At 64.1% G+C, this 54176-nt stretch carries 61 protein-coding genes and 1 other RNA gene (1 of these 62 running past the window's edge); 37 read left to right on the forward strand and 25 right to left on the reverse strand.

Annotated features, from left to right (window positions below; all coding sequences use genetic code 11):
* Positions 1-141, forward strand: a 141-nt coding sequence (locus tag GC148_RS14275) for an integrase core domain-containing protein (RefSeq protein ID WP_291069145.1), incomplete at its 5' end; no start/stop codon positions are given.
* On the opposite strand, the gene GC148_RS14280 is transcribed toward GC148_RS14275, so the two are convergent.
* Positions 138-809, reverse strand: a complete 672-nt coding sequence (locus tag GC148_RS14280; protein WP_291071753.1) for a hypothetical protein — start codon at positions 807-809, stop codon at positions 138-140. The genes GC148_RS14275 and GC148_RS14280 overlap by 4 nt on opposite strands.
* Before the next feature lie 161 nt (positions 810-970).
* Here GC148_RS14280 and GC148_RS14285 point away from each other — a divergent pair, with 161 nt between their 5' ends.
* Together GC148_RS14285 and GC148_RS14290 are read left to right on the forward strand one after the other, a co-directional pair.
* Positions 971-1501 (forward strand): dihydrofolate reductase, encoded by a 531-nt coding sequence (locus GC148_RS14285; protein ID WP_291071754.1) that lies wholly within the window; start codon positions 971-973, stop codon positions 1499-1501.
* A gap of 80 nt (positions 1502-1581) precedes the next feature.
* On the forward strand, positions 1582-2487 hold the full coding sequence (locus GC148_RS14290) for an SMP-30/gluconolactonase/LRE family protein (protein WP_291071756.1): 906 nt from the start codon (positions 1582-1584) through the stop codon (positions 2485-2487).
* 111 nt (positions 2488-2598) lie between these two features.
* On the opposite strand, the gene GC148_RS14295 is transcribed toward GC148_RS14290, so the two are convergent.
* The 3 genes from GC148_RS14295 to GC148_RS14305 form a co-directional block, all read right to left on the reverse strand.
* Positions 2599-3279 carry a hypothetical protein gene (locus GC148_RS14295; RefSeq protein ID WP_291071758.1) on the reverse strand — a complete coding sequence of 227 codons (681 nt, stop codon included), beginning with the start codon at positions 3277-3279 and terminating at the stop codon, positions 2599-2601.
* Positions 3280-3351: 72 nt separating this feature from the next.
* Positions 3352-3543 carry a hypothetical protein gene (locus GC148_RS14300; RefSeq protein ID WP_291071760.1) on the reverse strand — a complete coding sequence of 64 codons (192 nt, stop codon included), beginning with the start codon at positions 3541-3543 and terminating at the stop codon, positions 3352-3354.
* 129 nt (positions 3544-3672) lie between these two features.
* Positions 3673-4869, reverse strand: a complete 1197-nt coding sequence (locus GC148_RS14305) for an Mrp/NBP35 family ATP-binding protein (RefSeq protein ID WP_291071762.1) — start codon at positions 4867-4869, stop codon at positions 3673-3675.
* A 178-nt stretch (positions 4870-5047) separates the two neighbouring features.
* Between GC148_RS14305 and hflK the strand changes: the two genes are divergently transcribed.
* The 10 genes from hflK (at position 5048) to GC148_RS14355 (ending at position 14033) form a co-directional block, all read left to right on the forward strand.
* Positions 5048-6220 carry an FtsH protease activity modulator HflK gene (gene hflK / locus GC148_RS14310; protein ID WP_291071763.1) on the forward strand — a complete coding sequence of 391 codons (1173 nt, stop codon included), beginning with the start codon at positions 5048-5050 and terminating at the stop codon, positions 6218-6220.
* Positions 6220-7119, forward strand: coding sequence for a protease modulator HflC (locus tag GC148_RS14315; protein ID WP_291071765.1), 900 nt, complete (start codon positions 6220-6222; stop codon positions 7117-7119). Before hflK ends, GC148_RS14315 begins: the two co-directional genes overlap by 1 nt.
* Positions 7120-7287: 168 nt before the next feature.
* Positions 7288-8727 (forward strand): Do family serine endopeptidase, encoded by a 1440-nt coding sequence (locus tag GC148_RS14320; RefSeq protein ID WP_291071767.1) that lies wholly within the window; start codon positions 7288-7290, stop codon positions 8725-8727.
* Positions 8728-8779: 52 nt separating this feature from the next.
* The gene (locus GC148_RS14325) at positions 8780-9157 is read left to right on the forward strand and encodes a metalloregulator ArsR/SmtB family transcription factor (protein ID WP_291071769.1); all 378 of its coding nucleotides are present in this window, start codon (positions 8780-8782) and stop codon (positions 9155-9157) included.
* Positions 9154-10191, forward strand: a complete 1038-nt coding sequence (arsB, locus tag GC148_RS14330) for an ACR3 family arsenite efflux transporter (RefSeq protein ID WP_291071771.1) — start codon at positions 9154-9156, stop codon at positions 10189-10191. The genes GC148_RS14325 and arsB overlap by 4 nt, the downstream gene beginning before the upstream one ends.
* On the forward strand, positions 10188-10613 hold the full coding sequence (locus GC148_RS14335; protein ID WP_291071773.1) for an arsenate reductase ArsC: 426 nt from the start codon (positions 10188-10190) through the stop codon (positions 10611-10613). The genes arsB and GC148_RS14335 overlap by 4 nt, the downstream gene beginning before the upstream one ends.
* A gap of 1 nt (position 10614) precedes the next feature.
* Positions 10615-11016 (forward strand): OsmC family protein, encoded by a 402-nt coding sequence (locus GC148_RS14340; RefSeq protein WP_291071775.1) that lies wholly within the window; start codon positions 10615-10617, stop codon positions 11014-11016.
* A gap of 252 nt (positions 11017-11268) precedes the next feature.
* Entirely contained in the window at positions 11269-12258 is a 990-nt protein-coding gene (locus GC148_RS14345) for a calcium/sodium antiporter (protein WP_291071777.1), read from the forward strand.
* Positions 12255-13007, forward strand: coding sequence for an SDR family oxidoreductase (locus GC148_RS14350; RefSeq protein ID WP_291071779.1), 753 nt, complete (start codon positions 12255-12257; stop codon positions 13005-13007). The genes GC148_RS14345 and GC148_RS14350 overlap by 4 nt, the downstream gene beginning before the upstream one ends.
* A gap of 9 nt (positions 13008-13016) precedes the next feature.
* Positions 13017-14033 carry a beta-eliminating lyase-related protein gene (locus GC148_RS14355; RefSeq protein WP_291071781.1) on the forward strand — a complete coding sequence of 339 codons (1017 nt, stop codon included), beginning with the start codon at positions 13017-13019 and terminating at the stop codon, positions 14031-14033.
* Here GC148_RS14355 and GC148_RS14360 read toward each other — a convergent pair.
* From GC148_RS14360 to GC148_RS14370, 3 genes are all read right to left on the reverse strand, one after another.
* Positions 14028-14534 carry a hypothetical protein gene (locus GC148_RS14360; protein ID WP_291071783.1) on the reverse strand — a complete coding sequence of 169 codons (507 nt, stop codon included), beginning with the start codon at positions 14532-14534 and terminating at the stop codon, positions 14028-14030. The genes GC148_RS14355 and GC148_RS14360 overlap by 6 nt on opposite strands.
* A 260-nt stretch (positions 14535-14794) precedes the next feature.
* An RNA gene (gene rnpB, locus GC148_RS14365) (RNase P RNA component class A) lies at positions 14795-15169 on the reverse strand.
* A 56-nt stretch (positions 15170-15225) separates the two neighbouring features.
* Positions 15226-15516, reverse strand: a complete 291-nt coding sequence (locus tag GC148_RS14370) for a hypothetical protein (RefSeq protein WP_291071785.1) — start codon at positions 15514-15516, stop codon at positions 15226-15228.
* Positions 15517-15907: 391 nt separating this feature from the next.
* Between GC148_RS14370 and GC148_RS14375 the strand changes: the two genes are divergently transcribed.
* Positions 15908-16798: a YhjD/YihY/BrkB family envelope integrity protein gene (locus GC148_RS14375; protein WP_291071787.1), complete on the forward strand. Its 891-nt coding sequence runs from the start codon at positions 15908-15910 to the stop codon at positions 16796-16798.
* On the opposite strand, the gene GC148_RS14380 is transcribed toward GC148_RS14375, so the two are convergent.
* From GC148_RS14380 to GC148_RS14390, 3 genes are all read right to left on the reverse strand, one after another.
* Entirely contained in the window at positions 16759-17490 is a 732-nt protein-coding gene (locus tag GC148_RS14380) for an N-acetylmuramoyl-L-alanine amidase (protein ID WP_291071789.1), read from the reverse strand. The genes GC148_RS14375 and GC148_RS14380 overlap by 40 nt on opposite strands.
* Positions 17490-18392, reverse strand: coding sequence for a DMT family transporter (locus GC148_RS14385; RefSeq protein ID WP_291071791.1), 903 nt, complete (start codon positions 18390-18392; stop codon positions 17490-17492). The genes GC148_RS14380 and GC148_RS14385 overlap by 1 nt, the downstream gene beginning before the upstream one ends.
* 67 nt (positions 18393-18459) lie before the next feature.
* Entirely contained in the window at positions 18460-19326 is an 867-nt protein-coding gene (locus tag GC148_RS14390) for an MBL fold metallo-hydrolase (RefSeq protein WP_291071793.1), read from the reverse strand.
* Positions 19327-19402: 76 nt separating this feature from the next.
* Between GC148_RS14390 and GC148_RS14395 the strand changes: the two genes are divergently transcribed.
* The 8 genes from GC148_RS14395 (at position 19403) to GC148_RS14430 (ending at position 24362) form a co-directional block, all read left to right on the forward strand.
* Positions 19403-19717: a metalloregulator ArsR/SmtB family transcription factor gene (locus tag GC148_RS14395; protein ID WP_291071795.1), complete on the forward strand. Its 315-nt coding sequence runs from the start codon at positions 19403-19405 to the stop codon at positions 19715-19717.
* A gap of 4 nt (positions 19718-19721) precedes the next feature.
* On the forward strand, positions 19722-20045 hold the full coding sequence (locus GC148_RS14400) for a rhodanese-like domain-containing protein (protein ID WP_291071797.1): 324 nt from the start codon (positions 19722-19724) through the stop codon (positions 20043-20045).
* A gap of 7 nt (positions 20046-20052) precedes the next feature.
* Entirely contained in the window at positions 20053-20850 is a 798-nt protein-coding gene (locus GC148_RS14405; RefSeq protein ID WP_291071799.1) for a sulfite exporter TauE/SafE family protein, read from the forward strand.
* Positions 20851-20967: 117 nt separating this feature from the next.
* Complete coding sequence (locus GC148_RS14410) at positions 20968-21714, forward strand: hypothetical protein (protein ID WP_291071800.1); 747 nt, start codon at positions 20968-20970, stop codon at positions 21712-21714.
* A 62-nt stretch (positions 21715-21776) separates the two neighbouring features.
* The gene (locus GC148_RS14415) at positions 21777-22337 is read left to right on the forward strand and encodes a class I SAM-dependent methyltransferase (RefSeq protein WP_291071802.1); all 561 of its coding nucleotides are present in this window, start codon (positions 21777-21779) and stop codon (positions 22335-22337) included.
* A gap of 4 nt (positions 22338-22341) precedes the next feature.
* Complete coding sequence (locus GC148_RS14420) at positions 22342-23160, forward strand: DUF3445 domain-containing protein (RefSeq protein ID WP_291071804.1); 819 nt, start codon at positions 22342-22344, stop codon at positions 23158-23160.
* Between the two features lie 66 nt (positions 23161-23226).
* Positions 23227-23925: a DUF533 domain-containing protein gene (locus GC148_RS14425; protein WP_291071805.1), complete on the forward strand. Its 699-nt coding sequence runs from the start codon at positions 23227-23229 to the stop codon at positions 23923-23925.
* Entirely contained in the window at positions 23925-24362 is a 438-nt protein-coding gene (locus GC148_RS14430; protein WP_291071807.1) for an EVE domain-containing protein, read from the forward strand. The genes GC148_RS14425 and GC148_RS14430 overlap by 1 nt, the downstream gene beginning before the upstream one ends.
* Positions 24363-24365: 3 nt before the next feature.
* Here GC148_RS14430 and GC148_RS14435 read toward each other — a convergent pair whose 3' ends face one another.
* From GC148_RS14435 to GC148_RS14455, 5 genes are all read right to left on the reverse strand, one after another.
* A complete protein-coding gene (locus tag GC148_RS14435; protein WP_291071808.1) occupies positions 24366-24926 on the reverse strand; it encodes a RidA family protein in 561 nt (186 codons plus the stop codon).
* A gap of 27 nt (positions 24927-24953) precedes the next feature.
* Entirely contained in the window at positions 24954-26528 is a 1575-nt protein-coding gene (locus tag GC148_RS14440; protein ID WP_291071810.1) for an FAD-dependent oxidoreductase, read from the reverse strand.
* A 129-nt stretch (positions 26529-26657) separates the two neighbouring features.
* Complete coding sequence (locus GC148_RS14445; RefSeq protein ID WP_291071812.1) at positions 26658-27188, reverse strand: HAD family hydrolase; 531 nt, start codon at positions 27186-27188, stop codon at positions 26658-26660.
* Between the two features lie 73 nt (positions 27189-27261).
* Positions 27262-28710 (reverse strand): lipopolysaccharide biosynthesis protein, encoded by a 1449-nt coding sequence (locus GC148_RS14450; protein ID WP_291071813.1) that lies wholly within the window; start codon positions 28708-28710, stop codon positions 27262-27264.
* Positions 28707-28943 (reverse strand): hypothetical protein, encoded by a 237-nt coding sequence (locus GC148_RS14455; protein ID WP_291071815.1) that lies wholly within the window; start codon positions 28941-28943, stop codon positions 28707-28709. Before GC148_RS14455 ends, GC148_RS14450 begins: the two co-directional genes overlap by 4 nt.
* 299 nt (positions 28944-29242) lie before the next feature.
* Between GC148_RS14455 and GC148_RS14460 the strand changes: the two genes are divergently transcribed.
* Entirely contained in the window at positions 29243-29518 is a 276-nt protein-coding gene (locus tag GC148_RS14460; protein WP_291071817.1) for a hypothetical protein, read from the forward strand.
* Positions 29519-29524: 6 nt separating this feature from the next.
* Here GC148_RS14460 and GC148_RS14465 read toward each other — a convergent pair whose 3' ends face one another.
* Positions 29525-30781, reverse strand: a complete 1257-nt coding sequence (locus GC148_RS14465) for a TCR/Tet family MFS transporter (RefSeq protein ID WP_291071819.1) — start codon at positions 30779-30781, stop codon at positions 29525-29527.
* Between the two features lie 97 nt (positions 30782-30878).
* On the opposite strand from GC148_RS14465, the gene GC148_RS14470 reads away from it, so the two are divergent.
* From GC148_RS14470 to GC148_RS14480, 3 genes are all read left to right on the forward strand, one after another.
* Positions 30879-31490, forward strand: coding sequence for a GNAT family N-acetyltransferase (locus GC148_RS14470; RefSeq protein WP_291071820.1), 612 nt, complete (start codon positions 30879-30881; stop codon positions 31488-31490).
* A gap of 94 nt (positions 31491-31584) precedes the next feature.
* Entirely contained in the window at positions 31585-32148 is a 564-nt protein-coding gene (locus GC148_RS14475; RefSeq protein WP_291071821.1) for a LemA family protein, read from the forward strand.
* Positions 32148-33857, forward strand: coding sequence for a DUF2207 domain-containing protein (locus GC148_RS14480; RefSeq protein WP_291071822.1), 1710 nt, complete (start codon positions 32148-32150; stop codon positions 33855-33857). The genes GC148_RS14475 and GC148_RS14480 overlap by 1 nt, the downstream gene beginning before the upstream one ends.
* A gap of 37 nt (positions 33858-33894) precedes the next feature.
* Here GC148_RS14480 and GC148_RS14485 read toward each other — a convergent pair whose 3' ends face one another.
* A complete protein-coding gene (locus GC148_RS14485) occupies positions 33895-34665 on the reverse strand; it encodes a crotonase/enoyl-CoA hydratase family protein (protein ID WP_291071824.1) in 771 nt (256 codons plus the stop codon).
* Between the two features lie 151 nt (positions 34666-34816).
* Entirely contained in the window at positions 34817-35998 is a 1182-nt protein-coding gene (locus tag GC148_RS14490) for a VWA domain-containing protein (RefSeq protein WP_291071825.1), read from the reverse strand.
* 130 nt (positions 35999-36128) lie between these two features.
* On the opposite strand from GC148_RS14490, the gene GC148_RS14495 reads away from it, so the two are divergent.
* Genes GC148_RS14495 through GC148_RS14505 form a run of 3 tightly spaced genes read left to right on the forward strand, consistent with a single transcriptional unit; the run spans position 36129 to position 38203 of the window.
* Complete coding sequence (locus tag GC148_RS14495; protein ID WP_291071827.1) at positions 36129-36893, forward strand: hypothetical protein; 765 nt, start codon at positions 36129-36131, stop codon at positions 36891-36893.
* A gap of 44 nt (positions 36894-36937) precedes the next feature.
* Entirely contained in the window at positions 36938-37690 is a 753-nt protein-coding gene (locus tag GC148_RS14500) for a DUF2270 domain-containing protein (protein ID WP_291071829.1), read from the forward strand.
* Positions 37691-37699: 9 nt separating this feature from the next.
* Positions 37700-38203, forward strand: a complete 504-nt coding sequence (locus GC148_RS14505; protein ID WP_291071830.1) for an RES family NAD+ phosphorylase — start codon at positions 37700-37702, stop codon at positions 38201-38203.
* Between the two features lies 1 nt (position 38204).
* On the opposite strand, the gene GC148_RS14510 is transcribed toward GC148_RS14505, so the two are convergent.
* Positions 38205-39083 (reverse strand): MoxR family ATPase, encoded by an 879-nt coding sequence (locus GC148_RS14510; RefSeq protein WP_291071832.1) that lies wholly within the window; start codon positions 39081-39083, stop codon positions 38205-38207.
* Positions 39084-39494: 411 nt separating this feature from the next.
* On the opposite strand from GC148_RS14510, the gene GC148_RS14515 reads away from it, so the two are divergent.
* Genes GC148_RS14515 through GC148_RS14525 form a run of 3 tightly spaced genes read left to right on the forward strand, consistent with a single transcriptional unit; the run spans position 39495 to position 40851 of the window.
* Entirely contained in the window at positions 39495-39875 is a 381-nt protein-coding gene (locus GC148_RS14515; RefSeq protein ID WP_291071833.1) for a flagellar biosynthesis repressor FlbT, read from the forward strand.
* Positions 39875-40189: a hypothetical protein gene (locus tag GC148_RS14520; RefSeq protein WP_291071835.1), complete on the forward strand. Its 315-nt coding sequence runs from the start codon at positions 39875-39877 to the stop codon at positions 40187-40189. The genes GC148_RS14515 and GC148_RS14520 overlap by 1 nt, the downstream gene beginning before the upstream one ends.
* Positions 40190-40200: 11 nt before the next feature.
* Positions 40201-40851, forward strand: a complete 651-nt coding sequence (locus GC148_RS14525; protein WP_291071836.1) for a MarC family protein — start codon at positions 40201-40203, stop codon at positions 40849-40851.
* A 5-nt stretch (positions 40852-40856) separates the two neighbouring features.
* Here the strand turns inward: GC148_RS14525 and GC148_RS14530 are convergent, their stop codons facing one another.
* Positions 40857-42152, reverse strand: coding sequence for a hypothetical protein (locus tag GC148_RS14530; protein ID WP_291071838.1), 1296 nt, complete (start codon positions 42150-42152; stop codon positions 40857-40859).
* Positions 42153-42382: 230 nt separating this feature from the next.
* On the opposite strand from GC148_RS14530, the gene dksA reads away from it, so the two are divergent.
* Together dksA and GC148_RS14540 are read left to right on the forward strand one after the other, a co-directional pair.
* Positions 42383-42829, forward strand: a complete 447-nt coding sequence (dksA, locus tag GC148_RS14535) for an RNA polymerase-binding protein DksA (protein ID WP_291071840.1) — start codon at positions 42383-42385, stop codon at positions 42827-42829.
* 283 nt (positions 42830-43112) lie between these two features.
* Positions 43113-44222 carry a FliM/FliN family flagellar motor C-terminal domain-containing protein gene (locus tag GC148_RS14540; protein WP_291071842.1) on the forward strand — a complete coding sequence of 370 codons (1110 nt, stop codon included), beginning with the start codon at positions 43113-43115 and terminating at the stop codon, positions 44220-44222.
* Here GC148_RS14540 and GC148_RS14545 read toward each other — a convergent pair.
* Together GC148_RS14545 and GC148_RS14550 are read right to left on the reverse strand one after the other, a co-directional pair.
* Positions 44200-44877, reverse strand: a complete 678-nt coding sequence (locus GC148_RS14545; RefSeq protein WP_291071844.1) for a YceI family protein — start codon at positions 44875-44877, stop codon at positions 44200-44202. The two genes, GC148_RS14540 and GC148_RS14545, sit on opposite strands and share 23 nt — an antisense overlap.
* Positions 44853-46709, reverse strand: coding sequence for a DUF885 domain-containing protein (locus tag GC148_RS14550; RefSeq protein WP_291071845.1), 1857 nt, complete (start codon positions 46707-46709; stop codon positions 44853-44855). The genes GC148_RS14545 and GC148_RS14550 overlap by 25 nt, the downstream gene beginning before the upstream one ends.
* Positions 46710-46887: 178 nt before the next feature.
* Here GC148_RS14550 and GC148_RS14555 point away from each other — a divergent pair, with 178 nt between their 5' ends.
* Entirely contained in the window at positions 46888-49485 is a 2598-nt protein-coding gene (locus GC148_RS14555) for a PAS domain-containing hybrid sensor histidine kinase/response regulator (RefSeq protein WP_291071847.1), read from the forward strand.
* On the opposite strand, the gene GC148_RS14560 is transcribed toward GC148_RS14555, so the two are convergent.
* The 3 genes from GC148_RS14560 to GC148_RS14570 all read right to left on the reverse strand — a co-directional run bounded on the left by GC148_RS14560 (position 49482) and on the right by GC148_RS14570 (position 52316).
* Positions 49482-50213, reverse strand: a complete 732-nt coding sequence (locus GC148_RS14560; RefSeq protein ID WP_291071849.1) for an alpha/beta hydrolase — start codon at positions 50211-50213, stop codon at positions 49482-49484. The two genes, GC148_RS14555 and GC148_RS14560, sit on opposite strands and share 4 nt — an antisense overlap.
* A 60-nt stretch (positions 50214-50273) precedes the next feature.
* Entirely contained in the window at positions 50274-51155 is an 882-nt protein-coding gene (locus tag GC148_RS14565; RefSeq protein ID WP_291071850.1) for a LysR family transcriptional regulator, read from the reverse strand.
* A 279-nt stretch (positions 51156-51434) separates the two neighbouring features.
* Positions 51435-52316 carry an HAD family acid phosphatase gene (locus GC148_RS14570; protein WP_291071852.1) on the reverse strand — a complete coding sequence of 294 codons (882 nt, stop codon included), beginning with the start codon at positions 52314-52316 and terminating at the stop codon, positions 51435-51437.
* A gap of 117 nt (positions 52317-52433) precedes the next feature.
* Here GC148_RS14570 and GC148_RS14575 point away from each other — a divergent pair, with 117 nt between their 5' ends.
* Positions 52434-53408, forward strand: a complete 975-nt coding sequence (locus tag GC148_RS14575; protein WP_291071854.1) for a nitronate monooxygenase family protein — start codon at positions 52434-52436, stop codon at positions 53406-53408.
* A 160-nt stretch (positions 53409-53568) separates the two neighbouring features.
* Positions 53569-54176 carry the start of a DNA recombination protein RmuC gene (rmuC, locus tag GC148_RS14580; RefSeq protein ID WP_291071856.1) on the forward strand. It continues 736 nt past the right edge of the window, so the window shows 608 of its 1344 coding nt (coding positions 1-608); its start codon is at positions 53569-53571; the stop codon falls past the right edge of the window.

The raw sequence follows: 54176 nt of genomic DNA on the forward strand, positions 1-54176 counted from the left end.
ACATCAGACCAGAGAGCCGCATGCCTCGATGACTGGACACATCGATACAACTTCCATCGACCCCATGGCGGCATTAAATATCAAACACCCATCAGTCGCCTCGCCCTCGCCGGGGACAACCTGTTGAGAGTCCACACCTAGGCGTCGGTCGGCGATGTCAGTCCCAGATTCTCGCGCCGCCGGATGATCGCGGACACGACCACCGCGCCCACCATCTTGCCGATCACGAACACGACCCAGTTCCACACATGCAGCGAATTGCCGGGCTCCAGCCCCAGCTGCATCTGCTTGGCTAGGTCGGCGCCATACAGGAACACCGTCGTATCCACCGGCGCCGCCAGCGCGCTCGACAACAGGATCCGTGTCGACAGGCGGTATTTGGAGAAGGTGAACAACAGCCAGTCCACGCCCTCCGAAATTGCGAACGCAATCCCGCTCGCCAGCGCAATCACCGGCCAGGCGTAGAAGAACGACCAGGACACCGCGATCGCCATCAGGATCAGCACCCGGTGGCCCATCTCGCGCTGTACGAAATCGCGCACGACAAACACCATGCCGGTCACGATCGTCATCGGGTGCAGCGAAACACCTTGCGAAAACAGGCTGTTCTGGCCGGGCGCCAGCACCTGGAACTCCGGAATCACCCCGAACGACCAGTTCAGGAACGGAATCACCATCACATAGATCATCGCCCAGACGCGGCCCTGCAGCAGCCAGATGGCCGAAAAGGTCAATCCGAGCGCGGCCAGCGCGGGAATCAGCAGACCGGGATGGCCGTTCGTCAGCACCGCGCCGATGTCAAAACCCATCCTCAGCCCCTTTAGTGTTCGCAAATGCAGCAATCGCTGCGCAATCTCCTTGCCCCGGAGTGGTTAACGGGAGCAAGACGCCCCACTTCACAACTTCAGAGTTAACCGCGCCGGGGACAGCGCCTAATTTGTCTGTCGTGAGGCAGCAGGGAGCCACGCCCATGATCGAACCCATCCGCCTCAGCCTCATCGTAGCCCAAGGTCGAAATAGAGTGATCGGTGCTGGCGGGCAATTGCCCTGGCGCCTGAAAGACGACATGGCCCATTTCAAGCGCACCACGATGGGCGCGCCGGTCATCATGGGCCGCAAGACCTGGGAAAGCCTGCCGAAGCGTCCACTGCCCGGCCGGCCGAATATCGTGATCAGCCGTGATTGGAACTATGACGCTGCCGAAGCGCGCGTCTATTCCAGCGTTTCGCCGGCCGTGAACGCCGCCAAGGCGATGGCCTTGCGCGAGGGCCGGAGCGAAGTCTTCGTCATCGGCGGCGCCGCCATCTATGAACTCGTCCTGCCCATCGCCGACCGCATCTACCTCACCGAAGTCGATGCCGCGCCGGAGGGGGACGTCTTCTTCCCCACGCTTGCGGCGGGCAGCTGGTCGGAAACCGCCAGCACCCGCTATGAAGCAGGCGACGGCAACGACCACGCCTTCACACTGCGCGTGCTCGACCACGTTACCGCGCCGGCCTGACTCCCCCTGCCGCTGCGGGAGCGATGGACGCTGCCCTGCACGCGGCGTAGCCTTCCGGAAAACCATCCCGGAGGAACATCATGGACTTTGAACTCGTCGCATCAGGTCTCGGCTTTCCCGAAGGCCCTGTTGTCATGGCCGATGGCAGCGTGCTCGTCGTGGAAATTCAGAAGGGCATCATCTCGCGCCACTGGAACGGCAAGTCCGAAACGGTCGCCGCGCCCGCCGGTGGCCCCAATGGTCTCGCCATCGGTCCGGACGGCGCGCTCTGGTGCTGCAACAATGGCGGCTTCAACTGGTCCAGCGTCGATGGCCTCCTGATCCCCGGCAACGCCGCCGACGATTATTCCGGCGGCCGGATCGAGCGCATCAACCTCTCCACCGGCAAGGTCGAGCGCGTGCTCGACACGGTCGGTGGCCACAAGCTCAAGGGGCCGAACGACCTCGTCTTCGACAAGGCTGGCAACCTCTATTTCACCGACCACGGAAAATCCTATTCCCGCCACCGCGACTATGGCGGCCTCTACTATCTGGCGAAGGGCGCCTCCGAAGCGAAGGAACTGGATTTCCACTACACTTCGCCCAACGGCGTCGGTCTCTCACCGGACGAGCAGACGGTCTACATGGCAGACACGATGACCGGCCGCATGTGGGCGTTTGACCTCGCCGCGCCCGGCGAGATCAAGCCCGCCACGCCGTTCAATGGCGGCCGCGTCGTCGCCACGATGCCCGGCCTGCAATATTTCGACAGTCTCGCCATGACGGCGGCCGGCAATGTTTGCGTCGCGACCATCCTCAATGGCGGCATCACGACCATCACCCCGCAAGGCGCGTTCAGCCACACGGCCTTCCCGGACTTGCTGGTCACCAACATCGCCTTCGGCGGCGCTGACATGAAAGACGCCTGGCTGACCCTCTCCAGCACCGGCCAGCTGGTCAAATGCCGCTGGCCCGAAGCCGGCCTCAAGCTGAACTTCAACGCCTGAGAAAAATCCGCGCCTCGCGGTGAAAGCCGGGAAGCAGAAACGAACAAACCCCGGCGCGCTGCCGGGGTTTGATTTTTGTGGCGGACTGCAGGCCCTGCGGACCCGAACCCTTCAAGGCGCGACGCAGGCGCCGGCGATCTGGCGATAGGGGCGGTTGCACTGCCATCCGTCGCCAGAGGAGTTGAGATGCGCGAACTTGGGCAGCACGATCTTGGCGCATGCATTGCCCTTGGGTGCATGCCCGCGTTCACACGCCCAGCCGGGGCCGGAGGCGCTGTCGGTCAGGTAGGCATTCTTCGGCAGCACGATGCGCAGGCACAGTCCGCGGTCGGCGCGGAAGCCGCGCTCGCAGGCCCAGCCCGGGCCGTAATTGGAATTGGTCAGGTAGCCGTTCGCCGGCACCTTGATCGGTGTACAGCTGCTGCCCGTGCGCGTGAAGCCCCGGTCACAGTCCCAGCGCGTTCCCGATCCGTCGAGATGCGCGTTTGCCGGCGTCGGCACGGCAACACAGGCCGGGCCGGCTCGGTCGAACCCGTAATTGCAGTCCCAGCCGGTGCCATAGGCGCCGCCGGTCAGGTGGGCATTGTCCGGCAACTCGATCAGGGCGCAGGCTCCTTGCGCTTCGCGGTAGCCTGCATCGCAGGTCCAGCCCGACCCATAGGCCTTGGCAACCGAGTTGGCAGGTGATCCGCTGGCGGAGGTTTTGGTTTGCGCCATCGCCGGGGTTGCCATCAGGCAGGCCGCGGCAAGCAGCAGGGCAGGCAGGCGGCAGAGCCGCGTCAGGTTGATCATCAGGTCTCCGGTGGCCCGTGTTCACATGGGCCGGGGGGGGGCGTGCGCAGTCGATCCGCACACGGAAATGGGTCAGGCCTTGTCGGCCGGGGCGCGCATGAATTGCATCACACGCGGCGCAGAGGGCGCCGCATAGCGCTTGCGCGGCGGCTCACCTGGCGGCGTCGCGACGACGGCCCTCACGGGCTCGGCGGCGACTTCGGCAGTCACTTGCGCCGTATCGTCTGAACGCAGCTCGATGTTCGTGGTGTTTTCGAGGGTCATGTCACGGCCTTTCCGGCGGACGGACACACGTGCCCTGGGCCCTGAAGATGCGCTTTCGGGAAACAACTTGCAAGGCTTTGATAATATTTATTTTTTTGTCAGGTATATTCCCTGTCGAATCAGGGCGGCCTAGTCCTCGAACACGATTTCCGGTGCCGGCCGTGTCACCATCTGGTCCAGCGCGATGGCCACCGAACGGGCGAGTTTCATGAAAATGTCCGCTGCTGGACTATCGCCCAGCGCCGCCGGCTTGCCCGCATCGCCCGCTTCGCGGATCGCCTGCAGCATCGGAATCTCCGCCAGCACCGGCAGGCCGAGCGCGGCGCCCATCTTGCGCGCGCCGCCTTCACCCATCAGGTAATGCCGCCCGCCAGCCGGATCCTCGAACCAGCTCATCGTCTCGACGATGCCGATCACCGGCACATGCGTCTTGGCAAACATCGCCGCGCCCCGGCGCACATCCGCCAGCGCCACTTCCTGCGGCGTCGTCACGATAAGCGCCGCCGTCACCGGCACTTTCTGCGCAATCGCGAGCTGTGCGTCGCCCGTGCCCGGCGGCGTGTCGATGATCAGGATGTCCAGCGGCTCGTCCTTCGTGCCCCATTCGGCATCGTTCAGCAGTTGCGTGATAGCCGACATCACGATCGGCCCGCGCCAGATCATCGGCGCGTCCGGGTCCGAAAGGTAACCGATCGACAGCGTCTTCATCCCGTGCGCGACCACAGGCAGCAGTTTCTTGCTGACCGAGGTGGCTGGCGACTGCTCCACCGTGTCCAGCATCGTGGGGATCGACGGTCCGTAAACGTCGCCGTCCAGCAGGCCGACCCGCATGCCGGCCTTGGCCATGGCTGCCGCCAGGTTCACCGCCACAGTCGACTTGCCCACGCCGCCCTTGGCGCTCGCCACCACAAGGATCCGGTCGATGCCCGGCACGGGCCGCATGGCCTGCGCCGGGGCAGGGGCGCCCTGCGTCATCGCCTCGTCCGACAGCCGCGCCCCCTTTGTGACCCGGCGCGGCGCCGGGGTCAGGTTCACCCCGCCTGCGGGCGGCGAAGGGGCGTGCGAATGTGAATGGCCACGCCCCGGCGCCCGTTCGGCGGTCAGCACGCTGCGCACGTCCGTAATGCCCGGAATTCGCTCGGCATAGTTTTCGGCCTCGATCCGGCGGTGTTCGGCCACATCGGCCCCGCTTTCGTCGGCCCGGATCACCAGCAGCGCCTTGCCGGCATCGTCCACCGTGACGGATTCCAGCCACGATGCCCCGCCCAGCGCCTCGGTAATAGCGGCGGCGAGCTTTTCGCGTGTCTTCTGCTTTGACCCAAACATTGCCGTGTAAGCCCGGTCCTTGAACAAGATAATGTGCCGACTACTCGCGCCGAGGGCGAAACAGCAAGCTTCTGGTGACGAAGATGCGTCATTTTCACCGCCGGAACAGGCCGATTCGACGTGCACACGTCGTCAGAGCCCCTATATAGGCACCACTCGAAGAATTCAGGAGGCGTCATTGCCCTGGGACGACAAGACAAAAGGCTCCGGCCCATGGGGCGGCGGCGGATCAGGTTCAGGCGGCGGCGGTGAGGGCGGTTCGCCCTGGAACCGGCCGACCGGAGGCGGCGGCTCCGGTAACGGAGGCGGCGGCGGCAAGGAACCGCCCGACCTCGAAGAACAGATGCGCCGGATGCAGGACCGTTTCCGCCAGCGCCGCGGCGGCGGTGGTGGCCGCAAGCGCGGTGGCGGCGGGGGCGGGGGCGCCCAGCTGCCCAACCTCGGCCCGCTCGGTTTCCTCGTCATCATCGGCGTCGTCATCCTGTCCTGGCTGTCGACCGGCGTGGTCGTCGTCGACCCGACCCAGCAGGCGGCCGTCTTCCGCTTCGGCAAATGGCAGACGAATTTCGGCCCTGGCCTTCACTTCCACCTGCCCACGCCCATCGAAAGCCATACGCTGATGCCGGTCGAGCGCCGGATCGAGACGCGCCTCGGCGGCACCAAGGAAGAAAGCCTGATGCTGACCCAGGACGAGAATATCGTCGACATCCAGTTCTCGGTGTTCTGGAAAGTCGATACCGCGAACCCGGAAAACTACCTGCTCAACGTGCGCGAGCCTTCGCTCGCGGTCGAAATGGTCGCCGAGTCCGTGATGCGCGAAGTCGTCGGCAAGACGAAACTGCAAAGCATCATCACGACCGAGCGCGACAAGGTCCAGCAGGAAGTCGCCGAGCAGACCCAGACGCTGCTCAACGAATACAATGCCGGCGTCGAGATCCTTTCGGTACAGATCGACAAGTCGGATCCCCCGCAGCAGGTCATCGAGGCGTTCAACGATGTGAACGTCGCCGAACAGGACGCCCAGACCCTGACCAACCAGGCCACCCAATTCGCCAACCAGATCGTGCCCCAGGCGCGTGGTACGGCGCAGCGCCTGTTGCAGGAAGCAGAAGCCTACCGCGACCGCGTCATCGCCGATGCCGGTGGTGAAGCGGCCCGCTTTGATCAGATTTTCGAAGAATACCGCAAGGCGCCGCGCGTGACGCGCGAGCGTATGTATCTCGAAACCATGGAACGTGTGCTCGGCAAGACCGACAAGATGATCCTTGACCAGAAATCCGGCGCCGTTCCGTACCTGCCGCTGGAGCGGACACGCCGGCCGGCCCCCGCCACGAATGGAGGAGACCAGTAATGCGCGCTTTCGGATGGCTCATCCTCATCCTGTCCGTGCTCGGACTGGTTGTGGCCTCGAACGTCTTCTTTGTTGTGCGTCAGTCGCAGCAGGCCATCGTGCTTGAAGTCGGCCGCCCTGTGCGGCTGATCAACGAGCCCGGCGGTCCGGACGAAGCCGGCCTTCACATGAAGATCCCGGTCTACCAGCAGGTCGAAATCATCGACAAGCGCAACCTCGGCCTCGATATCGAAGGTATCGAAGTGCTGGCATCCGACCAGCGCCGCCTGCGCGTTGATGCGTTCGTCCGCTGGCGGATCAACGACCCCTTGCGCTACTATCAGCGTTTCCGCACCGAGACGGCGGCCAGCGACCAGCTGAACCGCATCACCACCTCGGCGATCCGCGAAGTGCTCGGCGATGTGCCAGTTCCGGAAATCGTGTCCGGCCAGCGCGCCCAGCTGATGGGTCGCATCCGCAAGAGCGTCAATGACGGCCTCGCGGCGGACGGAGTCGACATCATCGACGTGCGCATCCGTCAGGCCGACCTGCCGACCGAAGTGGCCGAAGGCGTCTACAACCGTATGCGGACGGCCCGTCTGCAGGAAGCCCAGCGCATCCGTTCGGAAGGGGAGGAGCGGGCCCGCCTGATCCGCGCCCAGGCCGAACGCGAGAAGACCGTCATCGAGGCCCAGGCCCGCGAACAATCTTCGAAGATCCGCGGTGAAGGCGATGCCAAGGCTTCGGAAACCTATGCGGCCGCTTACAACAAGGACCCGGAATTCTTCCGCTTCCAGCGCGCGCTCATCGCCTGTGAAACGGCGATCCAGGAAGGCACGCAGGTCATCGTCGGTCCCGATGCGCTCGGCATCTGCGACCAGTTCTTCGACAGCGCCCGCTCGGCCGGAGCGCCGCGCTAGACTGGCTGGACGGCGGGCTCGCCCGCCGTCCCCGCCGCCGGCCTTCGGCGATCCGTCCGGATAGCACCCCGCACCGTCCGAACCGGTTGCGCTCAGCCCCCAAAGCGCCATAGTCAGACGGCATTCCACTGTTTCGGAATGCCGTAACTGACCGGAGCCTGCCTGCCCATGTCCCGCTTCGCCGCCCTGGCGCTCATCGTGTTTGCCCTGCCTGTCACGGGCCTTTCCACGCTTGTTGAAAGCTCTGCCCAGGCTGTACCGGTCAAGGAAACCCCAGCCAGTTTCCGCCAGCTGGCCAAACGCCTCATGCCGGCGGTCGTCAACATCTCCACCGAGACGGTCATCGCCTCGGCGATGCCGACCTTCCCGGAGGGCTCCCCGGCCGAGCGCTTCAATGAATATTTTGGCCGCGACAATGACGGGTTCCAGCGGCAGGGCTCGCTCGGCTCCGGTTTCGTGATCAGCGCTGATGGCTACATCGTCACCAACAATCACGTCATCGACAAGGCCGACACGATCCTGGTCACCTTTTCCGATGGCCGCGAAATGCAGGCGAAGCTTGTCGGGCGCGACCGCGATTCCGATCTCGCCGTGCTGAAAGTCACGTCGAAAACACCGCTCGCCTTCGTTCCGCTTGCGGACAGTGACAAGGCCGAAGTCGGCGAATGGGTCATCGCCATCGGCAACCCGCTCGGCTTTGGCGGTTCCGTTTCCGCCGGTATCATCTCCGCCACCGGCCGCGACCTCAATTCCGGGCGCGCCGACAACTATATCCAGACCGACGCAGCTATCAACCAGGGCAACTCGGGCGGGCCACTGTTCAATCTCGCCGGCGAGGTGGTGGGCGTGAACACCGCCATCATTTCCCAGTCCGGCGGCTCGATCGGTCTCGGATTCTCGGTGCCGTCGAACACGGTCAAGCGCATCTCGCAGCAATTGATCAAGGAAGGTCGCGTCCGCCGGCCCTGGCTCGGCGTCAACGTGCAGGATGCAGATGCCGCTCTGATCAAGGCCTATCGGGCCAAAGGTGTCAGCGGGGTCATTATTACACGGATCAGCGATGGCAGCCCGGCCGCCAAGGCCAAGCTCGAAGTCGGCGACCTGATCCTCACCATCGACGGCAAGTCGGTCGGCAGCGTCCGCGAGCTGACGCGCACGGTCTCCGAAAAAGCCGTCGGCAAGGCCATCTCGCTGTCCATCGTCCGCGACGGGCGCACGCGCGATGTCAGCGTCACGCTCGCCGAACTCAAGGATGATGATGCCGACGCCGCCAAGGTCGCCCCCGATAACGCCGCGAGCTCCAACGATCTTGGTGCGGAGCTTTCGCCCATCGACGACGACATGCGCCGGCGTTATTCGATCACCAAGGATATCTCCGGGGTCGTGGTCACATCGGTCAGCCCGCGCGGCCGCGCTTACAACAAGCTGCGCCGCGCCGATGTCATCGTCGAGGTGAACTTCCAGTCCGTCTCCTCGGTCACCGACACGCTCGCCAAGGTCAAGGCCGCCCTCGCCAATCCGAGCCAGCCGATCCTTATCCGCGTCAAGCGCCGCGGCGAAACCGGCGCCTGGTTCGACCAGTTCGTCTCGATCGAAATCCAGAAATAGACTGCAGGCCCGCCTCTTGACGGGCGCTCCATAATTCGACATTCTTTGAAATATGGAATCAATGCTCGCCATTGACCGTCTTTCGGCCCTGGCTCAGCCGGGCCGTCTGGCCGTGTTCCGCCTTCTCGTGGGCGCTGGTCCTGAAGGCATGGCCGCGGGCGAGATCGCGGCCGCTCTCGGCCTCGCGCCGAACACGCTCTCCGCACAACTCGCGATCCTGTCGCAGGCGGGCCTCATCGCCGGAACCCGCGAGGGCAGGATGATCCGGTACGCGGCTTCGACCGAGTCGATCCGTGATCTGATTTTATACCTGATGGAGGATTGCTGCGGCGGACACCCTGAAGTCTGTTTCCCTGTGCAACAGGCTGCGGCGCGCGCCGCCTGTTGCGCGCCTGCTGGGGCCAAGGTCCGGAAAGCCGCTCGCAATTGAGCCTGTTTGAAAAATACCTCTCTGTCTGGGTCGGCCTTGCCCTCATCCTCGGTCTCGCGCTCGGGCAGGTCTTTCCGTCCACGTTCGGCGCGCTGGCGGATATCGAGTATGCGAACGTCAATTTTGCCGTCGCCATCCTGATCTGGGCGATGGTCTGGCCGATGATGATCGGCGTCGAATTTGCCGGCATCCGCGGCGCGTTCGCGAAGCCCAAAGGTCTGCTGATCACGCTCGTAGTCAACTGGCTGGTCAAGCCCTTCTCGATGGCCTTGCTGGGTGTGCTTTTCTTCGAACATGTCTTCGCGGGATTCATCCCGGCGGGCGATGCCAAATCCTATATTGCAGGTCTTATCCTCCTCGGCGCTGCGCCCTGCACGGCCATGGTCTTTGTCTGGTCGCAGCTGACGAAAGGCGATCCGGCTTACACGCTTGCGCAAGTCGGTCTCAACGACGCCATCATGGTGTTTGCCTTTGCCCCGATCGTCGCATTGCTGCTCGGCGTCGCGGAAATTTCTGTGCCGTGGGAGACGCTCCTTCTTTCGGTCGTCCTGTATGTCGCCGTTCCTCTGGTAGCCGGCATCATTGCCCGCCGGGCGCTCCTGTCGAAAGGCGGGCAAGGCGCCGTTGAGGCCTTCATTGTCAGAATCAAGCCGGCATCCGTGATCGGCCTGCTCGCCACGGTTGTCCTGCTTTTCGGCTTTCAGGGCGGCGTGATCCTCGCCAATCCGCTGATCATCGCGTTGGTTGCCGTGCCGATCCTGATCCAGTCCTACGGAATCTTCGGGCTCGCCTATGCCGCCGCCTTCGCCTGGAAAGTCCCTCACCGGATTGCCGCGCCCTGCGCCCTCATCGGCACGTCGAACTTTTTCGAGCTCGCCGTCGCCGTCGCCATCAGCCTGTTTGGCTTGAATTCCGGCGCCGCCCTTGCCACCGTCGTCGGTGTGCTGGTCGAAGTGCCGGTGATGCTGTCGCTCGTTGCCTTCGCCAACCGCACACGCGCCAGATTTGCCGCGTTCGAGACGGAGCCTGCATGAAGATCCTCTTCCTCTGCGTCGCCAATTCCGCCCGCAGCCAGATGGCCGAGGGGCTTGCCCGGCAGCTGTCCGGTTCCGGGGCCGACGTCATGTCCGCCGGTTCCGCGCCGACGAAGCCCAACCCCTATGCCATCGAGGCGATGGGGGACCGGGGCATCGACATCACCGGCCATGCGTCGAAATCCTTCGACACGCTCGACGCGGCCGCTTTCGACTATGTCATCACCCTATGCGCCGAAGAAATCTGCCCCTGGCTGCCCGGCAAGACGCAGCGCCTACATTGGCCGATCGACGATCCGGCAAGTTCCGATCCCGACCTGACGCCAGAGAATTTCCGCCAGCGCTTTGTGCGGGCGCGCGACGAAATCGAAGCCCGTATCCGCGCCTTTCAAAGCGCTTTGGTCCAATCCGGAAACCCTTGAAATGCTTGAATACTCGGTCAGTGCCAGACGTGTGGACGCCCATGTCAGCGAGGCGCACGCCAAGGACGCCGTGCTGGTTCTCGATACCCATCTTGCGGGCCGGCGGGATGCGTTCAATCCGGCAGAGCTGTTTCTCGCCTCGATCGCAGCCTGCATCCTGAAAGGCATCGAGCGCGTTACACCGCTGTTGAAATTCAACCTTAGCGGTGTCGAAGTCCGCCTCCACGGAGAACGCCAGGATGCGCCGCCGAGGATGACCTCGGTGACGTACGAAATCATTGTCGATACGGACGAAACGGACCATCGGCTCGAGCTGTTGCACAAGAATGTCCGCAAGTTCGGAACCATCTCGAACACCGTCGCGGACTCGGTAGACCTCAAGGGAATAATTCGCCGGAAATGAGCCGGTTGGCCCTTCCGTAGCGGAAAATTGAGCCTGGTTTTGTGTGCGAACTGTCGGCTTAATTGCCGATTGGGCTCGCCAACGCCTTCGACGCAGGCTATGAGCGCCCCAATCGAGTTCTTTTTGCGGGCTGAGAGTCTAAAGTCATGATCCATCCTTCGCTGCTGGCCATTGCCGCCCTCGTTGTCGTGTTCGGCGTGCTCAACCTGATCGAGTTCAAGCGCCTCGACTGATTTTCCGGGGGCAGCCGCCATGCCCGATCCGATCCTGATCGCATCGCTTTTCGGCGGGTTAATCCTACTTGCACTCGGCGGCGATCTGCTCGTCCGCGGCGCTGTGCGTGTCGGCGACGCGATGGGCGCTTCGCCCCTCATCGCCGGCATGTTCATCGTCGGCCTCGGCACCTCGCTTCCGGAAATCCTCGTGTCGACCAATGCCGCCTTCTCCGGCAGTCCCGGTCTCGGCATCGGCAATATCGTCGGCTCAAGCATCGCGAACGTCTTCCTCGTCCTGGCGATCCCGGCGCTGATCCTTCCCATGACGGCCGGCGGACCGGGGCAGGGCCGCAACCTGTTCGCGATGTTGCTGGCCACGGCGCTGTGGATCGGCATGACGGCGATCCTGCCGCTGTCGCCGCTGATGGGCTTCTTCTTCCTCTGCATCCTGGTCGGCTATGCCGGTCTCAGTCTGTTTGCCGCGAGCCGCGACCATGCCGAAGGCAAACCGACCGGCTTGCGCGCGCATGAAGCCGAAGGCCCGCCGATGTGGCGTGCACTCATCTACGTTCCGGTCGGCGTTTTCGCTCTCGTCTACGCCTCTGGCCTGATTGTCTCCGGCGCGGAAGGACTCGCGCGCTCTGCCAATGTGCCTGAGGAGTATATCGGCCTCACGCTGCTTGCGGTCGGCACGTCGCTGCCGGAAATCGGCGCCTCGCTCGCGGCCGCGTTCCGCAAGCAGGGCGATGTACTCGTCGGCAATATTCTCGGTGCCAACATCATCAACATCCTCGGCGCCGGCGGCATCATCGCCCTCAGCGGCACCATCACCGTCGCACCGCTGTTCAAGACCTATGACCATTGGGTCATGGGACTTTCGGCGGCCGTGCTGGCGATCCTCATCGTCACGCGCGCGCGCATCGGCCGGTTGCTCGCGCTGCTGCTACTTCTTCTGTATGCGGTCTATATCTACGGGCTCGTGAATGGTGTGAACCTCCTTGCGCTGTATGAGGCGATCCGCGGATGAATCCAGGCGCGGCCCTTGTTACCGGTGGCGGCGCGCGCGTGGGCCGCGTCCTGGCCGAAGCGCTCGGCGCGGATGGCTGGGCCGTCTGCGTGCATTATCTTGGCTCGAAGGCCGGCGCCGAAGACACCGCCGGCGCCATCCGGAAGGCGGGTGGCCGCGCCGAAATCGTGCAGTGCGACCTGTCGGATGAAACCGCGCGCGGCGTGCTGGTTTCGGAGGCGGCCGAACGGCTCGGCCGTCCGCTGACGTTGCTCGTCAATTCGGCTTCGACCTTCGGCGAGGATTCTGCTGGCGATCATTCCCGTGCGGATTGGGACCATCATTTCGAGCCAAACCTGCGTGCGCCGGTTCACCTCGCGCAGCAGTTCGCCAAGGCACTTCCGGCGGGCGAGAAGGGCCTGATCGTCAATCTTATCGATCAGCGCGTCTGGAAACTGACCCCGCAATTCTTCACGTACACGCTGTCGAAAGCCGCGCTCTGGCAGGCGACGCAGACGCTTGCCCAGGCCCTTGCGCCGGATATCCGCGTCAACGGAATCGGGCCCGGACCAACCCTGAAGAGCGTGCATCAGACCGATGCGGACTTTGCTGCCGAGAAGGCCGCGACGCTGACCGGCGAAGGCTCCGCGCCCGAGGAAATCGTCCGTGCCCTGCGTTACCTGATTTCCGCCTGGAGCGTGACCGGCCAGATGATAGCCGCCGATGGCGGGCAACATCTGATGTGGCAAACGCCCGACACCCAGTTCTGAGGACACGCGTTGAACTTTGCATCCGACACGACTGCGCCGGCACATCCGCTTGTGATCGAAGCGATGAACCGCGTGAATACCGGCATCGCGCCGAGCTATGGCAGCGATGCGGTTACTGCGCGCCTTCGCGCACTTCTCGCCAATGTGCTCGAGACCGAGGATTTCGACTTCTGGATCACGGCGTCCGGAACGGCATCGAACGCGCTCGCGCTTTCCTGTTTCTGTCCGCCGACCGGAGCGGTGCTTTGCCATGAGGAAGCGCATATCGAACGCGACGAACGAGGCGCCGTGGAGTTCTTTTCCGGCGGCGGAAAGCTGCGCCTGTTGCCGGGGTTCGGCGCGAAGATCGATCCGCAGGCTTTAACGGCGGCGCTTGAATCCAACAAGCCGGACTTCGTGCATGAAACACCTATGCATGTTCTGTCCCTGACCAATCTGACCGAATGCGGAATGGTCTACCGGCCGGAAGAAATTTCGGCTTATGCCGAGCGTGCCAAAGCGGCCGGACTCTGGGTCCATGTCGACGGCGCGCGCTTTGCCAATGCGATTCTTGGAACCGGAAGCATGCCGGCGGCGATGAGCTGGCAGGCGGGCGTTGATGTCCTGAATCTCGGCCTCACCAAGACCGGCGCAGCGGGCTGCGAGATCATTCTCCTGTTCGGCGCCGCCCGGGAGAAGTTTCCGGAGTTGAAAGCGCGGGCCAAACGGTCCGGCCACATGCCGCCAAAAATGCGCTTTCTCGCGGCGCAGGCCGAAGCGATGTTGACCGGCAGTCTGTGGACGAAGCTGGCCGGCGACGCGAACCGGATGGCGCGCCGTCTGGCGGATGGATTCGAGGCAAAGGGATTCAAGCAGGCTTATCCGTGCGAGGGAAACGAGGTTTTCGTGATGCTGCCGTCGGAGATCAGCGCAAAGCTGAGGGCAGCGGGCGCGGTCTTCTACGATTGGCCGGGCGGTTCCTGCCGACTCATCTGCTCCTGGGAGACCGCGGAGACTGACGTCGACGCGCTGCTGGCGGTTCTATAAGTCCGTAGCCGGAGCAAGATTCGCGCCGATGCAGTGATCCAGGAAACCGAAGATCTTGCTGGTGTCCATCGGCAAGGTTTCGCGTCCATTCAGCAGGTTCTGGTGAAGGGCAAGCACAAACAAAGGTCCCGTGGCAGCGAGCGTTGCAGCGCGCAATTGTGCTGGATCTGAAGGCCCGCCCGGCGTGGCGGCGAGTTTGTCGCTGAAAGCGGTCAGGGATGGTTCCAGCATGAATTCGAGATAGACCTTGCCGACAATCCGGTCTGCCAGGCCTTCGACAAGCGCGAAGGCGTGCGAACGCGCAAACATGCCTTCCCGGAAGCTGAACTCAGTCAACTTGATGTATTCGGAAACGGCCGAGGTGACATCTTTTGCCGGCCGCCTGACCAGAGCCCAGACCTGTTCCGAGTTCGCGGCGATCTTCTTGATGATTTCGATCACGAGACCCTGCCGGTCGCCGAAATAGTGGCGAAGGGTGGGTTCGGATTGTTTGGCGGCCATCGCGAATTGCCGGAGCGAGGGGCGTTGCACGCCGCTGTTCAATGCAAAGTCAGTCAATGTGTCCAAGAGGGCGGCGCGTTTTACTTCGAAATCGTGGTTCCGGGCTCCGGACGGTCTAGGCATGCATTCACTCCGATCGAGTGGACAGGCAAGCATCTGGTGGGAGAATTGCCCAGATGAAGGCCTGCGGTCTTCAATTGAAACGACGCAGCAACCGGTGTGGTTAGCCGAAGCTTCGCACGTTCTTTGCTCGGTTGAAAGGGACCAGAAGGCCTGTAAGCCGGGTTCTGTTCGCCCCTTGCGGGGTCTGGCAGCCATTCCTCTGGGACACCCATTGCTGGATGCCTCGCGCGACACACCCGGGGTGCGGGCGTAAGACGGCCCAAATGCACCCCCTACTTGGTCTTGCTCCGGGCGGGGTTTGCCTTGCCAGCCCTGTTGCCAGACCTGCGGTGGGCTCTTACCCCACCCTTTCACCCTTACCTTTTGGCCGAAGCCGCGAGGCGGTTTGCTTTCTGTGGCACTTTCCCTCGGCTTGCGCCGGGCGGCCATTAGCCGTCGCCCTGTCTTTCTGGAGCCCGGACTTTCCTCCAGCACGCAGTTACCCGCGTACCAGCGGCTGCCCGGCCTTCTGGTCCTGCAAGTCATATAGGCGTTTGAGGTCTCGGGGGGAAGCATCGGATTTGAGGCGTCAGGACATGTCGGGCGCAGAGGCGAGCCGGCGGTTGAGTTGGTCGAGGGTGCGGGTGAAGCCGCACGGCGCGCGTGCATAGAGCCGCGGCGGAAGGGTCAGGGCGCGCAACGTGGCGCGGCCGGCCCGCACGCGGCGCGGCGCCGAAATGGGCGGCCGCAGTGCGCCGGATTCAGTGGGTGCAAGCGGCGCGAGCGGGAGGTCGCGGGCCATCATATGGATCAGCCGGCGGAGCAACGAGGCGAGCACGGCAAGACCGATCCAGACAGTGCGGCGCACATCCTTGGTCAAGCCGGCAGCATGCTAAAGGGCGAAGCCTTTCAGCGCGCGGTGGTGCAGCACGACATAGGTCCAGAGTTCGGGCAGGGACGGTCCGGCGGTCATTGGCCAAGCTCAACATCGCCCGTTCTCCCGCCGGATTGGCGGCGCGCGGAAAACTGGCCGGAGGCATCACCCTGGCGTCAAGAGGAAGAGGAGGAAGGGCTTGTGGGGGTGGCGACCGGGCAGGGATTGGCGCAGCAATCTGTTGCGGGCGCTGCAGATGGCGCAGGACCTGCAGGAAAGATGAGCGACCGGGCCGCGTACGGCCCACGTTAACAAAATTGTAAGTGCCCGGAAACTTCCTGTCGCTAAATGAAGGCACAAGCTGATTTCAACGCGACCTTTCCGGGCGCGCTGGAGCATGCGGAAGGGATGTCACCTGATGGAGAGCTGGCGCACAAACCTGCTCGTCCCGGTCCGGCGGGCCGTGATCCGCCTGTTCCGGCCCGATGTGCGCATCGTGACCGGCGGCATCGCCTTCTATGCGCTGTTTTCGATCTTTCCGCTGATCTACCTGACGCTGACCTTGCTGACGGTGTTCCTGCCCAGGGAGCTAGCCGCTCAGCTTGCGACACCGATCAGCAATTTCTTCACGCAGAATGTGGAGCCGCTGACGCGCGCCGAATTCGAGACCATCCAGAAGATGACCCCTGCCGGGCTCAGCCTTCGTGCGATCGTGGCCTTAATCCTTGTGCTGATCACCGCGAGCTCCGGCGCCAAGGCGGCGATCACGGGCATCCGGATGATCGCCGGCACGCAGTGGCGCTCGCGCTTTGCGCGGTTCCAGGGCGTGTCGCTGCTACTGACCGGCTCGCTGGTGATGATGGTCTGGTTGCTGGGCGCCCTGCAATTGACCGTTGCAGTGATGTCGCAGGGCGGCGCGGCGCCGATGGGCAAGTTTGCCGGCGAGATTGCCGCTTTGGCCGATACGTTGTGGATCTCCAAGGCTATCGGCGGTTTCGCGGTGTTCTACGTGATCCTCGTGCTGTCGCTGCGCGGGCATATCCAGAAAGGTACGCGGGCGATCGCGGCCGGAGCGGCGGCGGCGACGGTGGCCTTCATCTTCGTGACCTTCCTGTTCCAGCTCTACCTGAACTATTCCGTACTCGGAACGCTCTATGGCGCACTGGCGTCGGCCATCCTCGCCTTCATCTGGCTGTCGGCTTCGGTGAATTCGCTGTTGCTGGGCGCCGCGCTCGCAGCGGAATTCTCTCAGGCCTGGGGCGAAGAGGACGTCGAGGCGCCGGAATAGGCTTCCGCCACATGGGCGAGGCGGCGAAGGGTGCGCGCGTCGGCGAGGCCAGTGACGGCATCCGGCAGGAAGCGGCGCTGGAAGGCGCGCAGCGTGGCCGGAATGTCGGAGAGGTCATAGCCGATAGTGCCGAGCTGGCGGTTGAGGCCGCCGGGATCGCCGCCCATCCAGATACAGCCCGATCCGCCCGCTTCCTCCGGCCAGAGGCCGATGCCGGCGGCGGCAAGGCGCGGCCAGGGGAAATGTTCGCCCGGATCGATCTTGCGTTTCGGCGCGATGTCCGAATGCGCGACGACGCGGGTCTGCGGGATCGGATGGCGCGCGAGGACGGCTTTCGACAGTTCGATCACCGCCTCGATCTGGGCGTCCGGATAGGGGGGCAGCTTTCCGCCGGGCAGGGGAAAGTCGTGGCCACCATTGACGATCTCGATGCCGATGGAACGGGAGTTGAGATCATCATCCCCGTGCCAGGTGGACAGGCCCGAATGCCAGGCGCGGCGGGCTTCATCGACCAGCTGGCAGATGCGGCCATCTTCCCAGACCATGTAATGGGCGGAAACCTTCGCTTCGGGATCGCGCATCCGGTCAAGCGCGGCCTGGCCGGTTTCCATGCCGGTATAGTGCAGCACGAGGAGATCGACGGGATAGCGGCGCGCGTCGTGGTTGGGGCTGGGCGTCTGTTCGAGGCGCATCAGGAGTCTCCGGACGCCATCTTCTTCCCGAGGGCGGCTTCAGGCATCACGGTATTCCGGCGCGCGGCGATGAGGAAGACCCCGGCGAGCGAAACCGCGCCGCCGATGACGAGTTTCCAGGTGAACGGCTCGCCCAGCAGGGTGACGCCGAACAGGACGCCCCAGAGCGGCGTCATCAGGGTGAGCGGGGAAAGCATCGAGACTTCGTGGCGTTTGACCAGTGTGTAGAACGCTGAGTGAGCGAAGACAGAGACGCCAAGGATGGCGAACAGGCTGGCGAGCCAGACGGGCCAGCCGCCGCCCGCATAGGCGCTGAACTGGCCGGTTTCCAGAATCAAGGAGATGGCGAAGAGGGGCGCGAAGCTGAACAGGCCGACCCAGGCTTGCAGGTTCAGCGCGCCCATCGGGGCCATGCGCTTCATCACGATGCCGCCGGCCGAACCGAGGACGGCGGCGAGGAAAACGAGGAAGAGGCCATAGGAGAGGCTGAACGAGTTCGGGTCGAAGGCGATGACGACCACGCCGGCGAAGGCGAGGGCGATGCCGAGGCCGCGGCGCCAGCGGATCTTCTCGCCGAGGAAGACCATGCTCATGATCGTCGACATCGGCACGCCGAGCTGGCCGGTGACAGCCGCGGCAGAGACATCCGCATTGGCGAGGCCGACGAACAGCAGGCCGAAGTTCAGGCAGCCGATCAGCATCGAGATGATGAAGAGGGTGAAGAGATTCTTCGGAACCGGCCGCAGGAAGGGGATCAGGAAGGCGGCCACGCCGAGGAAACGCACGGCGGCGAAGAAAAGCGGCGGCACATGGAAGTCCGAGACCACCCAGCGGGTCATCACAAGGTTCACGCCCCAGACGAAGCAGACGAGAAAGAGCAGGCCGAAGTCGCGTAAGGGCATCGGCCCGCCCTATCAGTCTTTTTCCGGCCCGTGCAGGGGGGACGCGGGGTGAACTTTTGTGACCAAATCAGACAGAGCCGAGGCGGTTCACCGGCAGCTTGAGGTAAACCTGTCCGTCCGCTTCGGCCGGCGGCAGGGCGCCGGCGCGGATATTCACCTGCAACGAGGGCAGGATGAGGCGCGGGGCGGCGAGCGTGCGGTCGCGGGCATCGCGCAGCGCGACGAAGTCGTCTTCGCTGACGCCGTCATGGATGTGGACGTTGCGGGCGCGCTCCTCGGCGACGGTGGTCTCCCACAGGAAATGATCGCGTCCGGCGGGCAAGTAGTCGTGACCGACGAAGATGCGGGTTTCCGGCGGAAGGGCGAGGATTTTCCGGATCGAGCGGTACAGCGTGGCCGAATCGCCGCCGGGGAAGTCCGCGCGGGCGGTGCCATAGTCCGGCATGAACAGCGTGTCGCCGACGAAGGCCATGTCGTCGATCAGGTAGGTGACGCAGGCCGGCGTGTGGCCGGGCGTGTGGAGCACACGGATCATGAGCTGGCCGAGCGGGAGCGTATCGCCGTCTTTGAGTAGCAGGTCGAAAACGTGGCCGTCCGGATGGTCGGGCGCAGCGCCGAAGAGCGGCAGGAAAGCTTTCTGGACATGGGTGATGTGAGCGCCGATGCCGATCTTCGCGCCGGTCTGGCGGCGCAGGTAGTCCGCGCCGGACAGGTGGTCTGCATGGGCGTGGGTGTCGAGGATCCAGTCGATACGCAGATCGAGCTCAGCGGCCGCCGCGATGACGGCATCGGCGGAGGCTGTGCCGAGGCGCGCGCCGTTGGGATCGAAATCGAGGATCGGGTCGATCACCGCAGCGGCGCGGGTCGAGGGGTCCCAGACCAGGTAGGTCACCGTATTGGTGGCCGCATCGAAAAAGGCTTTGAGGTTCGCCATGGGGCGTCTCCTTCATGTTGTCTGCTTTCTATATATTAGGTATTGTTAAATTAGCAAGAACTAATATATTGAGCCTATGACGACACAGACCCTTGATCCTGAGTTGTTCCGCGAACGCGCCGGTGATGCCGCAAGGCTGCTGCGCGTGATGTCGAACGAACACCGCCTGCTGATCCTTTGCCGGCTCGGCGAGGGGGAATTGTCGGCGGGCGAATTGCTGGCGCAGACCCCGCTGTCGCAATCGGCCTTGTCACAGCACCTGGCCGTACTGCGCGAAGACGGGCTCGTCGCCACGCGGCGGGCCGGGCTGAACATCTTCTACCGGATCGCGGACCCCGCCGCGCTCCGTATCATCAACACGCTGGCAGACATCTTCTGCCCGGAGACCTGAAACCATGAGTACACTGACGAAAATCAAGGCGGCCGATGTGGCCGCAGGCCTGAAGGCCGGACGCCTCCACCTGATCGACATCCGCGAGCCGGATGAACATACGCGCGAGCATATTCCCGGCGCCGTGCTGCTGCCGCTGTCGCGGCTGGAAGAGGCCGATGTCAAACTTGAAGCCGGCCGCACGGCGGTGTTCCACTGCAAGTCCGGCATGCGCACCGAGATGAATTGCGAGCGGCTGGCCGCGCGCGTGGCCGGCGATGCGCTGATCCTCGAAGGCGGACTGGAAGCCTGGAAACAGGCCGGACTGCCTGTGGCGAAAGGCGCCTGAGGCTTCGATGATCGAGCTGACCCTTCCGGTGATCGTGGCCGCGCTGCTGAGCGGCGCACTGGTCGGCGTGTTCCTCGGCACCTTCGGGGGCGGGGGATCGGTGCTGGCCGCGCCGCTGTTGATTTATGCCGTGGGCGTGACCGAGCCGCACCTTGCGATCGGCACGTCGGCGGCGGCGGTGGCGGCGATTGCCCTGGTCAGCCTGACGGGACACTGGCGCGAGGGCCGTGTGAAATGGCCCTGCGCGACCGTGTTTGCAGTGTCCGGATTTGTGGGTTCGCTGGCCGGCTCGACGCTGGCGCTGCGCGTGCCGGGTGACTGGCTGTTGCTGGCCTTTGCCTTTGCGATGGCGGCGATCGGCCTGTCGATGTTACGGCGGCCGCGCAGCGAAGGTAACCCCGATGTACACATTACGCCGGTGCTGATGGGCAAGATTGCGCCCACGGGACTGGCGGTGGGCGCGGCGGCGGGCTTTTTCGGCATCGGGGGCGGATTCCTGATCGTGCCCGGCCTGATGATGGCGACCGGCATGACGCTGGCGAATGCAACCGCGTCGTCTCTCGTTTCTGTAACCGTGTTCGGGGCCGCGACGGCGGCGAACTATGCCCTGCACGGACAGGTGGACCTGCGCCTGACCGGCCTGATGCTGGCGGGCGGTGCCGCGGGCGGCGGGCTCGGTATCGTGATTGCCCGGGCGCTGGCCAGCCGGGTGCGGCTCGCCCGCAGCGCGTTTGCAGCGTTGATCGTGATTGTGGCCGTCTATGTCGGATGGAAAGCCGCCCTGACGCTGGGCTGGGCCGGTTGAACGAATTGCAGCGGCACCTGCGAAAGGTTGCTAATTTCGCCGCAAAGCGCTGATATATGCCCCAAGGTGGGTTGATAGGCCGCAGCCGGACCGGCGCGGAGCCAAGGGAGAATTCTGATGAGCCTGATCTGGTGGATTCTGCCGTCGATTTCCGGCGTGCTCGGCCTGATCCTGCTCTTCGCGGGTTTTGCGAAGATGGCGGGGATGAAACCGTTCGCGGGTGTCGCCCGATTGGCCTTCGGGTCCGGCTTTCTGGGCCTCGCCGGCGTTATCGCCTTTGCCGGCCTCAACCTACAAACGTACCACCGACTTACTTTCGAACGCCCGGTCGCGACCGTTAAGTTTTCAGCTGTGCCTAACCAAACAGATACCTACCAAGCAATCGTGGAATTCCGCCAAATGGGGACCGATCCTGTAGTGTGGACAGAAGAAGACGGCAGGATGCCCGTATTTATTGGAAAGCAATGGATTATGGGTGCCCGAGTGTTGAAGATAAAACCGATGGCTAATATTTTGGGCTACGATTCTTTGTACCGGCTGGAATTCATGGCTTCGATGGACATTAGCAAATTTTCATCAGGCAAGGTGAGTAAAGCAGATTTCTTTGCGAAGAAGTTTATCGAAGAGGAACCGGGTTGGGATATCGGCAAGTGGGCGAAGGAAAATGGCGGAAAGCTCGGCGTTGTTTTGGCTGAAGACGCCAATTACGGATCGGCGACTTATAATATGATGGGTGATGGATTTGAGTACGAGGTAATGATGACTCAAACAGGACTAATTGCTCGAGCGACCCCTGAAACCACAAAAAAGATCGAACAGCTCGCATATCCGGGTTATGTGAACTCGCTTCGGGAAATTCAATGAACCCCTGGGAGCGATATGTCGTTCCGAACCTGATTTCATGTGCGTGTTCTTCACGCCCGATCATGAAACAGCGGGCGAAGGTAGTTCCGAAGGCGGAAGGTGTCGTGCTTGAACTCGGTTGCGGGTCGGGCACGAATTTCGCAATGTACGATGCCGGCAAGGTCGAGCGGCTCTACGCGCTGGAGCCCGCGCCTGGGATGGTGGTCAAGGCGCGGCGCACGGCGGGATCGCTTGGTATCGGCCGCAGCATCGACTTCCTCGAAACAGGCGCAGAGAACATTCCGCTCCCGGACAATTCAGTCGATACAGCCGTCATTACCTTTGTACTGTGCACGATTCCCGATTGGCAGGGCGCGCTGGCGGAAACCCGGCGCGTACTGAAACCCGGCGGGCGTATCCTGTTCTCCGAGCACGGCCTGGCGCCGGACGAAGGCGTCGCCAAATGGCAGCGCCGGGTGGAGCCCGTCTGGAAAGCGTTGGCGGGCGGATGCCATCTGACGCGCGACACGGTGAGCCTGCTTCACCAGGGCGGGTTCACGACCGAAGACACCGAGACGATGTACCTGCCGAACACGCCGAAGATTGCCGGCTATGTGAGCTGGGGCTCGGCGCGGCCAGCCTGAGCCTATGCGGCGGCCGCCCTACCTGCCATTCCTGAATGGACCGCTCAGCCTCGCGCCGGGCCTGAAGCCGATTCCGCCGGAGACCTGGTTGGTGCCGGATACCGAAGCGCACGTGCTGGACGAAAAGCGCGCGCTGATGCGGACGAAGCGCGATCGTGTGCATGTCGAGCGGGAAGGGAGCTCGCGCGCGGCGCAGGCGCTGGCGGCGGCCGTTCACGATGTCGCCGGGCCGGCGGCGGGCGACTGGCCCACGGCGCTGGAAGCCGCGGCGAGCACGGTGTCTGATGACTTCTGCATACTGATCAAGGACGAGGCCGGCCAGTGGCGGCTGCAGGCGGCGAATGTGTGCGCGCCGACCTTCTGGCGACTGTCCGAGACAATCGGCCAGCCGCTGGGCGGATTGCATTCGCCTGTTCCGGGCGCGAATCCGGGGCTCGTGGGTCGCATCCACCGGATGTTTGACGGAATCCAGCCGGGCACGGTGCTGGAGCGGTTCAATTGGAATGTGCAGCCTGGACCGGACAGGTTCACGCCGAACCAGGCGGAGTTCAAGGCGAAAGCCGATACGATGCCGGTCGAGGGCGCGCTGGACGCCTTGTGGCTGCGCGTGGAACGCCAGACGATTACAAAACTGCCAGAAACGGGCGCGATGGTGTTCACAATCCGCGTGGCGATTGATCCCATGCGAGCGGTGCTGGCGGACGCTGCGCACCGGGCGGCGTTCAGCGCGGCGTGGGAAGCGATCGATCCCGTGCTGGCCGAGTACAAGGGCTGGCCGCATTATGACCGGCTCGTGCGTGCGGCACTCCAGCAGGCGCGCTGACCTTTCCTGCGCGGGCCTGATCGCCTACATCCGAGGAACCCTTCCTCTTCACCCCGGAGACACGTCATGGACTTCGAGCAGATACTGGCTGACCTTCAGAAACAGGCGAAGCGCGCCGCCAAGGAATATGACCTTGAAGGCAAGATGCAGAAGGGCAAGGACCTCGGCGAGGCTGCGCTCGAGAAGCTGAAGTCGGACCGCGACACACAGATTGCAGCTGCGGGCGCCGGCGCGCTGATCGCGGCAATGCTGCTCGGCACGAAAGGCGGGCGGCGCTTCATCGGCGGTACGGTGAAGACCGGCGCGGTGGCGGGCCTCGGCGCGCTGGCCTATCACGCCTGGATGAAATCGCAGGGCAAGCGGCCGAAGGCGGACGCGGAGCCGGCGAAGCTTGGCTATGTCACCGACAAGAAAGCCGAGCCGGAATTTGCCGAAGCATTGGTGCGCACGCTGGTGGCCGCAGCCTGGGCCGACGGCGTGCTGGACGAGGCGGAGAAAGTGGTGATCGACGCGGCGCTGAAGGATGCGGGCCTCGGCGCGAAGGACCGGGCAATCCTCTCCAATGACCGGCCCGAAGCCGAGACGCTGGACAAGATCGCCGCCGGCGCGCTGAGCCCGAACCATGCGGCGCAGCTGTATACGGCGGCCTGTATCGTGACCGGCTCGGCCACCGGCAGCGAAGCGGCCTTCTTGGCGCGTCTGGCGGACCGGCTGGGCATCGCGGAAGGCCATGCCGCGGCGATCCGGAAGGAAGCGCAAGGCTGATGCAGTACTGGTTGTTCAAATCCGAACCGGACGCGTGGAGCTGGGACCACCAGGTGGCGAAAGGCGATGCAGGCGAAGTCTGGTCCGGCGTGCGCAACTACACGGCTCGCAACCATATGCGGGCGATGAAGCTGGGCGACCGGGCGTTCTTCTATCACTCGAACCAGGGCCTTGCCGTGGTCGGCGTGGTGGAAGTGTGTGCGCTGTCGGCGCCTGATCCGACGACGGACGATCCACGCTGGGACTGCGTGACGGTCAAAGCGCTTGCGCCGATGCCGAAGCCGGTGACGCTGAAAGACGTGAAGGCCAATCCCAAGCTCAAGGACATGAGCCTGGTGGCCTCTTTCCGGCTCTCGGTGCAGCCTGTGCTGCCAGCAGAGTGGAAAGAGGTCTGCCGGATGGGCGGGATGGACCCGAAGACGCTGAAGCCGGTTTAGCCGCTACTCCGCAGGCACGCGGGCGGCCTGGACTTCGATCTCCACGCGCCAGCCGGGATTGATCAGGCCGGCCACTTCCACAACGGCCCGGGCCGGCTTGTTCGGCTGTTCGGGCGTGGCGAAGAATTGCGAATAGCCCGCCATGAAGCCGGCAAAGTCGAGCCGGCCGCCAGTGTCTTCATCGGCCACGAGGTAGACGCGCATCATCGTGACATCGCTGAGCGACCAGCCGGCGGCTTCCATGCGCGTCTTGATGCTGTTGAGAACGGTGATGGTCTGAGCCTTGGTGTCGCCGAAGGCGGCGCGGCTGTTGGGATCGGCGTCGGGATCGACGACCGAAGGCACCACGCCGCTGACATAGAAGATCTCCGCTTCGGGCGGAATAACGACGCCAATGGAAATCGGGAAGTCCGAGCCCGGGATCGGGATGCGGTTGATTTCGGCAGGCGGCGCAGGCGGCGCAGGTGCCGGGGCGGGGGCGGTGTCCTCGATGCTGATGCAGGCCGTAGTCAGGGCGGCAAGGCCGAGGGCCAGGAAGGCGGTCAGTCGGGTGGCACGGGTCATGGGGTTTCCTCCTTTTGTGTTCTTGGGTCAGGCAGTCGATGCGCGGGCATAGATGCCGGCGATCGCGTGGTGGGCTGAGCGGATGGCGGCTTCCATCCAGGCGCCGAGCGGGCTGAGATGCTGGCCCGCAAAGGCGATGGGTCCGTCGCCCTCCAGAACGGCCCGGATCTCGGGCGTGTTATGGTCCGTATCCGGACTTTCGGTTGCCCAGGCACCCATGGAGTGCGGGACATGCGCCCAGTTGACGGCGACCGGACGGGCGAGCAGGCGGCCCTTGCCGGGATGGATCCGGTCCACAGAGGCGCGCGATTCTTCGAACTGCGCCTTCAGGCTCTGGGCCGCGAAGGGCTCTGCCTGGCCGGTGAAGTTGTAGCAGCCGACGAGGACGCCCTCCTTCATGTCGAACCCGTAGCTCGGATACCAGGCCATGTTGCAGCGGCTGTCGACGTTCGAGATGCCGCCATAGATGCGGTCTTCGGTTTCCCAGAAGCGGGGTGCCTGCCAGGCCACCTTGCAGGAGGCGTCGAAAACCATGTTGTTGACGGCTGCTTGTACGGGCGCCGAGAAATCGCATTTGACGGACTTCAGTACACTGAAGGGCAGCGCGCAGACCGCGTAGTCGGCGTCGACCGTGCCGGCGAGTCCATCCTTCTGGCTGTAGAGCACGCGGACACCGGTTTCGGTGCGCTTCATGTGGGTGACCTGCACGCCGTATTTGATCTCCGACTTGAGCCGACCGGCGAAGGCATAGGGGATGGCATCCATCCCGCCGACCGGGTGGAGCATGGCGGTCTGCTGATAGAGCTGGTCTCCGAAAGTGAGCTGGAAGGCCCAGTTTGGATCCTGGATCAATTCGGTCAGGGGAATGGGCTTGCGGATGGAGAAGGGTGCGCCGTGCACGGTCGGTTCGACCTCGTAGCCGAGCCGGTCCGAGCCGGTATAGGCATAGCCTTCACCCAGCGCGCCATACTGGGTGAGAAAGTCCAGCAGGCGTTCGCGGTCGAGCGCGGTCAGCTCTTCATCCAGCGCGCCCTTGTTGATCGCTTTGGCAAGGAGTTCGGAGACGCCGCCGCGCACATCGTGGCGCACCTGACGGTCTTCGAGCGGCAGGCCATTGCGCACATTCGCGCTGACATAACGCGCGTCGGCGTTGACATTGACCTGCACTTCGAGCGGCACGCCGAATTCGCGGCAATAGTCGTGCACGCCGTGATGGCAGGCTGGGATGCGGGCCGCGCCGGCATTGAAGAAATGGCCGGCATCGAACCCGACGCGCTGGGCAGGCAGGTGATCGTGGGTCATCACATCGCCGCCGCGCACGGTCCACACCCGGCCGCCCGGGCGGTGGCGGGCTTCGAGAACGGTGACGTCGAACCCAGCCTTGCGCAGTTCCCAGGCCGAGACGAGGCCCGCGATCCCGGCGCCGAGGACGACGACTTTCTTGCCCCGTCCGGCGCTGCCGGGCGGCTTGGGCGGGCCGGTATAGACACCTGCCTCAGCCACAAGGCCAAGGCCCTGCATCGCCGCCATTGCGCCGCTGATGCCGGCAATCCGGGCAAATCCGAGCACCATATCCCGGCGCGTTGATCCTGCTATGCCCATATTTTCGTCCCCCCGAAAAGGAGACGCTAACACGCCAGCGCGATGTGGCAATCACAACCGGCCGGGCAGACGGCGCCGCGGAGCGCTGCGATGCCCACGCAGGCAGGGCGCCCAGAATGGAGGCAAGGCCTAGCCCCGGTGGCCATCCTCGAAGCCGGCGAGGGTCCATTCGGCGAAATCGGCGAGGTTCCCGCCGGTGAACAGGAAGCCGGCAATGCCGGCGGCGCGCGCCGCTTCGATGTCGGCTTCCTTGTCCCCGATGAGGAAGCTCGATTCGCGTTTCACCGGGAATTCGGCCATCGCCTGCAGCAGCATGCCGGGCTTGGGTTTGCGGTCGAAACTGTCTTTCCGGTAGCGCGGGTTTTCGCCCTCTTCGTGGAAGGGGCAGTAATAGATCCGGTCAATCTTCGCGCCCGCCTCGGCAAGGCGCGCCTCCATCCAGGCATGCAGCGCGTGCATGTCGTCCTCGGTGTAGTAATTGCGGGCGATGCCCGACTGGTTGGTCACGACGAAGACAAGCCAGCCGCGCGCGTTGAACCGGGCAATCGTTTCCGGCGCGCCTTCGATGAATTCGAAATCCTCGACGCGGCTGACATAGCCCTTGTCGAGATTGATCACGCCATCGCGGTCGAGGAAGAGAGCGGGTCTATGCGGCGCCATGTGCCCCTCTTGGCTGACTCGGGCGCCGGCTGCAATGCTGGTCGCGTCGAGGAGACGCCGGGGAAAGCCGGATTCAAGCCCTCTTGCGCCGGAGAACCATCCCGATGGCCTGTTTCAGGGTGGCGGGCGAGATCATGCTGATCACCAGGCCATAGGTGGCGACACCGGCGGCGATCAGCAACGCGGCGCGGATGGCGGGATCGACGTCCAGCATCACCCTGTCACGCAGCACTAGCACGACGAAGCCCATCGCAAGAGCGCCGGCGGCGGGAAGAAGGATCGGGCGCACCTGCTGCGTCGGCGTGAAGCCGGCATATTTCTGCACGAGGTAGCCCATCATCAGCAGCGTCAGCAGTTTTTGCGCGATCAGCACGCCCATCACTGCTTCGATCTCGAAGTGCACGACGCTGAGTACACCGACCACCGTGAACAGGCAGCTGACGACGGTGATGCCGGCGGCAAGATCCGGGCGGCCGAGCGCCTTCATGAGACTGCGGTTGATGAATTCGATCATCGTGAGCGGTCCGAGGATGAGGGACAGCTGGGTCGCAGCGACGGCGGGTATCCATTGTTCACCGATGATGATCGGCAACAGCAGCGGCATCAGCACGATGGCGCCCATGAAGGCGGGCAGGGTGATGGTATTGGCCAGCTTCAGGGTCTGGTTCAGCGTCTTGTGGAGTTCGGGGCGGTTGAACTGGTCCTTCGCGAACATCGGGAAGGAGACCGAAGCGAACGGCATGATGATCGCCTGGTTGGCCTGTTCGAAGAAGCGCAAGGCCATGTTGAAAAGGCCCAGCGGGACCGCGCCCATCACGGCGCCGACGAGCGCGCTCGGCAAGGCACGCTGGACCGACATGACGAAGCCGAGAAGGTAGGCATGTCCGGAATAGTGCGCGAGCTCGCGCATCTTTTCGGGCACGTAGAGCAGGCGCGGGCGATAGCCCGACAGCCACATGAACATCACCATACGGATCACGCGCTTCGACAGTTCCATCCAGACGAGGGCCCAGACGGATTTCAGCAGGACGGCGCAGGCCAGGCCGATCAGGGCGGGTACGAGGTTGCCGACCACGTCCACATAGGTGATCTGCTTGAACGACAGGTTCCGGATGAGGAAGGAGGCTGCGGTTGCGGTGAAGGGGCCGGTCAGCAGGAGCGTCGCCGTGACCTGAAGGACCGGCACAAGTTCTTTCGTCCTGAAGAGATCGGCGATCAGCGGCGCAAAACCGATGATCAGCAGGAACGCGACAATCGCCAGTCCGCAGGAGACCGTATTGATGGTATTGATGTGTTCGTCATCGACCGTCTTGCGCTGGATGAGCGATTCCTGAAGCGGCCCATGGACCAGTGTTTCGGGGATCATGAGCACAGTGATGGCCATGCCGTAGAGGCCGAAATCGAACGGCGTAAGGATCCGCGACAGCACGACCAGCGCCGCCAGCGAAAACAGGATCGCGGCGGAATTACCCAGTGTGTTCCACGCCAGAGAGTTCACAATGGTCGGGGTTTGTTTCTTCACCAGTCGATTGCCGCTTCCTGCGCCCGGTGCATCGAGACGGGTATTGCTGTCTTGCAGAAGAACAGGCTGTCGCGCTGTTGCCGGGCGGACAGGCCCATACATACAGCCGGTTCAGGCGTCCGCCACGGATTGATGCAGGTGGAGGCGGAATCTGCGAAAATTAGGTGTAATCTGTTCATCTTGCTCGGTTTTTGACCGTTGGAACCTTGGGCAGACGGTGTGGCGAAGGTCATGCTGGAAGTCCTGATCGCTGTCGTCCGGCCCATATCAGCCGCGGAGTTCGCAAGATTCATACCTTTAGCATGTGGGGTGGAAGCGGGTGAGGCCACGTTGTTTATCGGGATTCGTGCGGGCGATCTGTGCTCGCCTACACGGGCTGTGCCATTCGGAGACAGGGCCTGCGCCTGGCGAAAGAGCCGGGTGCATATTTCGCCGCGGGGGCGAAGGGGGTGGACCTGTCCGGGAGCCTGGGTCAGGCTGTTTCTGCAAGGGGTTGCAAACGTCCCGAACGGAACAATCTGGGGGAGTAAAGATGGATCAATTCATTCCGCTGGTCGTCAGCGCGCTGGGCGGCACCATGATCGGACCTATCCTCGCACGGCTGTTGGGCGGCGGCGGAACCGGGGGCGTGCTTGGCGGCCTGCTGGGCGGTGTGGCAGCGCATTTCGGCGCGGCGCAGCTCGGGCTCGGTGATACGCTGCTCGGCGCGACACCGTTGATGGCGCACCTGCAGAATTTCCTCGAAGGCGGTATCGGCGGCGGTGTGCTGGGCCTGGCGCTCAGCCTGGTGATGAAGCCAAAAGCCTGACCTGCGTCAGGCAGCGTCAGCGGCGGCAAGCGCCGCGCTGTTGGCTTTCACGCCCCGGAAGAACGGGATCAGCACAAGCGCCGTGATGGCCGAGGCGAGCAGGAAGGCTGCGCCGGGAAACTGGATCGACGACCCTGCGTGGGTGGCGAAATAGAGCACCGCGTTCATTGTCAGCGGACCAAAAATCATCGCCAGCGCATTCAGGCTGGCCGTAGCGCCTTGCAGTTCGCCTTGGGCGTTGCGGGGCGTAACGGTCGACATCAGCGAGTTGATCGCCGGCGTTGCAACACCGCCGAGCGCGTTGAACGGAATGATCAGGAGCGCCATCCAAGGTGTGAACGCGAACGCATAGGCGGCCATGGTGACGACATGGGTGCACAGGCCGAACGTAGCCGTCCGCACGGGCCCGAAGCGTTTGATCATCGGGCCCATCATCAAGGCCTGAACGAGCGAGGCGCCGAGGCCCACAAGACCGAGCGACAGGCCGATCTCGCGGGGTGTCCAATCGTAGCGGATCTCGCCATGGATCGCCCATGTGGCCGGGAATACGGTGTGCGCAAAGAAATAGGCGCCGCCGGCGATCAGCAACCAGCTGACCTGCGGCAGTTTCGAGAAGTGGCGTGCGGCGCCGAACGGGTTGGCGCGGGCGAGCTGGATGGGCCGGCGGTTTTCCGGGGCGAGCGATTCCGGCAGCACCAGCAGGCCGTAAAGGAAGTTCACCCCGGCGAGCGCCGCCGCAACGAAGAAGGGCATGCGCGGGTCGACTTCGCCCAGTAGCCCGCCGAGTACGGGGCCGAACACGAACCCGAAGCCGAACGCGGCGCCGATCTTGCCGAACGCCTTGGCGCGGTCCTTCGGCTCGGTTGTATCGGCGATGTAGGCGTTCGCTGTCGCGACGGTCGCGCCCCCGATGCCGGACAGGGCCCGCCCGAGGAAGAGGATGGCGAGCGTGGTCGACAGGCCCATGATCAGGAAATCGAGGCTCAGCATGGCGATCGAGCCGAGCAGCACGGGGCGGCGGCCGAACCGGTCCGACAGGGCCCCGAGCACCGGGCCGGCGAAGAAGTTGAACAGGGCGTAGGTGCCTGCCAGCGCTCCGATCCACAGCGTCGCGTTCTCGGGCGGTACGCCGGCGAGGTCCTGGATCAGAGTCGGGATCACCGGAATGATCAGGCCGAAGGCCATCATGTCGAGGGCCACCGTGACGATGACGAAGAAGAAAGCGTTCTTGCCGTGCGGCCGGGCGGAGTCTGAAGTCATCATCGTGTGCACCCTTTGATGCACCGGGCGCCGGGTCAATCTTGGAAATTCATTTCGGCAGGGATTGCCTGACATCGCGTCAGGCGTGGAGGGTGGATGGATGGCCGACACACTGCCCCTCACGCGCACACCCGCGTCGCCCGAAGCCGCTGAGGCGATCCGCGCGGCGGTGCGCGCTGCCACGCAGATGGGCGACTCGCGGCTTGCGCGGCCGGAGGATGCGCGCGCGCTGCTGGCCCTTCTTTCCGATCCGGCCGTGCACGCGCCGATCTACACACTGCCCCGCCCGCTGACGCAGGAAACGGTGGCGATGTTCATCGACACGCACCTGGCCGAACGCGAGGCGGGCATTGGTCTGCTGTTTGTCCGCGAGGGCGAGGATGGGCGGGTGATGGGCTATTCCGACGTGCAGGTCTGGCCACAATGGGCGGCCGGCGAACTCGGCGGCGCGTTGCATCCCTCATTGCACGGCAAGGGCACCGGCGGGCGCGGGGCGGCGGCAAGCTTTGCCTGGATGTTCACGGCGCTGAAGCTGGACCTTCTCTGCGAGACGGCGGCGCTCACCAATGTGCCCACCCAGCGCCTGCTGGACGGCCTGGGCTTCCGGCGGATGGGGGAGGTGACCAGCGTGCGTCCGGATGGCTCGACGCGCGCCAGCCTTGTCTGGGAAATGACACGCGCGGAATGGGCGGCGCGTCATGGATTTGACTGACTGCGAGGCGCCCCGCGTCCCCCGTGTCCGGATATGCCTTAACAGACTGGCGCCGGGCAGGTTAGACTGAGGCGGTTCTCAGGAGGGACGCATCATGCTGACTTACCTTTTCTTCGGCGGACTCGCGCTGGTGCTGGTCGGCGTGATCCTGACCTACAACACGCTTGTCCAGAAAGCGCAGATGGCCCGCAATGGCTGGTCGGATATCGACGTGCAGCTCAAGCGGCGCGCCACCCTGATCCCCCAGCTTGTGAGCACCGTGCAGGGCTATGCCGCGCATGAGCGCCAGCTGTTCGCCGATGTGGCGGAGAAGCGCGCGCAGGCCATGGCGGCCGGTGACGATCCGGCGAGCCGGGCACAAGCGGAGAGCGCACTGTCGCAGCCGGTTGCCCGGATGATGGCCCTTGCCGAGGATTATCCGGAGCTGAAGGCCAGCGGGAACTTCGCGGATCTGCAGAAGGAACTCTCCGACACTGAAACGAAAATCGAGATGGCGCGGCGCTTCTATAACGGCGCGGTGCGCGAGCTGAACACGGCGGTGCAGACCTTCCCGGCAAACCTGTTTGCGGGTCTGTTCGGGTTCCGCGAGCGGGCGTATTTCGAGATCGAGATCGCCGACCGGGCCGTTCCGCAAGTTGATCTCGGCGGGAAGCGTTGATGCTGCGCGCAATCTTTGCGGCGCTTGCCGCCTGCTTACTGGCGTTCAGTGCGGTCGCCGAAGAGAAGGTCAACCGGTTTGATGTCGGCATCACCGTGCAGGCAGACGGCGATATCCTGGTTTCCGAAACCATCACCGTCTTCTCCGAAGGCGATGTGATCCGGCGCGGCATTTTCCGCGATCTGCCGCGCTTCTATGCCGACGATGCACACGAGGGCGACAAGCTTCCGTACCAGTACAATGTCCGGCGCGTGATGCGTGACGGCAACCGCGAGCCCTATGAGACAGAGACGGACGGCAACGCCTTCCGTATCCGGATCGGAGATCCGGACGTCTTCATCACCTATGGCGAACACACTTACGAGATCCAGTACGAGGTGAAGAACCAGATCCGGTATTTCGGGGATCATGACGAACTCTACTGGAACGTGACCGGCAATTACTGGCTGTTGCCGATCGACGCCGCCTCTGTGCGCATCACGCTGCCGGAGGGCGCGCGGGTGACCAGCCAGTCCGGATACACAGGCGGCTTCGGCGAAGCCGGCAGCGACTATGTGTTCCGCGAAACGGATGGCGCCTATGAATTCGAGGCGACGCGCCCTCTCGGCCTGCGCGAAGGGCTGACCGTGTCGCTGAGCCTTGCGAAGGGCGCGATCAAGCCGCCTTCGCTGGGCGACAAGGGCATGCTCTGGTGGTTCCGGCACGGCGCGCTGGCCGCGTTGCTGGTCAGCTTCCTCGGCGTGCTGGGATTCCTGTTCAGCAGTTTCCAGCGCGTCGGACAGGACCCGCCGAAGCCGCCGGTGTTCCCGCGCTATGAGCCGCCAGCCGGGTATTCACCGGCCGCTGCGCATCACATCTACTATCGGGGCTTCAAGGGCCACACGGCGCTTGTGTCGACCCTTATGAACATGGGTGTGAAAGGCCTGGTCGACATTGACGCGTCAGACAAAAAGGCGACTGTCCTGACGCGGAAGAGCGCTGACAAGGCCGTGCTAACCCGCGAAGACGCCGCACTGGAGACCAGCCTGTTTGCGGGAAGTCCATCGCTGACACTCGGCAAGAAATACAATGCAGAATTCACCGCAGCCTATCTCGCGTTCCAGAAGGCGGTCGCGAAGACCTACGGGAAGGACTATTTCCGCTGGAATATCGGCTACACGCTGGCGGCCCTTGTGCTGACCGTTCTGGCGATCATCTTTGCCGTTTCGCAGGCCGTGAACTGGACGATGTGGCATACGCTGGTCGTGCTCGCCTTTGCAGCGATCAACGGCCTCTTCATGTACCTGATGCCCGCGCCGACACCCAAGGGTCAGGACATCCGCTCCGAAATTTCCGGCTTCCGCCTGTATCTCGAGACGGCAGAAAAACTCCAGATGAACGCGGTGCAGGCAGGTAGCGGCGCGCCGCCGCCGATGAGCGTTGAGCGCTATGAAGCCTTCCTGCCTTATGCGATGGCGCTCGACGTGGAAAAGCCCTGGACGAAGTATTTCGAGAAACAGCTGCCCGAGGTCGCGGAACATTACAGCCCCGCCTGGGGGCATTTCGGGGATCGTTCGTTCCGCAACATTGGCGGAATGAATGAGGCGATCCTGTCGAGCATGAATACGGGCGTCAGCAGCTCGCTGCCACAGAGCTCCAGTTCGTCGGGCAGTGGCGGTGGCGGTTTCTCCGGCGGGGGAGGTGGCGGCGCCGGGGGTGGCGGCTGGTAGTCAGCGTGTGTCCGGGCGCGATCCGTGCCCGGAGGGCCTAGAACTTGCCGTGCCGGCCGGTGCCCTCGGCGAATCGCGCGGCACCTTCGCGGGCACTTCCGGCCTTCAGCACGTCGAGACCGCCGGCGAATTCGGCGGCGAGGGCATCCTCTTCCGGCAGGCTCCACTGGTTCAAGGCGGAGGTGCGGTCCTTGCGCAGGCAGAGCTGCGGGAAGGCGGCAATGTCGTTAGCGAGCTGAAACGCCCTGGGCAGGGCCGTATCGTCCGGGGTCAGATAATTGGCGAGACCGATGGCATGGGCTTCGTCAGGGCCGACTTCGCGTCCTGTCAGGATCATGTCCATCGCGCGCGAGGCTCCGATGAGGCGCGGCAGGCGCACCGTGCCGCCATCGATCAGCGGCACACCGAACCGGCGGCAGAAGACACCGAAGCGTGCAGACGGCGAAGCGACACGCAGGTCGCACCAGAGCGCAAGCTCCAGTCCCCCGGCGACGGCATATCCGTCAACGGCCGCGATGACGGGCTTGGAAAGCTGCAGGCGGGACGGGCCCATCGGGCCGAGACCGCCGCTTGTGCGCGTGGGGTTTCCCTTGCCGGTCGCGACGGCTTTCAGGTCTGCGCCCGCGCAGAAATTTCCGCCCGCGCCGGTGAGGATGGCGACCAACAGGGACTCGTCGGCGTCAAAGGCCTTGAAGGCCTCGTACAAGGCGAGCGCGGTATCATGATCGACCGCATTGCGCGCCTGCGGACGATTGATCGTGACGATGAGGACGGGGCCTTCGGAGGCGGCGAGGATCAGATCGGTCATGTTGGTGTTCCGCTGCAACAGCCCCCTCCGCCTTACGTTTGCAGCGCGATCCACCTCCGTCGCTTTGCAGGGGAGGATGATGGCGCGTTCAGACGCAAACTTGTGTGGCCCCTCGAAGGGGGGCGGCCCGCAGGGCCGGAGGGGGGAGGGGCTACCTTGAAAGTTCCTTCATCGCTTCGTCCAGTCCGCCGAGCGTCAGCTCGAACATGCGGTGCTGGCCAATCAGCTCACGGATGAGTTTGATCGATCCGGTGTATTCCCAGGCGCCTTCCTTGGTCGGGTTCAGCCAGACAAAGTGAGGGTAGCGCTCGACGAAACGCTGGATCCAGATGCCGCCGGCTTCCTCGTTCCAGTGCTCGACCGAGCCGCCGGCATAGGTGATTTCGTAAGGGCTCATCGTCGCGTCGCCGACGACGATTACCTTGTAGTCCGACGGATACTTGTTCAGCACGTCCCAGGTCGGGATACGGTTGTTCATCCGGCGGCGGTTGTCCTTCCATAGGCCCTCATAGGGGCAGTTGTGGAAGTAGTAGTATTCTAGGTTCTTGATCTCGGACTTGGCCGCGGAGAACAGTTCCTCCATGATCCGCACATAGGGGTCCATCGAGCCGCCGACATCCAGCAGCAGCAGCACGGACACCGTATTGCGCTTCTCGGCACGCATCTCGATGTCGAGATAGCCCTTGCGGGCGGTGTTGCGGATCGTCTTGTCAAGGTCGAGCTCGTCCTGCGCGCCCTTGCGGGCCCATTTGCGCAGGCGCTTCATGGCGATCTTGATGTTCCGTGTACCGAGTTCGACCTTGTCGTCGTAATTCTTGAACTCGCGCTTGTCCCACACCTTCACGGCGCGGCGGTGACGGGATTTCTCCTGGCCGATGCGCACGCCTTCGGGATTGTAGCCATTGGCGCCGAAGGGCGAGGTGCCGCCGGTGCCGATCATCTTGTTGCCACCCTCGTGGCGCTTCTTCTGTTCCTCAAGGCGCTGCTTCAGCGTTTCCATGAGTTTCTCAAAGCCGCCCATGGCCTCGATCTCGGCCATCTCTTCCGGGGTGAGGAATTTCTCGCTCATCTTGCGCAGCCATTCCTCGGGGAGGTCCTGCACATTGACAGCGTCGGCGAGCGTATCGAGCCCCTTGAAGACATGCCCGAACACGCGGTCGAACTTGTCGATGTTGCGCTCGTCCTTTACCAGCGCGGCGCGGGCGAGGTAGTAGAAATCCTCCACCTCCATGCCGATGACCTGCTTGTCCATCGCCTCCATGAGGGTCAGGTATTCCTTCAGCGTCACCGGGACTTTCGCTTCGCGCAGTTCGTTGAAGAAGTTGAGGAACATCAGGGGTATCCGTTGTGGCCGTACCGTTTCGGAATTGAAGATAACCCGGCTATGGGTCTGTGTCCAAGCTGACGCAGCGAAAACTGGCCAGTCATCCTGCATTCACCGGTCGGCGGCTAAGGCAGGCGGCATGAAATGGGCTGGATTCCTCATCCTTGCGGCGGGCCTCTGGGCGGCGCCTGCGCTGGCAAAACCGGCCAATGTGGACGCTTTGGTATGCGCGCCGGCTGATGAAGCCTCCTGTATGCTGGATGCGGCCTGGACGGCGGCGCTGCTGCTGCCGCCAGAGAAACTGGACCGGGTGAAACCCCTCTTTGCGCCGCTGGTGGCGACCCTGCCTGGCGCTGCGCAGACGCGCTGGACACAGCGGATCGGTGATGCCGGCCCCGAAAAGCCATCGCCGGACTATCTGCGCCGGACGGCCGAAACAGCGATCCGACAGATTGGATGGGACGGCTTTATCGAGCGCGCCCGCAGCGGTGCGGCGCCGCTCCATATGGGCCGGCCTGAAATCATGGCCGCTGCGATCGATCTCGCGCCGGACGCCGCGAAACGCGCGCAGCTGATCGAGTTGATGTTTTCCCTCGCCGGTCCCTCGAAGCCGGGCCGTATCAGTGGGTTCAGCGATGACGATTTCGAGCGCGCCGATTTCGGCCATGTGCTTGCCGAGCGGATGATGCGCGACTGCCGCCTTTCCCAGTTCGACCGTGCAGTGGCCCTGACCAATGCGCCGGACGCGCTGCGCTACAGATTGTGGCGGGCACGCATCACCGGCGGGGCCGGCGCGCTGGCGCCGGATATCCGCGAGGGCGATGGCACGGAGGATACCCGCCATGTTCGCCAGGTGCTGGAAGGCTATGGCCCGATGCTGACGCTCGGATATTGCGAGAAATAGGCGCCAGACCTTTCCCCGAACGCCTGATTGAGTCATAGCGGGGCATGGACACGCTGGACGAAACCGAGGCGGATCAGACCGTCATTCCCGGCGAGGGCATCTGCGGTTCTTCCGAGGTGACCGCGCTGTCGCACCTCTACCGGGCCGAAGTCTACCGCTCGACCGTCTGGCGCCAACGCCTCGACCAGACGACCAACTGGGCCGTCATCTCCACCGGCATCGGCCTGTCAGTGTCTTTCGCCAGTGAGCGCGCTTCGCCGTTTCCGATTGTTCTGGTCGGCCTTCTCTGCGTTGTGTTCCTGATGCTGGAAGCGCGTCGTTACCGCTTCTTCTATGTCTGGCGCTTCCGCGCCCGCGTGCTGGAAATCGCCTTCATGGTGCCGATCCTGCGCGGGGAGGGGGCGAGGATCCGGCTCGACCGGGGCACGGCCCTGTCTGACGACTACGAAAAGCCGGAATACCGCATATCGCTGATCCGCTGCGTCGGGCGCCGGCTGCGGCGCAATTACGGCTACATCTTCGCCATTCTCGGCGCCGCCTATTTTGCCAAGATCGCCATTCACCCGGTCGATGTCACATCGTGGGAACACTTCATGCGCCGCGCGCATATCGGGCCGATCCCGGGCTGGCTGTCGATCGCGGCCGGGCTCAGCTTCCATGCAGGTTGGGGTTTCATCGCCTGGAAAACCTGGTGGGACGAACGCTCCGACAAGACTAAGATGGCCGACTTCCTGAAAAGCCGCGAAGACGTCAACTACGCCCGCGTCGCCAGCGCGCAGGATGCGGCGGGGGGCTAGCGCCGCTTCATGTCGCCCATACTGCCCTCGATCAGCGGCAGATTCTATCGCATCGTCACTGCGGGAAATGCTGCTGCACCTCTTGTGGGCGCCGTTACACCAGAAGGCCGCTTTCACCACGGTGGCCAAGCGGCGCTTTACGTGTCTTCCAGCCCCGCTTGGGCGTTCAAGGCGGTGGAAGCCTATCTGAAGCCCGGTGACCCGCCGCGCCTGATCTTTTCGCTCGGTATCGAGCCGGCGCGCGTGGTCGACCTTCGCGATCTACAACTCTGCGCTCAACTCGGCATCGACCCCACTCACGCGGCAATTCCATGGCTACCCCAGCGTGCACAGGGTCTTCCCGCAAGCACCTGGCGCGCATCGGATGCCGCGCGCGAAAGCGGCGCAGACGGCATGATCTACACGGCGCGTTCAGCGCCGGAGCGGTGGCATCTGGTCTTGTTTCGATGGAACGAACCGGGCGCGCCGGTCGTCTCGGTCGCAGGTGCGCCCGAGACCTTGATCCCGCAATAGCTCAGCCCGCAGGTCCCCGGCGTCCGCCTGAGCCGCCGCCATCAGTGCGGCGGGAGAGGAAGGCGAGGCGCTCGAAGAGGGCCACGTCCTGCTCGTTCTTCAGCAGCGCGCCATGCAGCGGTGGCGTCAGGCGGTCGGGGTCCTTCTCGCGCATCGTCTCGAGGTCGATATCCTCGTTCATGAGAAGCTTCAGCCAGTCGAGCAGCTCGCTCGTGGACGGCTTCTTCTTCACACCCGGCAGTTCGCGCATGGCGTAGAAGGTGGAGAGCGCATCGCCGACCAGCTTCTTCTTGATGTCGGGGAAGTGGACATCGATGATGGCGCGCATCGTCGGTTCGTCCGGGAACTTGATGAAGTGGAAGAAGCAGCGGCGCAGGAAGGCGTCCGGCAGTTCCTTCTCGTTGTTCGAGGTGATGATCACGATCGGGCGGACCTTGGCCTTCACCGTCTCGTTGGTCTCGTAGACAAAGAACTCCATCCGGTCGAGTTCCTGCAGGAGGTCGTTCGGGAACTCGATGTCGGCCTTGTCGATCTCGTCGATCAGCAACACGGGGCGCTTCTTGGAGGTGAAGGCCTCCCACAGCTTGCCCTTCTTGATGTAGTTCTTGACGTCCTTGGCGCGCTCTTCGCCCATCTGGCCGTCGCGCAGGCGCGAAACCGCATCATACTCGTAGAGGCCCTGAGCCGCCTTGGTGGTCGATTTGATATGCCACTCGATGAGGTCGAGGCCGAGCGACTTGGCGACTTCCACCGCCAGCACGGTCTTGCCGGTGCCGGGCTCGCCCTTGATCAGCAGCGGGCGCTCCAGCGCGATGGCCGCGTTGACCGCGACCCGCAGGTCATCGGTTGCCACATAATTGGTCGTGCCTTCGAAGCGCATCGGCCCTCATTCCTCTCGATTTCTTACTTCGGCACCATAAGGCACGCCCGCTGCCGGGCAAGCGCTGACCTGAAGTAAACCGCTGCAACGCAACATCGAATTCACTTAAGGGAAGGGCCTGGTCGTGGTATACGGATGAGGCCATGCGCCGCGCCACAGAGGCTCAAGCTTCAGACACGCGCCGCACTTTGCCTGATTGATCCGGCTTCCTGTCGGGGCGCCCGGGATTGTGCAGGACTTATGATCCAACGCCCTCCTGAGACGGGCGCATGGCAGCCTCCAGACCTCGCGGATTCCGGACCCCGGAAAAGGTTCCCGCTCCGGAGCCACGTGTGGGTAAATCCTTGGCAATCAAGCGTTAACGCCTGTGTGCAATTTTGGGTCAGTCCGCAGGACGAGGTTTAGCGCAGTATGCCACTCAAACTCTCCCTCAAGCCCGGTGAAACCTTCGTGGTGAACGGGGCAGTTGTCCGCAACGGCGACCGGCGCGGCGTGCTCCTTCTGGAGACGCAGGCCCGCGTCCTGCGGGAGAAGGACATCCTGCGCCCCGCCGATGCTGCGACGCCCGCCACGCGGGCCTATTTCGCGGTGATGCAGATGTACCTGCTCGGCGAAGTCGATGGTCCGCTCTATACCCAGACGGCCGATGCGCTGGCCGGCCTGCTCGCCGAGATGCCCGACGCGCACGATGACGTGCTGCAGATCTCGGCCGATGTGGTGGCCGGAGACCTCTACCGCGCGCTCAGCCGCTGCCGCAAGCTGATGCCTGCGGCGCCGGCGGAGGATGCTTGATGGCCGAAGGCAATACCCTGCGCGCGACCCTGAAACTCGACACCGTTCCGGCCGTCAGCGTCGATGAGGCCATCCGGCTCATCGAAGCCGGGAAGGGCGAAGGCCTGCGCGTTGATCTTGGCGGTGGGCGCTTTGCCTCGGCCGATACGCCGCGCGGCACGGACGGCCTGCTGCAGCGCCTGCGTGGCCACAAGATGCTGACTGCGCTGTCCCAGGAAGGCGCAGACCTCTCCCGCCTTAAGCCGCCCGCCACGGAAGTGGTCGTTGCGCCGGCGGTGCGGGAAATTCTGGACGCCGCGACGCGGAAGCCTTAAGCGCCCCGCGCATGACCCCTGAACTCATTTCACTCTTCACCGCGGCCTTCGTCACGTTCTTCGTGCTGATCGATGCGCCGGGCGTGGCGCCGATTTTCGCAACGCTGACCGCGAACGGCACGCCGGCCTATCGCCGGAAGATGGCCTACAAGTCGGTTTTCGTGGCCTCGCTGATCATGCTGTTCTTCGCGTTCGGCGGCGCCTGGCTGCTCGAGGCGATGCACATCTCCATCGACGCGTTCCGCATGGCGGGCGGCGCGCTCCTGTTCCTTATCGCGCTGGACATGGTGTTCGAGAAGCGTACCGAACGGCGCGAGCACCGGGCCGAGGAGGTGCTGGAAGAGCACAAGAACGATCCGGAGCCGGATGACATTTCAGTCTTCCCGATGGGCATCCCCATGATTGCCGGGCCGGGCTCGATCGCGACCGCCATGTTCTACATGTCCGATACGCCGGATTGGCAGTCGCAGGCGGCGGTGCTGGCGGCCATCGGGCTCAACCTGCTGATCACGCTGGTCGTGTTCCTGCTGGCCGGGCCGATCGTGCGACTGATCGGGGCGAGCGTGGCAGGGGCGCTGACGCGTATCCTCGGCGTCATCCTGGCGGCCCTGTCGGCCCAGCTGCTGATTGACGGGATCCGCGGCGCGTTCGGCCTCGTCTGAGGCGATCAGGTACCGATAGGCTCTGCCTTGGCCGGGCGGCGGGGGAAGTAGATCCGCAGCGTCGACAGCGCGACCCAGAACAGCAGCATGCCAGCCGCCGTCAGGCTCATGATCTCCAGCACCATCGACCCGTCCCAGCGCACGCCGGCATCGGCCACGCGCAGCGCGTCATGGCCGCGTTCCTTGACCAGCGCCACGGCCTGCATGCCCCCCGCTTCGGCGAGCATCCGCGCGCGGCGCAGGTCGGTGCCATCCTCAACGACGGACAGCAGGGTCAGGGTGGCTGAAGGACTCGTCAGTGCGGCGATCTTGTCGATCTGCTCGAGGTCTCCCTCCAGCCGGGCCAGGCCTGCCGGATCGATCGACTGCTCGAACGCTGCCAGCACGCGCGCGCCGCGCACCTCTGTCGTGGCGAGGTCCTGATTGGCAGCTTCGAGCGCCGGGTTGAGCACGGACATTGGCACGGCGGCATCGGTCAGATTGTCGAGATATTCCGTGAACTGTGGGGTCAGGCGTTTGGAACGGCTGGCCGACTTCACGATTGAGACGGCGCGGATATGTGCGTCCGAAAGGCCGTCGCTGATGCCTTGCTGCACCAGGCCAATGCCGGTCAGCTTGAACACGATGGCATCCGACCAGTCGCCGCCGGTCCAGCGCTGGGACATGCCCGCGAGGTCGCCATAGCTGCCGAGCAGCTTGAAGCGCCAATCGAGTTCCGACCGGCCGCCCGCCTGCAGGACTTCGCCGACTTCCTCGCCTTTGGCCACCGGCTCTGCGGGCGCGCCGGCCGTTTCGGATGCCTCGGGCGCCGGGGGCTCGGCGACGGGTTCGAGCTGGGGCTGCGACATGCCGATCTGGTATTCGATGGACCGTGCCACGCTTTCGGGCACTTTCTGCAGCGCGGCTCGGATGGTGCGCTCCTCGGCCGTGCCCTTCGATTCCGCTTCGGCGCGGGCGCGCACCTGCTTGCCGAGATCATTGCCCAGCATCGCCGGCGCCGCGAGCAAGTAGCCACGCAGGGCGTCGACGTCCTTGTCTTCGAGTGATTGCTGCACCTTGTCCTGCCAGAAGGGCAGCTTGCGGTCATTGTCGCTCGGGCCCAGCGCTCTCAGCTCGTCGCTCATGCGCTCGCTGGTCTGCATGATCGCGTCGACATTCGGCTGCTCGGCCACGCCGACGCCGGTATAGGCCTTCTTCACGGTATTGGAGGCGATCACCGGCAGGAGGATCAACAACGAATTGAACATCACCGCCAGCATCCAGCCAGCCTGCTTGGTGGGTTGTTTCCGTTGTTTGGCCATCTGGGCAGGAAAACCGTGGGAAATGCAGCAGGGGCGGGGCGTTGTTCATAGAGACTGCCGGGGTCCCAAAGATCAAGTGCCGGTCTGCAACTTGCACTGCGCGCCGCAGTCGAACTGCGCCAAAAGCTCGAAAGTTGACGGGAATTGTCGTAAATTTGACTTAAGGGCTTGATATTGTTGAATTAAAGATAACAGCGTAAGCAATTGCGCCGAATCGAGGGTCGATCTATATGGCACGGAAACGAGTGAAGGAGACTGCGGTGAGCATCGATCTTTCAGACGACTATCGCCCCTCCGAAGACGAAGAGTTCATGAACGAGCGTCAGCTCGCCTTTTTCCGGCGGCTGCTCGAGGCCTGGAAGGCCGACATCCTCGACGGCGCCAAGCAGACCATCCACAATCTCCAGGACGAGTCAGGCTCCTTGCCGGACATCGTCGACCGCGCCTCGGCCGAGAGCGACAAGGCCCTCGAACTGCGCACGCGCGACCGCCAGCGCAAGCTGATTGCCAAGATCGACTCGGCGATCCGCCGCATCGAGGACGGCACTTACGGGTATTGCGAAGCCACCGGCGAGCCGATCGGCCTGCGCCGCCTTGAAGCGCGCCCGACCGCAACCCTCAGCCTTGAGGCCCAGGAACGCCACGAGCGCAAGGAACGCACGCTGCGCGACGACTAGGCCGAACCGGCCCCGAAACCTGAAAGGCGGCGCTACCCGGGGTAGCGCCGCCTTTTTTATTCAAACCCGAACTCACCCGAACGCCTTGGCGGAACTCTCAAGGTTTCCCCTTCAGCAATGAAGACACAATGCGCCCAACTTCCGAATCACGCCTTACCGGGAACTGACCAGCGCGTTAAATTCCAGCGAAAGTCCTGAATCGACGAGGGGTGCGGCCTTAACTTCCGCGCTGCGCTCCAGTTCCCTAACGGGTCGTTAACCGGAACCGGGCGATGAATGTCCAATGACCTTCGACCTGGATGCTCCGGACTCCGCGACGTCGCTGCTGGGCAGCGCCGATGACGGCTGGGACATGCCCCCGCGCCGCCGGGGCCAGGTCATGTCCGATCTGCCGAAGACCTTTGAACCGGCCGAGCCGGACCGTCCGCTGCCGACCAGCCGGGGCGTGTTGACGCCGGCCGAGATCGAAGCGCTGCTGCGGCCGGACCTGTCGGACATGCCGCCCGAGCCCGAGCCCGCCGCACCGACGGTGCCGCGCGCTGTCAGCGAGTTCGCCGCGCCGCCGCCAGCCGATACGTCGCTGGACCATGACACAGCCCGGCGCCTCGCGGCGCGCCTGTCGCTGGCCCTTCGCGACAGCTGCGGCCTGCCGGTCGCGGCCATGGTGTCCGGCACACGCCGCGCACCTTTCGACCAGTCGGTCAGCCAGAGTCCGGCGACCGGCCCGGCCTTTGCCTGCTTCACGGCCCGCAGCGGCGATGTGGGCGCGGTGCTCGTTCTGCCCGCTGGCTTCACCCAGTTGCTGATCGAGACGGCTTGCGGCGCACAAAGACGCCCCGGCGCGCCCCAGCCGCTGAGCCCGATAGATCTGGCGTTGCTGGATGCACTGCTGCGCCCGTTGGCGGCCGCCATTGCGCCGGACCTGACCTTCTCCAGCCTTGAAACCGAGGCGGTGTTTGCCGCATCGATCGCTCCGCCGGGCGGCGCATTCGTGGCCGACCTGTCGCTGCGGGTTCAGACGCACACGTTCGGGGCGCAGCTAATCCTCGCGTCCACGCTCGCAGGCATCGAGTTGCCCGCAGCGGTTCCGGCGCCGAAACAGGCCGCCGCGCCGAAACAGGCCGCCGCGCCGATCCACGGCGCCCTCTCGACGGTCCTCACCGCGCGGGTGGCGAGCCTCGCCGTGCCGCTCTCGCGCCTGTCCGGCCTGAAGCCGGGCGCGACCCTGCTGCTGGGAATCCCGGCGGATCAGCCGGTCGAACTCGTCTCGGGCGGGGAGGGCGGCGTTCTAGCGGCCGAAGCGGAAATCGGCCGGCGCGGCAACCGCGTTGCCTTGCGCATCACGCGCCGCGGCCCGGCCCTCGGCGGACTTACCCGGCCGGCTTCGTCTTGATGAACTCCGCTTCGATCTCGATGACCACGTCATCGGTGATCAGGCCCGTAAACCTGTCGATCCCGAAATCAGACCGCCTGATCGACAAGGTCGCTGAAAAGCCGACCACGTCTGCGCCGCGCAGCCGGTCATAGGCGCTGCCATTCAGGCGGGCCTTGATGATCACCGCCTGTGTCTTGCCCTTCAGGGTCAGGTCGCCGCTGATGTCGGCTTCGTTCTTGCCCACGACTTTCAGCCCGTAGGTCTTGAACGTCGCCTGCGGATAGGCGCCGGCATCGAACCAGTCCGGCCCCATGAGTTCTTCAGCAAATTCCGGATTGGCGATGTCCAGCGAAGACATGTCGACGACGGCCGTCACGGTGGCGGCTTCGGGATGGGCCGGATCGCCCGACAGGCTCGCATCAAACCGGTCGAACCGCCCGACATAAGTCGAATAGCCCAGATGATTGATCTTGAAGAGGATCGAGGCGTGCTTGGTGTCGAGCTTGTAGTCGCCGGCCGGCACGCTCAGCGCCGCCGCCTCGACCTGCGGCTTCAATACGGTCGCGGCCAGCGAGTTGCATCCTGCCAGTGCCGCGAGCGGAAAAGCCAGCCCGAGCAGCGCGGCCTTCGCAGTGCGTTTCGGTTGTGTCAGGTTTTCTTTGAAGCGAGCCATGCGTCCACCGTTTCTTCCAGAACTGCGAGAGGCACCGCGCCGTCCTTTAGCACGATGTCGTGGAATTCGCGAATGTCGAACGCGTCACCCAGTTCGGTGCGGGCGCGTTCGCGCAGCTCGACGATCTTCAGCATACCGATCTTGTAAGCGGTCGCCTGGCCTGGCATCACGATGTAGCGGTCGATCGCCTTCTGGCAGTCGCCCGGCGGGTTGGGCGTGTTGTCCATCAGGTATTTGACCGCCTCTTCCCGCGTCCACTTCTTCGAGTGAATACCGGTATCGACGACCAGGCGGGCTGCGCGCCAGATTTCCATCGCGAGACGGCCAAAGTCCGAGTACGGATCAGCGTAATAGCCCATTTCCTTCGGGGCGAGCTCTGAATAGAGGCCCCAGCCTTCGGAAAAGGCTGTGTAGCCGCCATACTTCCGGAAGCTCGGAATGCCTTCCAGTTCCTGTGCGATGGCGATCTGCATGTGATGGCCCGGGATGCCTTCATGGAACGCAAGCGCTTCCAGCTGGTAGGTCGGCATGTCGGCCATGTTGTAGAGGTTGGCATAGTAAGTCCCCGGACGGCTGCCATCCGGGGCAGGGCGCGAGTAGAACGCCTTGCCTGCAGACTTCTCGCGGAACGGCTCCACCGCCTTCACTTCCATGTCCGCCTTCGGGAACGTGTTGAACAGTTTTGGCAGGTCGCCCTTCATCTTCGCGATGGCGGCTTCAGCCTCGGCGAGATACTCCGCTTTGCCTTCCGGCGTGTTCGGCTTGTAGAACCGCGGGTCCGTGCGCATGAAGGCGAAGAAGTCCTGCAGACTGCCTTCGAAGCCGACCTGCGCCATGATCGCCTTCATCTCGGCGTGGATGCGGGCCACCTCGTCGAGACCCAGCTGGTGGATCTCGTCTGCGGTCATGTCCGTGGTCGTCATCTGGGCGAGGCGCATGTTGTAATAGGCTTCGCCGTCCGGCAGCTTCCAAATGCCGTCGTCTGCGGTTGCTTTCAGCTGCTGGGTCACGAGCTCGGCAATCGCGGCCTCATAGGCCGGGCCCACTGACGTAAGCAGGGCTTCGGCGGCGCGCGCATTGAGGTCGGCCGCCTGTTCCTCGGTGATCGTAGTGTTGGCGGCCAGCGCCGCCGTCTTGGCCCGGAAGTCGTCCATCAGCGGGCTGTCATCGGCGCCGTCGCCCGCGCCGGAAAACGGATAGCCCGTGATCACGCCGCGCGCGTCCGACAGCACATAATCGTACACGAACGACGGCGGCTGGATGCCCCGGGCGGCCGAATCGCGGGCATTGGCTACGTGCTGGCCGAGATAGGCGCTGACCCCCTGCAGGCGCGAGATATAGGCCTCCGCGTCCGACAGTGTTGCAACCTTGTGCTGGTTGATCAGGAAGGCCGGGATGGCTGACTGCACGCCGTGCATCTGGTTGAACGTGTACTCATACCCTTCGAAAGCCGCCGCCGCTTCCGCCCGCTCCAGCTGGTATTCCGCCAGGCGCCAAGACAGCTGGGCCTGGTTGTCCAGCTTGTCGAAGTCAAATTCCGCTTTCATTTCAGCGACATTGGCCCGCTGGATCTCGAGTTCAGCCTGTTCGAAGGCGGGCGAGGGGTCGGTCCATTCGCCATAGCGGTCCTTGATGCCCAAGAAGGTCTGGCGCATCGGATTGCGGGCGACATCCTCGTCGAACTTCCGCTCGAACCAGGCGTTCAGGCGCTGTGATTCTGCGGCAACGGCCTCGGTCGAATAGGCCGGACCGCCGGGGTCACGATGGGCCGGTGTGCCGCAGGCGGCGAGGGCGTTGAACAGCACAAGGGCGAGCGTGGTCCGCAATACCATGATGAACCGAATCCTGTTGTTAAACGTTGAGGCGACGCGTTGGTCTTAACGGTTTTTTTGGATTCGTTAACCTTTGGCGTGCGAGAAGAGGGTAACCAAGAAAGTCCCTGGCGTGGCGGCCGCTGCGACGGGGATAATCGCGCTTCCGGCGGCAGGCCGGCTGAATTGGCGGTAGACTATGAAAAAAGACTCAGAAGCCCTTGATTTGTCTCAGGTCCTCGGTGCCACCGAAGAGACCGGCACGTCGGCGGAACCCCGCGAGCCGGGGCAGAAGGTCGATCTTCTGCAACTGGCCTTCTGGGGCTGCCTGCTTCTGTCGATTGCCGCCGCCAGCGTTTCGCTGGCCCGGCCCCACGCTTCGGGCGCAACCGGGTCGATCCTGCTGATCACGATGGCCTCGGGTGGTCTCGTTTTCCTGCTCTGGACCGTGCGCGGCGCCGGCCGCTTTATCGGCCTTTTCCCCGAGCGCGGCGCTGCCGCCCGCATCGCCAATGCGGCCGCCCCGCGTTTTCCCTGGATCGACGCCCTGGACGAAGCAGTGCTGGTGACCGAACCGGGCGGCGCACCGGTCGCTGCCAACTCAGCCTATGACGAACTTGCCCAGCTGGCCATTGTCACCGGCGCCAGCGAATCCGGCCCGGTCACTGTGGACCGCCTGTTCGGCGCGAGCCCGGGGCTCGCAGCCCCGGTCTACCGCCTGTCGAAAGCCGCCAAGGCCGGGGTGCGCCGCCGAGAGCTGCTGCCGCCCGTGGCGCTGGGCCCCGAACAGGTGCCCGCCCAGTTCGAAGTGACCGTTTCGCCGCTGCCGCGCGGCCGTGTGCTGTGGCGCATCCGCCGTATCGCCGGACAGATCGAGGCGACAGGCGCTGCCGATCTCAAATCGCTCTATGTCGAAGACGCTCCGATGGGCTTCTTTGCGGCCCGTCCGGACGGTACGATCACCTATGCCAACGGCTACCTGCGCGAACTGCTGGGCTTGCCGGAATCGGCCAAGAACATCCGCATCGACGACATCATGCGCCCGGAATTCGTCAAGCTGCTCGGCCGGGACCGCAAGTCCGGCGCGCCGGGCCGGGCGGACATCCAGCTGCGCGCCCGCGACGGGGTGGAAATCCCGGTGCAGGCGATCACCAGCTGGTCGGGGCGCGGCGCGGATGCCAACGGCCGTACGATCCTTTTGCCCAGCCCGCAGGTGCTGAATGGCGAGGGAGACCGGTTCGCGCTTCAGGGCGCCTCCCGCCCGATGCGCGCCGATGGCGATCCGATGTTCGACGATGCTCCGTTCGGCGCGGTCCGTCTGGAAGGCGACCGGGTCGATGGCGCAATCATCCTCGACGCCAACCGGGCCCTGATGGAACTCAGCGGCGGTCGCGCAACGCCCGGCTCGCGCTTCTCCGAACTCTTCGTCACTGATGAGGAAGGTCAGGATGCGCTCAGCTCGGCCCTGGTCCAGGCCGTCGACAAACCGGTTGCGCTGCGCATCGCCGGCAAGGATGCCTGCTATGTCAACGTGTTCGTCACGCTGAACGCGGCCGGCCGCCCATCGGTCGCCTATGTCGTGGACATCTCGGAGCACCGCCTTCTCGAACAGCGTCTTGCGCACGGCGAGAAGATGCAGGCCATTGGCGGCATCGCTGGCCGCATCGCGCACGAGATCAACAACATGCTCCAGATCACGATGGGCAACCAGGAAGCGCTGGTTGCGCGCCATCCTGTGGGCGACCCGTCCTTTGACAATCTCAAGGCCATCAACGAGGCCACCGTGCGCTCGCGCGACCTCGTCCGCGGCCTGCTGGCCTATGCGCGTGAGCAGACGTTCAAGCGCGAAGTCTTCAACACGACCGACTTCCTGACGGAGTTCTCGATCCTGCTGCGCGGTGTCATCGACGAGCGCATCACGCTCGAAGTGAACCATGGCCGCGATGTGCCCTGGATCCGTGCGGACAAGGGCCAGATCGAAACCGCGATCATCAACCTCGTCACCAACGCGCGCGACGCGATGCTCAGCCATCGCGGCGGCGGCAAGCTGGTCATCCGCACCAGCCGTACCACCGGCCGCGAAGCGCACGCCAAGGGCTTCGACTATGTCGAGGATGGCGACTACCTGCTGATCGAAGTCGAAGACAATGGTGGCGGCATTCCGAAACAGCTGCAGGAAAAGATCTTCCAGCCCTTCTTCACGACCAAGGAAAAAGGCTACGGTACGGGCTTTGGCCTCGCCACCGTGTTCGGGATCATCAAACAGTCGGGCGGTTACATCCAGCCGGTCTCGACGGCCGGGAAAGGCACCAACTTCCACATCTACCTGCCGGCTCTGCCCGCCGCCGAAATCCCGGCGCCGGTCGATCACGAAGCCGAAGCCCGCGCCAGCGCGCGGCCCGTCGACCTGTCAGGCCGCGGCCGCATCCTCATCATCGAGGACGAGGCCGGCGTGCGCGACATTGCGGTCTCGGTGCTGCGCTCGCGCGGCTACGAGGTCGAAGAGGCCGAGGATGGCGAAGAAGCGCTGGAGATCATCAACGCCAAGCCGGGCGAGTTCGATCTCGTGATCTCGGACGTCGTGATGCCGGGCATGAATGGTCCGACGTTGATCAAGCAGGCCCGCGAAAAGCTCGGCCATGCGCGCGTCATATTCATCTCGGGCTATGCCGAACAGGAACTCGCCAAGCAGTTGGACGACCGCGCGGTCTCCTTCCTGCCGAAGCCGTTCTCGGTTCGTCAGCTCTCGGAGCTTGTGAAGCGCGAGATCGGTACGCCGCAGAAGGAAGCCGCCTAGCGCGACCAGTGCGCGGCCAGCAAGCCGGCGAATTCCTCGGCGCGTTCGTGACAGGCCCAATGGCCGGCGCCCAGCGCGACATGCAGTGGCACGTTCCATTGCTTCGAAAAGCGCTCAGCGACGGATAGTTGTACGAAGGGATCGGTTTCGCCCCAGAACAGCTGTCCACGTTTCGGAAGTTTGGCGAGGTCATCGACCCATTCCCCGCGGAATCTCAATCCGACTGCAGAGCGGTAGAGCTTCAGGATCGACTGGCGCATCGTAAGGTCGATATGGCCGATCTCCTCGCGCGCCAGGCTGGCCGGCATGCCGCCTTCGATCAGGCCGGCCTCGAGGCGGACCTTGTTGCGCATGCCCAGCATCACGAGTTCGCCCAGCAGCGGCGTTGCCCACATTCGGGCGGTCCGGTGTCCGTTATATTCCGGGTCGATCACGGCATTGGTGACGCACCAGCTGGACACCAGATCGGGCCGAAGGCAGACCGCCCGCAGCACCAGCAGCGCGCCCCAGTCGTGCCCCACGATGTGGACGGGCTCGCCCACAGCCTCCATCTGCTCGACCAGCCAGCCGGCATAGGCGTCCTTGGTACAGGTGAAGCCTTCGGGCAAGGGCGCAGCAAAGCCCGGCAAGGCGAGTGCCTTGAAGGAATCCGGCTGCAGGCCCAGCGCCTTGATCAGCGGTTGCCACAGGATGGGCGTATCTGGAACGCCGTGTACGAACAGGATCATGGCTAGGTCCCCTTTGCGTCAGCCTAGCGGCGATGCCGCCGCCCGGCAATCTTGCGCTAGTCAGCCAGCGAAATGCTTCTTCTTGCGCGCCAGCTGGCGCCCCATGAAATCAAGGAAGGCGCGCACTCTGGGATTGTTGCGCAAGTCTGGATGCGTCAACAGCCAGAGGCCGGTTGAGTGGGGGCCGTCCATCAGATGATCCAGCGACACCAGTTCAGGTACGCGCACTGCATAGGACTTGGGCAGCAACGCCACGCCGCGTCCCAGTCGGCAGGACTCTGCGATGGCGATGAACGTGTCGGCCCGCAGCACATGCCGGTCCTTGGGCACATGTGCAGCGATCCAGCGGCCGGGCGGTGAATTGCTCATTTCATCGCTGACCGTCAGCCAGTCGTGATCTTCCCGCCGCAAGCCGCGATTCTTCTGCAGATAAGTCTGGCTGGCGAACACGCCGAAGGAGAGATCGCAAATCCGTCTGCCGATGAAATGGTCCGGCGGGGAATCCGAGGGCCGGATCGCGACATCCGATTCAAGACGGTCAAGCGCAAGCCGCCGTGTTGTTACGGCAAGGTGCAGGCGCAAGGAAGGATGCAAGGCCTGGAACGCGTCGATCATTTCGCTGACGCCGGACATGTAGATGGAGTCTGTCGTCGTGATTGACAGATTGCCGCCCAGCGTTTCACTGGTCGCTGGCGCCCGTGCCGGGTTGATCGCGGATTCCAGCGTACGTGCCGCCGCCAGGATCGGCTGCGCCTCAGCGAGCGCTTCGTAGTGGGATCCATTCCGCAGGAAGAGGTTGTAGCCAAGGCGCGACTCGAGTGCCTTCACCCGGCGTTGAACGGTCGAGCGGTCTACACCCAGAATCCGGCTGGTCTCGGCCAGCGAGCCGGTGCGCGCGAGCACCGCAACAAAGCGATAATCGTCCCAGTTCTGGACGTGCATTTTTGCCCCACCCCTGCGCAAAACTGCTTATGTGATTTTATTGACACACAGGCGAAGGTTAATTTCAATAGGGATAACGTTGGATGACCGCTGCCAGGATTGTTCGGAAACGAATTTTCGCTGGACGCGTGAATCACGCCCCGCTTAGGCGCGGCACGACAGGATTGAATTGACGGTTTCGTGCGTCCCCACCCTGCGCGTGCCGTCCAAGGGTCGCCTGCAAAGCCATTGTCCCCAGTGGCTCTGCGGGCGGCCTTTACCCTTCCGCCGCGTCGACGTTCAGTCTGGCGCTGACGGTTCCCAATACGTGTCCGCTGGGAAGACGTCGTCCATCGATCCGGCGATGGATGGTCCGTAGACGGGGTTTGCCAGGATGAACCATCCATTGCCCCACATCTGGTCGAAGGCCGGGCTGGCGGTCAGCGCCTTGCGGGCTGGCGGCGTCAGGGTCTTCGCATTGAAGAGGTCGGCGATGTCGCCAAGCTGGTCGCCGACGAGCGCGACGACGCAGTAGGTCTCCGAGATTGTCGCGCGCCGGCCATCCTTGCCGGAGCCCTGATCGTCATCGCCGCGCAGGAACAGATTTGATCCGTGTACGAAGTTTCCGATGCCCGCCGCGCTCAACGTTGCTGCATTGCCTTCGGCGGTGTCGTGGCCGCGGTTGGTGTTGACGATCACTTCGACGCCTGCCGCGCGGATCCGCGCAAGGCCGTCCAGTGCACCGGGAATGGCCACCGCCTTGCCCGCGCCGGTGCGTTCCCAGTCGGCCCAGACCGCCGGATCGAACGCCTCGCCCTTGCGTTGGCGTTCCGCGGTCACACCGAGGTTCCAGATCAGCGTTTCGTCGGCGTCGAACACAGCGGCGAGCGGCTTGTCACCGCAGGGCAGGAACTCGGGCGCGTCGGCTGTTGCGCGGGGCGCCAGCACGACGCTGGCATTCGGCCTCGCGGCGGCCTTTGCTTCGACATAAGCGGCAATGGCATTCCATTCCTGCACCATGGCGATGCGCGCTTCGGCCGAGCCGTAGAGCCATTGCTGGCTCGCGGTCGGCGATGGCGCCTCAGCCGCGACAGGCGCTTCCGGCGCGGTAGGGGCGGGGGCCGGTGCGGTCTGGCAGGCGGCAAGCAGGGCGAGGGCGGCGGGGAGGATGTAGCGTTTCATGCCCGCTTGGTGACTCCATCCGCCGGGCCTGTCCAGACCCGGCTTACCCGCCGTTACACTTGCAGCCGGCAGCCGGTTTCGCCATGGATAGGCGAAACCCGTACCGGAGGACGCCCCATGAAAACCCGCATCACCGAAATGCTCGGAATCCAGCACCCCATCGTTCAGGGGGGGATGCACTTCGTCGGCTTCGCCGAAATGGCAGCGGCAGTCTCGAACGCTGGCGGCCTCGGCATCATCACGGCGCTCACCCAGCGCACCCCGGCGGACCTCGCCAACGAGATCGCCCGTTGCCGCGACATGACCGACAAGCCGATCGGCGTGAACCTCACCTTCCTGCCTTCGGTCAACCAGCCTGACTATCCCGGCTATGTGAAGGCCATCATCGAGGGCGGCGTGAAGGTCGTCGAGACAGCCGGCAACAACCCGGTCCAGGTGCTGCCGGTGCTAAAGGAGCATGGCATCAAGGTCATCCACAAATGCACCGCGGTGCGCCACGCGCTGAAAGCCCAGAAGATCGGCTGCGATGCGGTCTCGGTCGATGGCTTCGAATGCGGCGGCCACCCGGGCGAAGACGATGTGCCAAACTTCATCCTACTGCCGCGCGCCATGGACGAGCTCGACATCCCCTTTATCGCGTCCGGCGGCATGGCTGACGGCCGTTCGCTGGTCGCCGCGATGGCGCTCGGCGCCGAAGGCATGAACATGGGCACACGCTTCATCGCGACCAGGGAAGCCCCGGTCCACGAGAATGTAAAACAGGCGCTCGTCGCCGCCTCTGAACTTGACACCCGCCTCGTCATGCGTCCGCTGCGCAATACCGAGCGCGTGCTGACCAACCCGGCGGTCGAACGCCTGCTCCAGAAGGAGAAAGAACTCGGCACGTCGATCAAGTTCGAGGACATCATCGAGGAAGTCGCGGGCGTCTATCCGAAGATCATGCTCGATGGCGACATGGATGCCGGGGCCTGGTCGTGTGGCATGGTGGCGGGCCTGATCTACGATATCCCGACCTGCAAGGAACTGATCGACCGGATCATGGCCCAGGCCGAGGAAATCATCACGAAACGCCTCGCCCGCGCCGTCGCCTGATCGGGCACCCGCGCCGCATTCGGTGTTTAATCCGCGCTGTTAACCATTGATTTCGGGTGGCCGGATTTCGCCTGAGGGGAAGGAAGCGCTCGCCCCTCAGGTGTAGACAGCACGTTTCTGTTCCGATTATGTTCCATGGGAATCGGTTTAAGGTGTTTCCATGGATCCCATTTTGACCTTCGGAACGGTCGCGCTCGACGCGCTGCACCTCGTGTTTCTCGCTCTAGCCATCGGTCTTGGCGTGGCTTTCTGGCAGATGCGCCAGGGGGCAGAAGGTGCGCGGCAATTGCTGGCGCGGGATCTTGATGCTGCGCAGGCAGAAGCGGAACGCAACAGCCAGCGCGCCCGCACCGCCGAAGCGGTCGCCCGCGAGGCTGAGTTGAAGCTCGCCGCCGCTCAGGCCCGCAGCGACGAGGAGGAACGCAAGTTCGCCGAGATGGCGCAGGGCGTTCTGGCGCGCGCCAATGTCCAGTTCCTGCAGCTCGCCAACGAGACCTTCGAGAAGCACAAGGAAGGCGCCAAGGGCCAGCTGACCGAGCTGATGAAACCCATCGGCGAGAATTTCGAAACCTTCCGCCAGCGCGTCGACGCACTCGAGAAAGTGCGCACCGAAGACAAGTCCGCCCTGAAGGAACAGGTCGAGGCGATCCATGCGAGCCTCAAGGTGCACACGGCCGAGACCGGCAAACTCGTCAGCGCGCTGACCGCGCCGAAAGGTGGCGGGCGCTGGGGTGAGATGACGCTGCGCAATGTGATGGAACAGGCGGG

It is taken from the genome of Hyphomonas sp. (assembly GCF_016125515.1).
Taxonomy (GTDB): Bacteria; Pseudomonadota; Alphaproteobacteria; order Caulobacterales; family Hyphomonadaceae; genus Hyphomonas.

Coding starts and splice junctions, on each gene's coding strand:
- GC148_RS14280 (WP_291071753.1), bottom strand. CDS start 809: ATGGGTTTTGACATCGGCGCGGTGCTGACGAACGGCCATCCCGGTCTG.
- GC148_RS14285 (WP_291071754.1), top strand. CDS start 971: ATGATCGAACCCATCCGCCTCAGCCTCATCGTAGCCCAAGGTCGAAAT.
- GC148_RS14290 (WP_291071756.1), top strand. CDS start 1,582: ATGGACTTTGAACTCGTCGCATCAGGTCTCGGCTTTCCCGAAGGCCCT.
- GC148_RS14295 (WP_291071758.1), bottom strand. CDS start 3,279: ATGATCAACCTGACGCGGCTCTGCCGCCTGCCTGCCCTGCTGCTTGCC.
- GC148_RS14300 (WP_291071760.1), bottom strand. CDS start 3,543: ATGACCCTCGAAAACACCACGAACATCGAGCTGCGTTCAGACGATACG.
- GC148_RS14305 (WP_291071762.1), bottom strand. CDS start 4,869: ATGTTTGGGTCAAAGCAGAAGACACGCGAAAAGCTCGCCGCCGCTATT.
- GC148_RS14315 (WP_291071765.1), top strand. CDS start 6,220: ATGCGCGCTTTCGGATGGCTCATCCTCATCCTGTCCGTGCTCGGACTG.
- GC148_RS14320 (WP_291071767.1), top strand. CDS start 7,288: ATGTCCCGCTTCGCCGCCCTGGCGCTCATCGTGTTTGCCCTGCCTGTC.
- GC148_RS14325 (WP_291071769.1), top strand. CDS start 8,780: ATGGAATCAATGCTCGCCATTGACCGTCTTTCGGCCCTGGCTCAGCCG.
- GC148_RS14335 (WP_291071773.1), top strand. CDS start 10,188: ATGAAGATCCTCTTCCTCTGCGTCGCCAATTCCGCCCGCAGCCAGATG.
- GC148_RS14340 (WP_291071775.1), top strand. CDS start 10,615: ATGCTTGAATACTCGGTCAGTGCCAGACGTGTGGACGCCCATGTCAGC.
- GC148_RS14345 (WP_291071777.1), top strand. CDS start 11,269: ATGCCCGATCCGATCCTGATCGCATCGCTTTTCGGCGGGTTAATCCTA.
- GC148_RS14350 (WP_291071779.1), top strand. CDS start 12,255: ATGAATCCAGGCGCGGCCCTTGTTACCGGTGGCGGCGCGCGCGTGGGC.
- GC148_RS14360 (WP_291071783.1), bottom strand. CDS start 14,534: ATGGCCGCCAAACAATCCGAACCCACCCTTCGCCACTATTTCGGCGAC.
- GC148_RS14375 (WP_291071787.1), top strand. CDS start 15,908: ATGCGGAAGGGATGTCACCTGATGGAGAGCTGGCGCACAAACCTGCTC.
- GC148_RS14380 (WP_291071789.1), bottom strand. CDS start 17,490: ATGCGCCTCGAACAGACGCCCAGCCCCAACCACGACGCGCGCCGCTAT.
- GC148_RS14385 (WP_291071791.1), bottom strand. CDS start 18,392: ATGCCCTTACGCGACTTCGGCCTGCTCTTTCTCGTCTGCTTCGTCTGG.
- GC148_RS14390 (WP_291071793.1), bottom strand. CDS start 19,326: ATGGCGAACCTCAAAGCCTTTTTCGATGCGGCCACCAATACGGTGACC.
- GC148_RS14395 (WP_291071795.1), top strand. CDS start 19,403: ATGACGACACAGACCCTTGATCCTGAGTTGTTCCGCGAACGCGCCGGT.
- GC148_RS14400 (WP_291071797.1), top strand. CDS start 19,722: ATGAGTACACTGACGAAAATCAAGGCGGCCGATGTGGCCGCAGGCCTG.
- GC148_RS14405 (WP_291071799.1), top strand. CDS start 20,053: ATGATCGAGCTGACCCTTCCGGTGATCGTGGCCGCGCTGCTGAGCGGC.
- GC148_RS14410 (WP_291071800.1), top strand. CDS start 20,968: ATGAGCCTGATCTGGTGGATTCTGCCGTCGATTTCCGGCGTGCTCGGC.
- GC148_RS14415 (WP_291071802.1), top strand. CDS start 21,777: ATGAAACAGCGGGCGAAGGTAGTTCCGAAGGCGGAAGGTGTCGTGCTT.
- GC148_RS14420 (WP_291071804.1), top strand. CDS start 22,342: ATGCGGCGGCCGCCCTACCTGCCATTCCTGAATGGACCGCTCAGCCTC.
- GC148_RS14425 (WP_291071805.1), top strand. CDS start 23,227: ATGGACTTCGAGCAGATACTGGCTGACCTTCAGAAACAGGCGAAGCGC.
- GC148_RS14430 (WP_291071807.1), top strand. CDS start 23,925: ATGCAGTACTGGTTGTTCAAATCCGAACCGGACGCGTGGAGCTGGGAC.
- GC148_RS14435 (WP_291071808.1), bottom strand. CDS start 24,926: ATGACCCGTGCCACCCGACTGACCGCCTTCCTGGCCCTCGGCCTTGCC.
- GC148_RS14440 (WP_291071810.1), bottom strand. CDS start 26,528: ATGGGCATAGCAGGATCAACGCGCCGGGATATGGTGCTCGGATTTGCC.
- GC148_RS14445 (WP_291071812.1), bottom strand. CDS start 27,188: ATGGCGCCGCATAGACCCGCTCTCTTCCTCGACCGCGATGGCGTGATC.
- GC148_RS14455 (WP_291071815.1), bottom strand. CDS start 28,943: ATGACCTTCGCCACACCGTCTGCCCAAGGTTCCAACGGTCAAAAACCG.
- GC148_RS14460 (WP_291071817.1), top strand. CDS start 29,243: ATGGATCAATTCATTCCGCTGGTCGTCAGCGCGCTGGGCGGCACCATG.
- GC148_RS14465 (WP_291071819.1), bottom strand. CDS start 30,781: ATGATGACTTCAGACTCCGCCCGGCCGCACGGCAAGAACGCTTTCTTC.
- GC148_RS14470 (WP_291071820.1), top strand. CDS start 30,879: ATGGCCGACACACTGCCCCTCACGCGCACACCCGCGTCGCCCGAAGCC.
- GC148_RS14475 (WP_291071821.1), top strand. CDS start 31,585: ATGCTGACTTACCTTTTCTTCGGCGGACTCGCGCTGGTGCTGGTCGGC.
- GC148_RS14480 (WP_291071822.1), top strand. CDS start 32,148: ATGCTGCGCGCAATCTTTGCGGCGCTTGCCGCCTGCTTACTGGCGTTC.
- GC148_RS14485 (WP_291071824.1), bottom strand. CDS start 34,665: ATGACCGATCTGATCCTCGCCGCCTCCGAAGGCCCCGTCCTCATCGTC.
- GC148_RS14490 (WP_291071825.1), bottom strand. CDS start 35,998: ATGTTCCTCAACTTCTTCAACGAACTGCGCGAAGCGAAAGTCCCGGTG.
- GC148_RS14495 (WP_291071827.1), top strand. CDS start 36,129: ATGAAATGGGCTGGATTCCTCATCCTTGCGGCGGGCCTCTGGGCGGCG.
- GC148_RS14500 (WP_291071829.1), top strand. CDS start 36,938: ATGGACACGCTGGACGAAACCGAGGCGGATCAGACCGTCATTCCCGGC.
- GC148_RS14505 (WP_291071830.1), top strand. CDS start 37,700: ATGTCGCCCATACTGCCCTCGATCAGCGGCAGATTCTATCGCATCGTC.
- GC148_RS14510 (WP_291071832.1), bottom strand. CDS start 39,083: ATGCGCTTCGAAGGCACGACCAATTATGTGGCAACCGATGACCTGCGG.
- GC148_RS14515 (WP_291071833.1), top strand. CDS start 39,495: ATGCCACTCAAACTCTCCCTCAAGCCCGGTGAAACCTTCGTGGTGAAC.
- GC148_RS14520 (WP_291071835.1), top strand. CDS start 39,875: ATGGCCGAAGGCAATACCCTGCGCGCGACCCTGAAACTCGACACCGTT.
- GC148_RS14525 (WP_291071836.1), top strand. CDS start 40,201: ATGACCCCTGAACTCATTTCACTCTTCACCGCGGCCTTCGTCACGTTC.
- GC148_RS14530 (WP_291071838.1), bottom strand. CDS start 42,152: ATGGCCAAACAACGGAAACAACCCACCAAGCAGGCTGGCTGGATGCTG.
- dksA (WP_291071840.1), top strand. CDS start 42,383: ATGGCACGGAAACGAGTGAAGGAGACTGCGGTGAGCATCGATCTTTCA.
- GC148_RS14540 (WP_291071842.1), top strand. CDS start 43,113: ATGACCTTCGACCTGGATGCTCCGGACTCCGCGACGTCGCTGCTGGGC.
- GC148_RS14545 (WP_291071844.1), bottom strand. CDS start 44,877: ATGGCTCGCTTCAAAGAAAACCTGACACAACCGAAACGCACTGCGAAG.
- GC148_RS14550 (WP_291071845.1), bottom strand. CDS start 46,709: ATGGTATTGCGGACCACGCTCGCCCTTGTGCTGTTCAACGCCCTCGCC.
- GC148_RS14555 (WP_291071847.1), top strand. CDS start 46,888: ATGAAAAAAGACTCAGAAGCCCTTGATTTGTCTCAGGTCCTCGGTGCC.
- GC148_RS14560 (WP_291071849.1), bottom strand. CDS start 50,213: ATGATCCTGTTCGTACACGGCGTTCCAGATACGCCCATCCTGTGGCAA.
- GC148_RS14565 (WP_291071850.1), bottom strand. CDS start 51,155: ATGCACGTCCAGAACTGGGACGATTATCGCTTTGTTGCGGTGCTCGCG.
- GC148_RS14570 (WP_291071852.1), bottom strand. CDS start 52,316: ATGAAACGCTACATCCTCCCCGCCGCCCTCGCCCTGCTTGCCGCCTGC.
- GC148_RS14575 (WP_291071854.1), top strand. CDS start 52,434: ATGAAAACCCGCATCACCGAAATGCTCGGAATCCAGCACCCCATCGTT.